The sequence below is a fragment of the Exiguobacterium sp. s193 genome, from assembly GCF_018618755.1.
GTDB lineage: Bacteria > Bacillota > Bacilli > Exiguobacteriales > Exiguobacteriaceae > Exiguobacterium_A.
On record NZ_JACSMR010000004.1, the window covers coordinates 57,672 to 115,342 of the forward strand.

Annotated in this window: 57 protein-coding genes (2 of these 57 cut by a window edge); 13 read left to right on the forward strand and 44 right to left on the reverse strand. The window is 48.6% G+C overall.

The annotated features are described in order from the left end of the window. The 11 genes in view from KNQ04_RS07560 to KNQ04_RS07610 are tightly spaced (at most 52 nt apart) and all read right to left on the reverse strand, a layout consistent with a single transcriptional unit that may run on beyond the window. Nucleotides 1–446, reverse strand: the 5' portion of a protein-coding gene (locus KNQ04_RS07560; protein ID WP_214848893.1) for an enoyl-CoA hydratase-related protein. The gene continues 325 nt to the left of window position 1, outside the view; the window shows 446 of its 771 coding nt (coding positions 1–446); its start codon is at nt 444–446; its stop codon lies off the left edge, out of view. Further along, on the reverse strand, nt 443–1,651 hold the full coding sequence (locus tag KNQ04_RS07565; protein ID WP_214848895.1) for an acetyl-CoA C-acyltransferase: 1,209 nt from the start codon (nt 1,649–1,651) through the stop codon (nt 443–445). The genes KNQ04_RS07560 and KNQ04_RS07565 overlap by 4 nt, the downstream gene beginning before the upstream one ends. After that, nucleotides 1,648–2,517: a 3-hydroxyacyl-CoA dehydrogenase gene (locus tag KNQ04_RS07570; protein WP_214848897.1), complete on the reverse strand. Its 870-nt coding sequence runs from the start codon at nt 2,515–2,517 to the stop codon at nt 1,648–1,650. The genes KNQ04_RS07565 and KNQ04_RS07570 overlap by 4 nt, the downstream gene beginning before the upstream one ends. A 52-nt stretch (nt 2,518–2,569) precedes the next feature. Next, the gene (locus KNQ04_RS07575; RefSeq protein WP_214848898.1) at nt 2,570–4,078 is read right to left on the reverse strand and encodes an aldehyde dehydrogenase family protein; all 1,509 of its coding nucleotides are present in this window, start codon (nt 4,076–4,078) and stop codon (nt 2,570–2,572) included. 16 nt (nt 4,079–4,094) lie between these two features. Further along, a complete protein-coding gene (locus KNQ04_RS07580; protein ID WP_214848900.1) occupies nt 4,095–4,871 on the reverse strand; it encodes an enoyl-CoA hydratase/isomerase family protein in 777 nt (258 codons plus the stop codon). Next, a complete protein-coding gene (locus KNQ04_RS07585; protein ID WP_214767211.1) occupies nt 4,849–5,172 on the reverse strand; it encodes an EthD family reductase in 324 nt (107 codons plus the stop codon). Before KNQ04_RS07585 ends, KNQ04_RS07580 begins: the two co-directional genes overlap by 23 nt. 15 nt (nt 5,173–5,187) lie before the next feature. Beyond that, nucleotides 5,188–5,685, reverse strand: a complete 498-nt coding sequence (gene paaD, locus KNQ04_RS07590; RefSeq protein WP_214848908.1) for a 1,2-phenylacetyl-CoA epoxidase subunit PaaD — start codon at nt 5,683–5,685, stop codon at nt 5,188–5,190. A 13-nt stretch (nt 5,686–5,698) separates the two neighbouring features. After that, the gene (gene paaC, locus KNQ04_RS07595) at nt 5,699–6,484 is read right to left on the reverse strand and encodes a 1,2-phenylacetyl-CoA epoxidase subunit PaaC (RefSeq protein WP_214848911.1); all 786 of its coding nucleotides are present in this window, start codon (nt 6,482–6,484) and stop codon (nt 5,699–5,701) included. Continuing rightward, entirely contained in the window at nt 6,481–6,825 is a 345-nt protein-coding gene (gene paaB, locus KNQ04_RS07600; RefSeq protein WP_029332538.1) for a 1,2-phenylacetyl-CoA epoxidase subunit PaaB, read from the reverse strand. Before paaB ends, paaC begins: the two co-directional genes overlap by 4 nt. A gap of 13 nt (nt 6,826–6,838) precedes the next feature. Then, nucleotides 6,839–7,810: a 1,2-phenylacetyl-CoA epoxidase subunit PaaA gene (gene paaA, locus KNQ04_RS07605; protein WP_214848921.1), complete on the reverse strand. Its 972-nt coding sequence runs from the start codon at nt 7,808–7,810 to the stop codon at nt 6,839–6,841. A 20-nt stretch (nt 7,811–7,830) separates the two neighbouring features. After that, on the reverse strand, nt 7,831–9,132 hold the full coding sequence (locus tag KNQ04_RS07610; RefSeq protein WP_214848929.1) for a phenylacetate--CoA ligase family protein: 1,302 nt from the start codon (nt 9,130–9,132) through the stop codon (nt 7,831–7,833). 333 nt (nt 9,133–9,465) lie between these two features. On the opposite strand from KNQ04_RS07610, the gene KNQ04_RS07615 reads away from it, so the two are divergent. The 7 genes from KNQ04_RS07615 to KNQ04_RS07645 are packed head-to-tail and all read left to right on the forward strand — an operon-like array spanning nt 9,466 to nt 16,291. Next, nucleotides 9,466–9,861 carry a thioesterase family protein gene (locus tag KNQ04_RS07615; RefSeq protein WP_214848931.1) on the forward strand — a complete coding sequence of 132 codons (396 nt, stop codon included), beginning with the start codon at nt 9,466–9,468 and terminating at the stop codon, nt 9,859–9,861. A gap of 46 nt (nt 9,862–9,907) precedes the next feature. Continuing rightward, nucleotides 9,908–11,053: a Leu/Phe/Val dehydrogenase gene (locus KNQ04_RS07620; protein WP_214848933.1), complete on the forward strand. Its 1,146-nt coding sequence runs from the start codon at nt 9,908–9,910 to the stop codon at nt 11,051–11,053. A gap of 14 nt (nt 11,054–11,067) precedes the next feature. Then, complete coding sequence (gene pdhA, locus KNQ04_RS07625) at nt 11,068–12,120, forward strand: pyruvate dehydrogenase (acetyl-transferring) E1 component subunit alpha (protein WP_214848935.1); 1,053 nt, start codon at nt 11,068–11,070, stop codon at nt 12,118–12,120. Nucleotide 12,121: 1 nt separating this feature from the next. Further along, on the forward strand, nt 12,122–13,120 hold the full coding sequence (locus KNQ04_RS07630) for an alpha-ketoacid dehydrogenase subunit beta (RefSeq protein ID WP_214848938.1): 999 nt from the start codon (nt 12,122–12,124) through the stop codon (nt 13,118–13,120). 12 nt (nt 13,121–13,132) lie between these two features. Beyond that, entirely contained in the window at nt 13,133–14,338 is a 1,206-nt protein-coding gene (locus KNQ04_RS07635; RefSeq protein WP_214848941.1) for a dihydrolipoamide acetyltransferase family protein, read from the forward strand. Continuing rightward, nucleotides 14,339–15,742, forward strand: a complete 1,404-nt coding sequence (locus tag KNQ04_RS07640; RefSeq protein WP_214848944.1) for a dihydrolipoyl dehydrogenase family protein — start codon at nt 14,339–14,341, stop codon at nt 15,740–15,742. 33 nt (nt 15,743–15,775) lie between these two features. Next, complete coding sequence (locus KNQ04_RS07645) at nt 15,776–16,291, forward strand: methylated-DNA--[protein]-cysteine S-methyltransferase (RefSeq protein WP_214848946.1); 516 nt, start codon at nt 15,776–15,778, stop codon at nt 16,289–16,291. 383 nt (nt 16,292–16,674) lie between these two features. On the opposite strand, the gene KNQ04_RS07650 is transcribed toward KNQ04_RS07645, so the two are convergent. The 16 genes from KNQ04_RS07650 to KNQ04_RS07720 all read right to left on the reverse strand — a co-directional run bounded on the left by KNQ04_RS07650 (nt 16,675) and on the right by KNQ04_RS07720 (nt 36,295). Next, nucleotides 16,675–17,697: an aldose epimerase family protein gene (locus KNQ04_RS07650; protein ID WP_214848949.1), complete on the reverse strand. Its 1,023-nt coding sequence runs from the start codon at nt 17,695–17,697 to the stop codon at nt 16,675–16,677. Beyond that, the gene (gene galT / locus KNQ04_RS07655; protein WP_214848952.1) at nt 17,694–19,190 is read right to left on the reverse strand and encodes a UDP-glucose--hexose-1-phosphate uridylyltransferase; all 1,497 of its coding nucleotides are present in this window, start codon (nt 19,188–19,190) and stop codon (nt 17,694–17,696) included. The genes KNQ04_RS07650 and galT overlap by 4 nt, the downstream gene beginning before the upstream one ends. A 31-nt stretch (nt 19,191–19,221) precedes the next feature. Beyond that, on the reverse strand, nt 19,222–20,214 hold the full coding sequence (gene galE / locus KNQ04_RS07660) for a UDP-glucose 4-epimerase GalE (protein ID WP_214848955.1): 993 nt from the start codon (nt 20,212–20,214) through the stop codon (nt 19,222–19,224). A 1-nt stretch (nt 20,215) separates the two neighbouring features. Then, nucleotides 20,216–21,388 (reverse strand): galactokinase, encoded by a 1,173-nt coding sequence (locus KNQ04_RS07665; RefSeq protein ID WP_214848957.1) that lies wholly within the window; start codon nt 21,386–21,388, stop codon nt 20,216–20,218. After that, on the reverse strand, nt 21,385–23,517 hold the full coding sequence (locus KNQ04_RS07670; RefSeq protein WP_214848959.1) for an alpha-galactosidase: 2,133 nt from the start codon (nt 23,515–23,517) through the stop codon (nt 21,385–21,387). The genes KNQ04_RS07665 and KNQ04_RS07670 overlap by 4 nt, the downstream gene beginning before the upstream one ends. Before the next feature lie 11 nt (nt 23,518–23,528). Further along, on the reverse strand, nt 23,529–25,523 hold the full coding sequence (locus tag KNQ04_RS07675; RefSeq protein ID WP_214848961.1) for a beta-galactosidase: 1,995 nt from the start codon (nt 25,521–25,523) through the stop codon (nt 23,529–23,531). Between the two features lie 27 nt (nt 25,524–25,550). Next, a complete protein-coding gene (locus KNQ04_RS07680) occupies nt 25,551–26,336 on the reverse strand; it encodes a carbohydrate ABC transporter permease (RefSeq protein ID WP_214848963.1) in 786 nt (261 codons plus the stop codon). A gap of 13 nt (nt 26,337–26,349) precedes the next feature. After that, complete coding sequence (locus KNQ04_RS07685) at nt 26,350–27,315, reverse strand: carbohydrate ABC transporter permease (RefSeq protein WP_214848965.1); 966 nt, start codon at nt 27,313–27,315, stop codon at nt 26,350–26,352. 74 nt (nt 27,316–27,389) lie between these two features. Next, nucleotides 27,390–28,700, reverse strand: a complete 1,311-nt coding sequence (locus tag KNQ04_RS07690; RefSeq protein WP_214848967.1) for an ABC transporter substrate-binding protein — start codon at nt 28,698–28,700, stop codon at nt 27,390–27,392. 29 nt (nt 28,701–28,729) lie between these two features. After that, nucleotides 28,730–29,212 (reverse strand): hypothetical protein, encoded by a 483-nt coding sequence (locus KNQ04_RS07695; protein ID WP_214848969.1) that lies wholly within the window; start codon nt 29,210–29,212, stop codon nt 28,730–28,732. Between the two features lie 580 nt (nt 29,213–29,792). After that, nucleotides 29,793–30,953 (reverse strand): ROK family transcriptional regulator, encoded by a 1,161-nt coding sequence (locus KNQ04_RS07700; protein ID WP_214848972.1) that lies wholly within the window; start codon nt 30,951–30,953, stop codon nt 29,793–29,795. 148 nt (nt 30,954–31,101) lie between these two features. Next, nucleotides 31,102–31,806, reverse strand: coding sequence for a hypothetical protein (locus KNQ04_RS07705; protein ID WP_214848985.1), 705 nt, complete (start codon nt 31,804–31,806; stop codon nt 31,102–31,104). Nucleotides 31,807–31,999: 193 nt separating this feature from the next. Further along, nucleotides 32,000–32,128: a hypothetical protein gene (locus tag KNQ04_RS15755; RefSeq protein WP_285801180.1), complete on the reverse strand. Its 129-nt coding sequence runs from the start codon at nt 32,126–32,128 to the stop codon at nt 32,000–32,002. Between the two features lie 90 nt (nt 32,129–32,218). After that, entirely contained in the window at nt 32,219–33,067 is an 849-nt protein-coding gene (locus KNQ04_RS07710; protein ID WP_214848994.1) for an MBL fold metallo-hydrolase, read from the reverse strand. A gap of 74 nt (nt 33,068–33,141) precedes the next feature. After that, nucleotides 33,142–35,811: an MMPL family transporter gene (locus KNQ04_RS07715; protein WP_214848997.1), complete on the reverse strand. Its 2,670-nt coding sequence runs from the start codon at nt 35,809–35,811 to the stop codon at nt 33,142–33,144. Nucleotides 35,812–35,851: 40 nt separating this feature from the next. Further along, entirely contained in the window at nt 35,852–36,295 is a 444-nt protein-coding gene (locus KNQ04_RS07720) for a MarR family winged helix-turn-helix transcriptional regulator (RefSeq protein WP_214848999.1), read from the reverse strand. A gap of 151 nt (nt 36,296–36,446) precedes the next feature. On the opposite strand from KNQ04_RS07720, the gene KNQ04_RS07725 reads away from it, so the two are divergent. Next, nucleotides 36,447–36,641 (forward strand): hypothetical protein, encoded by a 195-nt coding sequence (locus KNQ04_RS07725; protein WP_214849001.1) that lies wholly within the window; start codon nt 36,447–36,449, stop codon nt 36,639–36,641. 61 nt (nt 36,642–36,702) lie between these two features. Here KNQ04_RS07725 and KNQ04_RS07730 read toward each other — a convergent pair whose 3' ends face one another. The 3 genes from KNQ04_RS07730 to KNQ04_RS07740 all read right to left on the reverse strand — a co-directional run bounded on the left by KNQ04_RS07730 (nt 36,703) and on the right by KNQ04_RS07740 (nt 38,450). Next, nucleotides 36,703–37,152: a universal stress protein gene (locus KNQ04_RS07730; RefSeq protein WP_214849011.1), complete on the reverse strand. Its 450-nt coding sequence runs from the start codon at nt 37,150–37,152 to the stop codon at nt 36,703–36,705. 38 nt (nt 37,153–37,190) lie between these two features. Next, complete coding sequence (locus KNQ04_RS07735; RefSeq protein ID WP_214849015.1) at nt 37,191–37,640, reverse strand: general stress protein; 450 nt, start codon at nt 37,638–37,640, stop codon at nt 37,191–37,193. Between the two features lie 81 nt (nt 37,641–37,721). Beyond that, on the reverse strand, nt 37,722–38,450 hold the full coding sequence (locus tag KNQ04_RS07740; RefSeq protein WP_214849017.1) for a hypothetical protein: 729 nt from the start codon (nt 38,448–38,450) through the stop codon (nt 37,722–37,724). A 114-nt stretch (nt 38,451–38,564) separates the two neighbouring features. On the opposite strand from KNQ04_RS07740, the gene KNQ04_RS07745 reads away from it, so the two are divergent. After that, on the forward strand, nt 38,565–39,197 hold the full coding sequence (locus KNQ04_RS07745) for a FusB/FusC family EF-G-binding protein (protein ID WP_214849019.1): 633 nt from the start codon (nt 38,565–38,567) through the stop codon (nt 39,195–39,197). A gap of 261 nt (nt 39,198–39,458) precedes the next feature. On the opposite strand, the gene KNQ04_RS07750 is transcribed toward KNQ04_RS07745, so the two are convergent. The 4 genes from KNQ04_RS07750 to msrB form a co-directional block, all read right to left on the reverse strand. After that, nucleotides 39,459–40,982, reverse strand: a complete 1,524-nt coding sequence (locus KNQ04_RS07750; protein WP_214849022.1) for a GGDEF domain-containing protein — start codon at nt 40,980–40,982, stop codon at nt 39,459–39,461. 206 nt (nt 40,983–41,188) lie between these two features. Beyond that, the gene (locus KNQ04_RS07755; protein WP_214849024.1) at nt 41,189–43,726 is read right to left on the reverse strand and encodes an ATP-binding protein; all 2,538 of its coding nucleotides are present in this window, start codon (nt 43,724–43,726) and stop codon (nt 41,189–41,191) included. Between the two features lie 154 nt (nt 43,727–43,880). Further along, nucleotides 43,881–46,754 (reverse strand): S8 family peptidase, encoded by a 2,874-nt coding sequence (locus KNQ04_RS07760; RefSeq protein ID WP_214849026.1) that lies wholly within the window; start codon nt 46,752–46,754, stop codon nt 43,881–43,883. Between the two features lie 192 nt (nt 46,755–46,946). Beyond that, nucleotides 46,947–48,047 carry a peptide-methionine (R)-S-oxide reductase MsrB gene (gene msrB / locus KNQ04_RS07765; protein WP_214849029.1) on the reverse strand — a complete coding sequence of 367 codons (1,101 nt, stop codon included), beginning with the start codon at nt 48,045–48,047 and terminating at the stop codon, nt 46,947–46,949. 184 nt (nt 48,048–48,231) lie between these two features. On the opposite strand from msrB, the gene KNQ04_RS07770 reads away from it, so the two are divergent. Next, nucleotides 48,232–48,615, forward strand: a complete 384-nt coding sequence (locus tag KNQ04_RS07770; RefSeq protein WP_214849031.1) for a DUF302 domain-containing protein — start codon at nt 48,232–48,234, stop codon at nt 48,613–48,615. A gap of 58 nt (nt 48,616–48,673) precedes the next feature. Here the strand turns inward: KNQ04_RS07770 and KNQ04_RS07775 are convergent, their stop codons facing one another. The 9 genes from KNQ04_RS07775 to KNQ04_RS07815 form a co-directional block, all read right to left on the reverse strand. Further along, nucleotides 48,674–49,450 carry a sulfite exporter TauE/SafE family protein gene (locus KNQ04_RS07775; RefSeq protein ID WP_214849033.1) on the reverse strand — a complete coding sequence of 259 codons (777 nt, stop codon included), beginning with the start codon at nt 49,448–49,450 and terminating at the stop codon, nt 48,674–48,676. 53 nt (nt 49,451–49,503) lie between these two features. Further along, nucleotides 49,504–49,731, reverse strand: a complete 228-nt coding sequence (locus KNQ04_RS07780; RefSeq protein ID WP_029332503.1) for a sulfurtransferase TusA family protein — start codon at nt 49,729–49,731, stop codon at nt 49,504–49,506. Nucleotides 49,732–49,786: 55 nt separating this feature from the next. Further along, entirely contained in the window at nt 49,787–50,923 is a 1,137-nt protein-coding gene (locus KNQ04_RS07785) for an MBL fold metallo-hydrolase (protein ID WP_214849035.1), read from the reverse strand. A 31-nt stretch (nt 50,924–50,954) separates the two neighbouring features. Then, entirely contained in the window at nt 50,955–51,521 is a 567-nt protein-coding gene (locus tag KNQ04_RS07790) for a sulfurtransferase TusA family protein (protein ID WP_159172849.1), read from the reverse strand. A 52-nt stretch (nt 51,522–51,573) separates the two neighbouring features. Continuing rightward, nucleotides 51,574–51,870: a rhodanese-like domain-containing protein gene (locus KNQ04_RS07795; RefSeq protein ID WP_214849037.1), complete on the reverse strand. Its 297-nt coding sequence runs from the start codon at nt 51,868–51,870 to the stop codon at nt 51,574–51,576. 26 nt (nt 51,871–51,896) lie between these two features. Beyond that, nucleotides 51,897–52,202: a rhodanese-like domain-containing protein gene (locus KNQ04_RS07800; protein ID WP_214849227.1), complete on the reverse strand. Its 306-nt coding sequence runs from the start codon at nt 52,200–52,202 to the stop codon at nt 51,897–51,899. 77 nt (nt 52,203–52,279) lie between these two features. Further along, a complete protein-coding gene (locus KNQ04_RS07805; RefSeq protein WP_088836179.1) occupies nt 52,280–52,759 on the reverse strand; it encodes a DsrE/DsrF/DrsH-like family protein in 480 nt (159 codons plus the stop codon). Nucleotides 52,760–52,815: 56 nt separating this feature from the next. Further along, nucleotides 52,816–53,079: a metal-sensitive transcriptional regulator gene (locus KNQ04_RS07810; RefSeq protein WP_029332497.1), complete on the reverse strand. Its 264-nt coding sequence runs from the start codon at nt 53,077–53,079 to the stop codon at nt 52,816–52,818. A 106-nt stretch (nt 53,080–53,185) separates the two neighbouring features. Further along, nucleotides 53,186–54,043: a LysR family transcriptional regulator gene (locus KNQ04_RS07815; RefSeq protein WP_214849038.1), complete on the reverse strand. Its 858-nt coding sequence runs from the start codon at nt 54,041–54,043 to the stop codon at nt 53,186–53,188. A gap of 118 nt (nt 54,044–54,161) precedes the next feature. On the opposite strand from KNQ04_RS07815, the gene KNQ04_RS07820 reads away from it, so the two are divergent. Next, nucleotides 54,162–55,016, forward strand: coding sequence for a sulfite exporter TauE/SafE family protein (locus tag KNQ04_RS07820; RefSeq protein ID WP_214849041.1), 855 nt, complete (start codon nt 54,162–54,164; stop codon nt 55,014–55,016). 358 nt (nt 55,017–55,374) lie between these two features. On the opposite strand, the gene KNQ04_RS07825 is transcribed toward KNQ04_RS07820, so the two are convergent. After that, a complete protein-coding gene (locus KNQ04_RS07825; RefSeq protein ID WP_214849044.1) occupies nt 55,375–56,232 on the reverse strand; it encodes a YihY/virulence factor BrkB family protein in 858 nt (285 codons plus the stop codon). 183 nt (nt 56,233–56,415) lie between these two features. Here KNQ04_RS07825 and KNQ04_RS07830 point away from each other — a divergent pair, with 183 nt between their 5' ends. Next, nucleotides 56,416–57,498 carry a nitric oxide synthase oxygenase gene (locus KNQ04_RS07830; protein ID WP_214849046.1) on the forward strand — a complete coding sequence of 361 codons (1,083 nt, stop codon included), beginning with the start codon at nt 56,416–56,418 and terminating at the stop codon, nt 57,496–57,498. Next, nucleotides 57,495–57,671, forward strand: the start of a protein-coding gene (locus KNQ04_RS07835) for an NUDIX hydrolase (RefSeq protein WP_214849049.1). Its footprint extends 270 nt past the window's final position; the window shows 177 of its 447 coding nt (coding positions 1–177); it begins with the start codon at nt 57,495–57,497; its stop codon lies off the right edge, out of view. The genes KNQ04_RS07830 and KNQ04_RS07835 overlap by 4 nt, the downstream gene beginning before the upstream one ends.

Sequence of the window (57,671 nt, forward strand, 5' to 3'; positions counted from 1 at the left end):
CCAATCAGACGCGGAAGACGCTGTGTCCCACCCGCTCCCGGGATAATCCCGAAACTCGTTTCCGTCAGACCGACCAACGCGCCATCGACGATAATCCGGAAATCGCAGGCAAGCATCCACTCAAATCCTCCACCTAGCGCATGACCGTTAACCGCTGCAATCGTCGGTTGGGGCAACGCCGCGATGCTCGCAAAGACTTCACGGATTGCCAGGACATTGCGCCGGACTTCTGTTTCATTTAGTGTCACCCGCTCCTTTAAGTCGGCACCGGCACTAAACGCTTTTCCTGTCCCTGTAAACACGACGACCCGGACCGACTCATCTGCTTTGACGGCATCCACAAGTTCCTGTAGCTCGACCAGCGTCGGATAATCAAAACAATTCATCCGTTCCGGGCGGTCAATCCGAATCAGTCCGAGTTGTCCATTGCGTTCAACATGAATCATTTCAGTCCCTCCCGTTCGACAATCAAGGCGATACCTTGTCCGACCCCGACACACATCGTCGCCAGCCCGTATGTCTGGTTCGTCCGCTTCATTTCATGCAACAAGGTCGTCAAAATCCGGGCACCACTGGCACCAAGTGGATGACCGAATGCGATCGCCCCTCCATTGACATTGACTTTTTCCGCATCAAGACCAAGTTCATGGATACAGGCTAAACTTTGTGCGGCAAACGCTTCATTCAGTTCAATCAGGTCGAGTTCTTCAATCGTCAGTCCTGCGCGCCGTAACGCTTTTTTCGTTGCGTCAATCGGACCAATGCCCATGATGGCAGGTTCGACACCTGCCGTCGCACTCGCCCGGTAAAACCCGAGCGGCGTCAGTCCGAGTTCGCATGCGTGTTCTTCACTCATCAATAACAAGGCGGATGCACCATCATTGACGCCTGACGCATTCCCCGCCGTGACCGTTCCGTTTGGAAACAACGGACGCAATGTGCCAAGCTTCTCACGCGTCGTCTCCGGTCGCGGATGTTCATCTTGACTGACCTCAAGCATCGCTCCGCGTTTGTTTGCGTAACGAACAGGGACCATCTCGTCCTCAAAACGCCGACTGTCGATCGCCTGTTTCGCCCGCAACTGACTTGTATACGCGAAGTCGTCCTGGGCGTCCCGGCTGATGCCGTAACGCGACGCGACATTCTCCGCCGTTTCCGGCATCGAGTCGGTTCCGTATTGTTCGGCCAGCCGTTCATTGACAAACCGCCAGCCGATTGTCGTATCGTATAATGTTTGATTGCCACGTGGGAACGCAACATCCGGTTTCCCCATCACAAATGGCGCACGGGTCATACTTTCCGTCCCGCCGGCGATATAGACATCTCCTTCGCCTAAGGCAATTGCCCGCGCGGCTGCGATGACAGCATCCAGTCCGGAACCACATAGCCGATTCATCGTCGTTCCGGCGACACTGACCGGTAAACCGGCAAGTAAACCCGACATCCGGGCGACATTTCGATTGTCTTCGCCCGCTTGGTTGGCGTTGCCGAAGATGACCTCTTCAATCGTTTCAGGGGCAACTCGCGTGTTGCGGGCGAGTAAGGCTTCAATCACGACCGCTCCTAAGTCATCCGGCCGGACGTCTTTTAACGCCCCATTGTAGCGTCCGATCGGTGTCCGGACGGCATCGATGATTGCGACACGCCTCATGGTGCCTTCACCACGCTTTCCGTATAGTCATACACACCGCGTCCCGTCTTACGACCGAGCCGTCCCGCTTTGACGTATTGCTCGAGCAATGGAGCCGGACGGTATTTTTCTCCGAGCTTCTCATGTAAGTAACGTAAATTATGCAGGCGCGTATCGAGTCCAACTAAGTCTCCCAGTTCAAACGGTCCCATCGGATAATTCAACCCAAGCTTGATCGCCTTATCGATTTCCTCCGGCGTCCCAAGTCCTTCTTGCAGCATGTAGAAGGCTTCGTTACCGACGAGCGCACTGATCCGTGACGTGACGAATCCCGGGAATTCCTGAATGACGACCGTTTCCTTCCCCATCCGTTCGGCGACGTCCGTTAGCGCCGTCACTGTCTCATCCGACGTCTCAAGTCCACGGACGAGTTCGACGAGCGGCATCAGATGAACCGGATTAAAGAAATGCATCGCCATGACACGGTCCGCTCGCTTCGTAAACGAGGCGATTTCCGTCGGACTCATCGTCGACGTGTTCGTCGCGAAAAAACATGTCGGCCGGGCTGCGGCTTCAATCGTCTCGAAAACGGAGCGTTTGATGTCAAGCCGTTCCGGAACAGCTTCAATCACGAGATCAGCGTGTGCCGCGGCCGCTGTTAAGTCTGTCGAAAAACGAAGCTGGAGAAACAGTTGTTCGACTTCATCCGCCGACATCTTCCCGCGGACGATTCCTTTTTCGGCAATCCGCTCCAACTCCTGTTTGGCAGAAGTGAGCAAGGCCGTTTCGATGTCGACGAGTGTGACGCCAAACCCTTTTGCGGCTGCGACGTAGGCGATGCCACGCCCCATGACACCTGATCCAACAACGACGATCTGATTAATCATCTGAATTCCTCCTTATAAAAAAATGTGCGGACTCGCGTCCGCACGTTGGTGTTTACAGTCCAAACGGATTAAGCGGACGGCTGCCGTAATACGATAAGATACTTTTCGTTTCCGTATATAAATCGAGCGTTTCGATACAAAGTTCACGACCAAAACCGGATTGTTTGTAGCCACCGAACGGCGTCCCAGGGAACGCGGAGAACGGACAGTTAACCATGACGATCCCGGCTTTGATTTGGTTTGCGACCCGTGTCGCCCGTGCCCCGTCCTTCGTCCAGACCGCTGAACCGAGTCCGAACTCGGTATCGTTCGCGAGACGGACCGCTTCTTTTTCATCTTTGAATGGCATGACGACGACGACTGGTCCGAAGATCTCTTCATTGACCGCTTTCATGTCATGCGTGACGTCCGTGATGATCGTCGGTGCGTACCAAAATCCTTTTTCGTATCCTTCTGGTGCTGAAGCGTGACCTCCTGTGACGATTGTCGCTCCGTCTGCTTTCGCTGACTGGACGTATCCATCGATGACATCGAGTTGTTGTTGGTCGATGACGGCTCCGACGTGTGTCCCTTTATCAAATGGATTGCCGAGAATGAGTTGTTTTGTTTTTGCGACGAATTGCTCCATGAACGCGTCGTAAATATCCTCGTGAACGTACAGACGTGACCGTGCCTCACATGACTGACCACTGTTATAGAAAATGCCGAACAATGAGCCGTCGACAGCAGCTGTGATATCCGCATCTTCAAAAACGATGTTCGGTGACTTACCACCGAGCTCGAGCGTGACACGCTTCAGTGTCTCCGATGCCCGACCCATGATGTCTTTTCCGACCGGCGTCGAACCGGTGAAGGCTACTTTATCGACGTGCGGATGCTCGACGAGATGGTTCCCGATTTCGCGTCCTGATCCTGGAATGACATTGACGACGCCCGCCGGAACACCGGCTTCCAGGCAAATCTCACCGAGGATGATCGCTGTCAGTGGTGTCAGCGTCGCTGGTTTGACGACGACGGAACAACCGACTGCGATGGCTGGTGCGACTTTCCAGGCAGCCATCATCAACGGATAGTTCCATGGAATGATTTGGGCACAGACACCGACTGCTTCTTTTTCTGTGTAGTTATGGAATTGTCCCGGTACGTTATTGACGACACCGCGGTGACCGACGATTGCCCCGGCATAAAATTCGAAATCTTCGATTGCTTGCGTGACTTGTCCTTGCGCGGCCGCTAACGATTTCCCGGTATCGAGAATCTCGAGTTCCACGATTTCATTGAAGCGCGACCGCATGATGCTTGCGATTTTGTTCAGGATTTGCGCACGACGACCAACTGGCCACATCTTCCACTTGCCATGGTCAAACGCATCACGTGCTGCTTTGACGGCACGGTCAGCATCTTCTTTTGATGCTTTCGCCACTTCTGCCAAGACTTCGCCGGTCGCCGGGTTATAGGTTTTAAACGTCTCGCCTGTCGCGCCTTCGACTTGCTCCCCATTGATGACGAGGTGATAGACCGACCGTTTCATTTCGATTGTTTTTTCGTGTACCGTTGACATGACATCCACTCCCTTTTTAGTTTCCTTTGAATATAGGTTGACGTTTTTCGAGAAAGGCTTGCATGCCTTCTGTCTGATCGTCTGTCGCAAATAACAAGTAGAAATTTCGCCGTTCGTGTTCCATTCCGTCCTGAATCGACAAATCGCCAGCTTTATCGACGGCATCCTTAATCAAACGGACCGACATCTTCGGTTGCGCCGCAATCCGGTGGGCAACGGTCAGGACTGTCGCTTCGAGTTGATCGGCTTCGACGAGTCGGTTGACGAGACCAAAACGCTCCGCTTGATCTGCTGTCATCTGCTCCCCCGTCCATAACCATTCGAGGGCACGTGTCCGACCGATCCGTTTTGTCAATCGCTGTGTTCCGCCTGCTCCCGGCATGACACCAAGATTCACTTCCGGGAAACCGAACCGTGTCGTATCTGTTGCATAAATTAAATCGCAAGCAAGTGCCAGTTCGAATCCTCCGCCGAGGACATAGCCGTGAACGGCAGCGAGCAGCGGCTTCTTCACTCGGCTGATGCGGTCCCAATCGGCGAAAGGGTCCAGAAGTTCCATCGTAATCGGTGTTGCCTCCAGCATCTCGTCGATGTCTGCCCCGGCAGAAAATGATTTTCCGGCGCCACTCAATACGATGGCACCAATTGTTTCGTCGCGGTCGAACTGCTCCATCGCTTCGACGATTTCACGAATCATCGCCCGGTTGAGGGCGTTATAACGCTCCGGTCGATTGAGAGTGATGCGTCCGACCGCTCCATCAATCGCCGTCTTAACGTACTGTGGCATCGGCATGGACTTCTTCACCAATCATCAATGTGACGAGGTCCCCTGCGAAGCTCATCAAGTCCTTACCCGATGCTTTTCCTTCAAGTGACCGCATGCCGGCTTGCATCGACTCGTGACTTTCATAGACCATTTCACACATCAAATAATATTTTCCTTCGCCACCCATCGGTGAACCGACGATTTTCGTCACGGTCATCTCTTGTAGGCCGGGAATTTTAGCCGTGATCGGACCATGAACATTGAAGTAGTGCTCGTCAAACTGTTCCTTGTTCTCCGGGTGTTTATAAAGCGCGATTAGTTTTACCATATCAATTACCTTCCTTCACATGAGAGTAGAGACGGGTTTCATCGCCTCGAATGGATTTTTACACGTTTTACAGTACAGAATGCTGCGACATGCCGTCGGACCAAAGAGGTTTTCAATCGATACGAACGTCGAACCACAGTACGGACAATCAATTTCCCACGATCCGTCGACGACGCGTGGTGGGGCAATCCCGAATGACTTCAGTCCCTCGATACCTCGCTCGGTAATCCGGTCCGACGTCCACGGCGGGTCAAAGATGAAGACGACATCGATTGTTTGTAACGCCGTAATTTGCTCGAGCGCCGCAATCGTATTTTTTTTGATGATGTCGAGTGCCGGACACCCGAGGAATGTCGGAAGTAACGTCACCCGAAGCGCGTAGCCGCCTGCAGATTCCGTCAATTCCATCGTGTCAAACATCCCGAGATCAAGAATGCTGACGGCATCGATTTCCGGATCTTTGACGGTATCGAGCGCGGCCTGGATTTCTTGTTGTAACGCAAGCGTCGTCATGACGCATCCCTCCTCACCATACGGCGGACTGGTCAATCAAATAAACTTCTCCAAGCGTCGACAAGGCATCGTTTAAGTCAGCCGAATGCTCACCATTTCGCCCATTTGACGACATCCGCATCTCGGGTAACGTGACATCCAACTCGACAAGTGTCGGCGTCAATGTCTGATACCACCGATCAAGTAAGATGCCTTGTCCTTCAATCAATCGCATCTCTTCGATCACGTCACCGTGCTCCCCGTAATCAAACATGTCACCGAAGTCCGCCAACACTTGTTCAAGTGCCGCATCCATCTTTTGGCGTGCCGTCGGAGTCGCTTGATACAGTTGCGTGAACCACGTTTGCCAGTGGAGCAGGTGATAGTACAACTCCATATTGATTTTGACGGCGGCTACTGCGAGTGGGGCATAGCTGCTGTTTTTTAAGGCATCGATGCGGATTTTTTTCGCCAGCGTGTAACAGTAGTTCCGGACGACGGCATACGCCCAGTCATATTCCGGTGTCTCCATATAGTATCCGGGACCGTTGACCCGTTCGACGAGAATCGAATTTTTTCGTTCATGCGCCAGCCGGACGTGTGCCAATGCGTCCGCCTTCCCTTCCCCTAACTCTTCGAGCAATTGATAATACATCGCCGCGTGTCCCATCGAATCCTGGGCAATGGATGAGGACGCGACATCTTCTTCGATATGCGGTGCCAGACCAAGCCATTCCGAGCCGCGGAACGCATAAAGAAAATCGTCATCCGCTAACTGATACAGTAACGCTGCGAGCGCTGTCCGTTCTTGCTCCGTCATTTCGAGTCACCTCCTTGCCAAGACATGATTTCTTTTTCGTCGAGCATCTGCTGTTCATAATGGCGCCACTTTTTCTTCAAGTAGCCGTACCCTTTCGTCGTCCGGTAATCCTTGTTATCGAGTCGCGTCAACATCTGCTTTTCGTCCGGAGTCAAGCCGCGGACGTCCGTCCGTTTGACGACCCAAATGTCGACGACCGGTTCGCGACGCATGAAGTTTTCTTGCGCCATCAGTAAAGCCATCTCCTTGTTTGGTGCAAGCAAGCTGAATTGATGCGTGAACGCGGCGTTCGGCGTCCGCTTACTAAACACTTCGAACTCTTGATAAAATGTTTCCGTCATGTCGTTTCCTCCCTCATGCCATCGTCTCGGCCAACGCTTCACGGACCCATGCGTTATTTTGATAAGACGTCCGGCGTAAGGCGAGACGCTCCTTCGAACGTGGTCCCCCGCCTTGAATGATTTTCTTAAACTCCGACCAATCGGGCTGGGCATAAATCCATTGTCCCGATTCTTCGTCAAAACGGAGGGTCGGATCCGGAATGACCAGTCCAAGCGATTGAATCCGTGGGACATACTTCGTAAAGAAATTTTGGCGGAGTTCTTCGTTTGTCTTCGTCCGAATCTTATAGGCGATCGTGATGTCTTGTTTTGATGTCCCGGTCGTTTCTTTTGTCGCGGGGCCGAAGAACATCAAGAGCGACTCCCACCATTCGTCCAGGGATTCCTGAATCATCGCTTTTTGTTCGGGTGTCCCTTCAGCAAGTGCCATGATGATTGATTCACCATGCTGGGCATGGAACACTTCTTCCGCACAAATCCGTTGTAAGGCACGGGCATACGGACCGTATGACGCCCCTAACATGTTCGTCTGGGTGATGATTGCCGCCCCATCAACGAGCCAACCGATCGTTCCGGCATCTGCCCACGTACGGGTCGGCATGTGGAAGACGTTGTGAAACTTCAGACGTCCCGTAAACAGGTCATCCATCAAATCACCGCGCGTTTTCTCGTACGGTTTCATCAAATCCTCGACGACGCGAAGCAACAGTTGTCCGTGCCCCATTTCATCCTGGACTTTCGCCATGATCCCAAGTTTTCGCCGTAGGGACGGGGCTTTCGGGACCCACTCCTTCTCTGGTAAGGCGCCCATGATTTCACTGATTCCGTGCATCGAAATCAATTTGATTAACGTATCGCGGTAAAAAGCAGGCATCCAGTCATCCGCTTCAATCTTTTCACCGTTCTCGATTCGTTCCGTGAACCGGGCGAGCTTTTCCTCTTCCGTCATGACTTCCGGTTCGAACAAGTGTGTTGCATCGTACATATTGAGTTCCTCCTCTTGTCTTAAACAGGTTCTTTATCCGACGTTTCGGTCCGACGATCGATAATCCGCTCTGCTTTCCCTTCTGAACGGGTGACGCCATACTGCGGGTGACAGATCATCTCAATCGAAATCAGGCATTCTGATTTGATGGCTTCACAGACGGTCCGCATGACTGCTTCTTGCTGCGTCTGTTCTTCGAGCTCGACGTGTAACTCGATCGCATCAAGTCCATGTCGTTTGACGAGATGAATTTGATAATGTGGCGTGACACCATCTTGTTTCAATAGGACACGTTCAATCTCCGACGGGAAGACGTTGACACCGCGGATGATCATCATGTCGTCCGTCCGTCCTGTAATCCGGGACATCCGGGTCGTCGTTCGACCGCAAGCGCATGTTTCACGTGTAATCGAAGCAAGGTCCCCCGTCCGGTAGCGAATAATTGGAAGCGCTTTCTTTTTTAAACTTGTAAAAACGAGTTCCCCGACCATCCCTTCTGGTAACGGTTCCCCCGTGCTCGGATCAATGACTTCCGTGATGAACAAGTCATCCATGATGTGTAATCCCTGTTGCGCTGGACATTCGATTGCGACGCCCGGACCCATGATTTCGCTCAGTCCGTAAATATCAAGTGCCGTAATATTCAATTTTTTCTCGAGCGTCCGACGCATTTCTTCCGACCACGGTTCAGCTCCGAAAATTCCATAACGTAAGCCCGTTGTCCGAGGATTGATTCCCCGCTCTTCCATCCGTTCTGCGAGGCGCAGCACATAAGAAGGTGTCCCGCAAATCCCTGCCGGTTTGAAGTCTTCGATCAATGTGATTTGCCGATCCGTATTCCCGCCGGATACAGGAACGACCGTCATTCCGAGTTTTTCTGCTCCGGCATGTAAACCGAGACCACCCGTGAACAGTCCATAACCATACGCGTTATGCAACAAATCCGTCCGTTTTGCACCTGCCATGACGAGACCACGTGCGACGGCACCTGCCCAGTCGTCCAAATCTTCCTTCGTGTACCCAACGACCGTCGCTTTGCCGCTCGTTCCGGACGAGGCATGAATTCGCGCCACCTCTTCTTGTTTGACGGCAAACAGCCCGAACGGATAGTTCTCACGTAAATCACTTTTTCGGGTGAACGGAAGTTTTTGAATATCTTCCAGCTGGTCAAAGGCAACAGCATCAAGCCCGGCTTCCTCAAAACGTTTCCGATAAAATGGAACACGTTCCATCGCATACCGGACGGTTTCACGTAAACGATTGAGTTGCAGTTGTTGTCGTGTTTCATGCGTCATCGTCTCAAGTGCCTCATCATAAAACATCGCGCACCTCCTTATTCATTATACATTAAAAATACGCTCGTTTAAATTCAGTTATATGTTAAACCTACGATACGTTCACAATGTTGTCAATGATTCATTTTGTTAAAAGCTACCATATCTTTCGTCATCCAATCGGTTCTTCGTCTTTTTTTGGATTTGAGGTCTTTTACGCGTCATAAAACGGCATAACATACTAATGTTTGGAAAAAATTTCTGAAATGGTTTGCTCATTTTGTAACTGATTGATAAAATATCGTGTGACAAGTGTTATACTATTTTTGGTAAGACCACCTGGAGAGAAACAGACATGTTTTGAAGGTAAAGGAGGATTCTATGAAACCTGGTTTAGCCCTTGGTCAGACGGCATGTGTCAAAACGACCGTCACGGAAGAGATGTTCGCACAGTTCGAAGGAACCGTCGTCCATCCCGCCTACTCCACCGTGTCGATGGTCTATCATATGGAGTGGGCCGCCCGCAAAATCATCCTCCCTTATCTGGAATCGTCCGAAGAAGGCGTCGGGGGAGCAGTCAACGTAAAACATCTGAATATGGCACCGCTCGGGTCGAACGTCACTATCATAGCGACGGTGACGGAACTGCGGGACAACCGCGTCCGGACAAAAATCGACGTCACGAACGAACACGGGTTGATCGGCGTCGGCGAAGTCACACAAATCATTTTGGATAAACGATTGATTGAAGAAAAGTTGACGACACACGTTGTTTAAACTAAAAAATGAAAGCGCTTACTTAGAAATCCAAGGAGGCTTTGACATGAACATGATCAATCCATCTACAAACACATCCTTATCAATCATGGAAAAAATCGCAGGACACGAACAGGTCGTCTTTTGTAACGATCCGATTTCGGGACTTCAAGCCATCATCGCGATTCACGATACGACACTTGGTCCGGCACTCGGCGGTTGTCGCATGGCACCGTATGCGACCGTCGATGAGGCACTGGACGATGTCTTACGTCTATCGCGTGGCATGACCTATAAATGCGCCGCTGCCGACGTCGATTTCGGCGGAGGGAAAGCTGTCATCATCGGTAATCCGGCAACGGACAAAACACCGGAAATGTTTCGTGCGTTCGGACGGTTCGTCGATTCGTTAGGCGGACGTTTTTATACAGGGACAGACATGGGGACGACGATGGACGACTTCGTCCATGCGAGTCGCGAAACCTCACGGATCGTCGGCATCCCGGAAGCCTTTGGCGGGAGTGGTGATTCGTCGATTCCAACTGCTGAAGGTGTCATCAATGGATTACGTGCAACGATTGAGAGCTTGTTCGGATCGGACGACTTGAGTCGTGCCTCTTACGCCGTCCAAGGACTTGGAAAAGTCGGCTACAAGGTCGCAGAGCAACTTTTACATTCTGGTGCCAATCTGTATGTCTCGGACATTAACGAAGTAGCACTCGCCTCGATCGTCAAAGAAGCCGAGATGACACCGGGAACGGTTCATGTCGTTGCCCCACACGAGATTCACCTGACGGATGCCGATGTCTTCGTCCCTTGTGCCTACGGTGGCGTCATCCGTGCGGATAACATCACAAGTCTTCCATGTAAGGCAATCTGCGGTTCAGCCAACAATCAGCTCGCAGACGATTCGCTCGCTGAAGCATTGATGCACCGCGGTATCCTTTATGCCCCTGATTACATCGTCAATGGCGGTGGTCTGATTCAAGTCGCAGATGAACTGTACGGAGCCAACCATGAACGGGTCCTCCTGAAAACACGTCACATTTACGATGCCGTCCTGGAAGTATTCGGACAATCACGTGCCGAGTCAATCACGACACTCGAAGCCGCAAACCGGATGTGTGACAAACGGATTCACGTCCGCGCCCGCCACAATAATATCTTCACGAATACAACAAAACCGAAGTGGAACATTCGCAATCAATCTTGATGGAGGTGGACGAGATGGAATCACAATTCCCGATTCAACGCATCATCGACGATGCCGGTCAAATCGTCGACGAGACGAAACGAGACGCTTTGACGAAAGAATTAGCGTTACAGTTATTCACGCACATGAACCGAATTCGGACATTCGACCGAAAAGCGATCAACTTGCAACGCCAAGGGCGGCTCGGAACCTATGCCCCGTTTGAAGGACAGGAAGCGGCTCAAGTCGGCAGTGCCCTGGCGTTAAACGATACGGACTGGATTTTTCCGACGTACCGTGATCACGGGGCGACGTTGACGTTCGGTGCCGATATGGTACGGACACTCCTTTACTGGAATGGACGGGTCGAGGGGTGTGTCCCGACGGACGACTTGCATATCTTCCCGCCTGCCGTTCCGATTGCCACACAAATCCCCCACGCGGTCGGTGCCGCATGGGCGGAAAAACGAAAAGGAACGTCTGCCGTCTCCGTTGCCTATTTCGGAGACGGGGCGACATCTGAAGGTGACTTCCATGAGGGGATGAACTTCGCCAGTGTCTTCCAGGCACCAGTCATCTTGTTCAACCAAAATAACGGCTATGCGATTTCCGTCCCGATCCAGAAGCAGATGCACTCGGAGACCATCGCCCAAAAAGCACTCGCTTACGGCATGCCAAGCGTCCGGATTGATGGAAACGATGCCTTTGCCGTCTACTTCACGATGCAAGACGCTGTCGCCCGCGCACGGAACGGTCAGGGACCGACATTGATCGAGGCCGTCACATGGCGGTTCGGTGCCCATACGACAGCGGACGACCCGTCGAAGTACCGCGATCAAGAACGGTCGCGCGACCGTGTCGATCCGCTCGAGCGCCTCGAACAGTTCATGCGCACGCAAGGGTTTTACGAAGACACGGAAATCGATGCAATCCGGACACGCCATCAAATGGAGGTCGAGGAGGCCGTCAAAGCGATGGAAGCCTTCAAGCCACCGGCGATTGATGACCTCTTCGATCATACCTATGCGACGTTGCCAGCAGACGTCGCGCGTCAAAAAGCCGATTACCTGACTGCGAGGGGGAACTAACATGGCGACACCAATCAATCAGCAAACCGATATGACACTCATCCAAGCCGTCACGGATGCATTACGAATTAAATTAGCGACTGACGACACGACGCTTGTCCTCGGCGAAGATGTCGGGAAAAACGGCGGTGTCTTCCGGGCAACGGACGGACTGCAAGCTGAATTCGGCGAAGACCGTGTCATCGACACCCCACTCAGTGAAGCGGGGATTGTCGGGACCTCGGTCGGACTTGCCGTCAATGGCTTTAAACCGATCGTCGAAATTCAATTTCTCGGATTCATTTATCCGGCTTATGAACAAATCATGACCCACGTCTCGCGCATTCGGATGCGGACGATGGGACGCTACAGCGTACCGATGGTCATTCGTGCGCCGTATGGTGCCGGAATCCGCGCCCCGGAAATCCATTCGGACAGCACGGAAAGTTTATTCACCTCGATGCCAGGACTCAAGGTCGTCTGCCCTGCGACGCCTTACGATGCCAAAGGACTGTTACTTGCTGCAATCGATGACCCCGATCCCGTTCTGTTCCTCGAATCGATGCGGAGCTATCGCGCTTTCAAGGAACCCGTTCCAAACGAAGCCTATACGATTGAAATCGGTAAAGCGCACATCGTCTCGGAAGGAACAGATGTCACGTTGATTGCTTGGGGGGGCATGGTACAAGTCGCTCAAAAAGCAGCCGCACAGGCAGAAAAACAAGGTCTTTCTTGTGAAGTGCTCGACCTGCGGACACTCTATCCGCTCGACCAAGAGACAATCGCCGCCTCCGTCCAAAAGACTGGACGGGCCGTCATCGTCCATGAGGCCCATGCGATGGGTGGTCTCGGGACAGACTTGATTGCTTTGATTAATGACACATCCTTCCTCTACTTACGGGCACCGATTGCCCGCGTGACCGGATTTGATGTTCCCGTCCCGTTGTTCGCACTAGAGGATCACTATATTCCGACACCCGCCCGCGTACTTGAAGCGATTACGCGGACGGTCGACTTCTAAGGAGCTGAGTTTATGACTGAAGTGAAACTACATGATGTCGGAGAAGGCATGACGGAAGGCGAAATCGCCCATTATCTCGTCAAAATCGGTGATCATGTGACGCTTGATCAACCGGTTGTCGAAGTGTCGACCGATAAGATGGTCGCTGAACTACCGGCACCGATTTCCGGCGTCATCAAGGACATCTTAATTCCGGTTGGACAGACCGTCACAGTCGGGACGACGTTACTCTTGATTGAGTCCGGTGACGAGGAAGCGGTAACACGTGAAACCGTCACCGAGCCATCGCGTCCTGTCGTGAACACGCGAACACCACTTGCCGTACAGACGCGCCGTGTCCTCGCGACACCATACACACGAAAAATCGCGCGCGATCACGGAATTGATATCGAAGAAGTACCCGCATCGGACCCATCCGGACGCGTTTCGGAAGAGGATGTTTTGCAGTTCGTCGCCCGTCGAGAACCAGCATCACCTGTCCGAACTGAAGCCGTCACAACTCCTGAAACGGTAACACCGTCAGCTACTCCGACGACGTTACCGTTTCGCGGGATTCGCAAACAGATTGCGAAGAAGATGACACAATCGCTCTTTACGATTCCTCATGTCACGCACTTTGAAGAAATCGACATGACACGTCTCCTTGCACTGCGGGCAGAACTAAAAGCGAACGGGACACCGATTAGTGTCAACGCCTTCTTCGTCAAAGCACTTGTCGTTGCCTTAAAAGACTTCCCGGTCTTCAACGCCAAACTGGATGAAGCCCATGATCAAATCATTTTAGAGCAGGAGTACCATATCGGAATCGCGACGGAAACGGAAGATGGCTTAATCGTCCCTGTCGTCCGTCAAGCCGACCAGCTCTCACTCCGCCTGTTACATGAACAACTCGCCGGACTGCACACACGGGCGAAAACAAACGAGTTGCGGGCAAGCGACCTAAAAGCGAGCACGTTCACGATGAGTAACGTCGGACCGCTTGGCAGTACCGGTGCGACGCCCATCATCAACTACCCGGAGACGGCCCTAATCGCTTTTCATAAAACAAAAAAACGGGCTTGCGTCGATGAAAACGATCAAATCGTCGTCCGCTCGATGATGAACGTCTCGATGTCGTTTGATCACCGCGTCGCGGACGGAGCGACGGCCGTCGCCTTCACGAATCGCTTCGCCGGTCTGATTGAACAACCGACTACTTTATTAATGGAGTTGATTTAAATGGTCGTAGGAGAACTGACACAAGAGCGTGACCTCCTCATTCTCGGAGGTGGACCGGCTGGTTACACAGCTGCGATTCGGGCGAAACAGCTTGGACGCGACGTCACATTGATTGAACGGGAACGTCTTGGCGGAACATGCTTGAACGTCGGATGTATTCCGTCGAAAGTATTGGCGCATGCTGCGCAGGAGCGGACACGTCTCTCACACTTGACGGCACTCGGCTTTTCCATCGAAACGACACATGATTTCGGCCAGTTAGCAAACTACCGGGATCAAGTCGTGACGAAGCTGCGCCAAGGCGTCGAAGCGCTTTGTAAAGCAAATGATATTGAATACGTGACCGGGTCTGCGTCCTTCCTCTCAGACGACCGGATCGGTGTCGAACAAGGACATCAGTTCGATACGTATCGTTTTCAAGATATCGTGATCGCAACAGGCAGCCACTCCATCCGAGAAGAATCATCCGTTCTCTTGAACGCGGAACAACTGTATCAATTACAAGAGTTACCGGGTAGCCTGATCATCCTCGGGAACGATTACATCGCGATTGAAGCGGCGATGAGTTTTCAAGCGCTCGGGACAGACGTGACGTTGATTGCTGACGGCTTCGAGCTCGACACAAGTCTCGAAAAAGAATTGAAGCGTACGTTCAAAAAACAAAAAATCACACTTGTCAGCGGCACCGTGACAACAATTGCACCGACGGATACTCATGTCGACGTCACAATCGTAAAGGCAGAACAAGAAAAAACCGTCCAGGCCAGTTACCTCTTCCACTCGTTGCCACGCGTAGCGAATACACTTGATTTAGGTGTCGACCGGCTTGGTTTGACGTTAAACGAGGATGCAACACTTGTCGTAGATGCGCTTGGCCGAACAAACTTCCCCCATATTTATGCGATTGGTGACGTAACACCTGGTCCACAACTCGCGACGCGAGCCATCCATGAAGCAAAACGGACGGCGGAACATCTCGGTGGCGCCTCACCTGATACGACGATTCCTTACTTCCCGACAATCATCCGGGCACTTCCACCAATTGCCGCAATCGGTCTGACGGAACAAGCGGCGACTGACGCCGGTCACACGGTGCAAGTCGGACAGTTCCCATTGACGGCAAACGGGGCAAGTAGCATCGATGCGGGCAGTGGCTTCATCAAGGTCATCTCGGACGCGAAGACATCACTGATTTTAGGCATTCATATGATTGGGGACGGTGCCCTGGAACTCGCCGGTACGTTTGCGCTTGCACTGGAAATGGCCGCAAAACAAGAGGATTTACGTTTTCCGGTCCAAGCACACCCGAGTCGCAACGAAGCGTTGACGGAAGCACTCGAAGCACTGGTCGGGCAAGCAATCCACCTTCCCCCGCGTCAGCAAGCCGTCTTCTCGAACACGTAACCATACTACTTGTTTTTGAAGGAGCAACGCCCGATGGAACTTTACTTCACGAAACTCGAATGGGAGCACCATTGCTTTCCGATTGCCGCGACGTCGAATGGTCTCTGTTATGTCGGTGCGTTTGACGAACCGTCCGAACTCTTTGAGGACTGGAAACGAAAGCATCTCCCACGGGCTGAAGTCTTAATTGACGATTCAAGAATCAATCCGCATCGGGAGCAACTGCTCGGTTATTTGCAGGGAGAGCGGACGACCTTTACACTGCCGCTTCACCCGATTGGGACACCATTCCAGCTCGATGTCTGGCAAGCCTTACAAGCTGTTCCATATGGGAATACGGCAACGTATTCAGAGGTGGCAGCGGCCGTCGCACGCCCTCGCGCCATCCGGGCAGTCGGAACGGCAATCGGGAAAAATCGGTTGCTGTTAGTCATCCCCTGTCACCGGATCGTCGGCAAGAATGGTGATTTGATTGGCTACTGGGGTGGATTGAACATGAAACGCCGCTTGCTTGCCTTAGAGCAAGAAGTCCGTCCGAATACGATGTAATCGAAAACCCGAGCGACTCCGTTTTCTAACAAGAAACGGAACGCTCGGGTTTTATCGTAGACACGGCGTTCATTACGTCGTGGTTGATGAACAATCAGCCTTTTGTTCATATGTGTTTCTCGGTTGAGGCATGAGTCATCGAGAGCAAGACAAGCTGAAGATCAACGCGGTTGTTGCTTTTCATGCGAGACTTCGTTTTCCACGGGCGGAAGGCGAGCCTCCTTGTCACTACGTTCCTCGGGGGTCTCACCTATTCCGCTGTTCCCGCAGGAGTCTCCGTCTCGCATGAGAATCAACGGATGATACCTGCTTCAGCATGTTCATCAAAAGAATATAAAGATGAACAGCGGATGACTCAAACGAGGGACGTCACCCCTATGGAATCAGTTTACATCACTAACCCCAAACCGATACGTCGTCTCCCACTGGTACGTCGCACCCGGTTCGACAAAAATCGATGGAAAACGTGATTCATTGACAGCATTCGGATGGAATTGTGTCTCAAGACAAAGACCGAGCGACGGACGGGACGGGACACCGCGAACCGTATAGTCGGTCAAGAGTTGTGTTCCCGTATATAAGACGACGACCGGCTGATTCGTCGTCACCTGTAACGTTCGTCCTGATACTGGATCAATGAGTTGCGCTCTCCCTTCGTCTAAGACGAACGGATGATCATAACCATTCCCGGCATTGACCGTCTCCTCACTTTCCGATTCAGCGCCACTGCGAATCGACCGCCCGTTCCGGAAATCAAGGACCGTTCCATCGACCGGACGAAATTCCCCCGTCGGTAGCAGGTCGGGCCCGACCGGTAGATAGGTCGAACTCGGTAACGTCAACTGATGATCCAGAATATCGCGTTGTAAGTTACCGGACAGGTTCCAGTACGTATGATTCGTCACGTTCAGTGGTGTCGTCTGATCCGTCGTTGCTTCAATCGACAACGTCAATGCCGTCCCGTTTAGCCGGTAGATGACATCCACCGTCACGTCCCCGGGATATCCTTCGCAACCATCCGGACTGAGCGTCCGTAAGTGCAACAGTTGTTCTGTTGCTTCGATGATATCAAAGAATACTTGATCGAAGCCGTGCGTGCCGCCATGTAAGTGATTCGTTCCGTCATTTGCCGCAAGGTGATAAGTTTGTTCAGCAATCGAAAAGCAAGCTTGCCCAATCCGTCCTGCGACCCGACCGACGATTGCTCCGAAATATGGCGAATGTTTTTTATATGCAGCGAGTGTATCGAATCCAAGCACGACACTCTCCAGCTTGCCCGTGCGATCTTTGACCCGGACGTCGTTGATGATGCCACCGTAATTCCAAATCTCGACTTCCATGTCCGGTTGCATCAAGCGATGCCGGACGAGCCGTGCTTCTTCTGTTGGATGTGTCTCGTGCATCATCGCCGGTCACCTGCCACTTGACGTGTCACTGTCTGCAAGAACTTGGCAAGTCCTGCTTGACCTGCCTCCGTCTGTTTGAAGACACCACAGTCTTCGAGTCCACGGACGAATTTCTCGGCCACGGCTTGTTCGACGTAAGATGTGACCGGTTGACCGGTGTACTGTTGCTTCAACTCTTCTGCCCAAGCCCGGTGTGACGGTAGGACGTCCGTTGTTTCGCCGACGATGAACTGTTCGACTTGTTTTAGTTCTTCGAGCAACCGGGCCGGCAGGACGGCGAGTCCCATCACTTCAATCAAACCGATGTTTTCCCGCTTGATGTGATGAATGTCGGCGTGCGTATGGAAAATACCATCCGGATGTTCATCAGACGTCCGATTGTTTCGTAAGACGAGATCGAGTTCATAGTTGCCGTTTCGCATCCGGGCGATTGGTGTCACCGTGTTATGGCGGACGCCGTCCGTCATCGCGATGATGTCTTGATTGACATCACTGTAGGTCAACCACGTCGTATAGACCTCATCGGCAGCAGCAAGTAACTGCTGACGATCCTTACTGCTCAAGCGGATGACGCTGAGCGGCCAGTGTAAGGTTTGCCCAGTGACATCCGGTTGTTGCGGCAAGTCGAACCGGCTTTGAATCGTTGCCCGGTCCATCGCGAACTCATAACGCCCGCCTTGATAGTGGTCATGCGTCAAAATCGAACCGCCGACGATTGGTAAATCAGCATTTGACCCTGCAAAATAATGCGGGAATTGATCGACGAACTCAAGTAATCGTTCAAAGGCGGCGCGGTTGATTACCATATCGCGATGCGTCTGCGACAAAATGATACTGTGCTCGTTGTAATAGACGTAGGGCGAATACTGTAATGCCCAATCCTCACCTTGGAGCGTCAACGGAACAATCCGGTGGTTCGCCCGAGCCGGATGGTTGCTGCGTCCGGCATATCCGACGTTCTCGACACAAAGCAAACACGTCGGATAGGTCGATGCTGAGACGGGTTCTGTCCGGGCGGCCGCGATTTCACGTGGATCTTTTTCTGGTTTCGACAAGTTGATCGTAATGTCGATTTCTCCATACGCCGTCGCTGCTTTGTACTGGATATTTTTTGCGATTCGTGTCGTTTGAATATAGTTACTCGCCTGACTGAGTTGATAAAAGTAATCGGTCGCCCGAATCGGATCTTCTTCATACAGCTGGTTGAATGTTTTCGTAATCGTTGAAGGACGATCGACGAACACATCCATCAATTCAGCCGCCAGGCGCTCTTTTTCGTCGAGACGTGCTGCAAGCCGTCCGGACGCAATCATCGCTTCGACAAGTGAATCCAGAATCTCCGGAATCGCTTTCGGACTGACGGGACCCGGATTGGTATACTCGGTTTGACCGAGCAAAGCTAGAATCCGGTTCCGGGCGTATACTTCATCTTCAGCGTCAATCAACTGCTCAGCAATCGCTTGCTCCATCAATCGTTTGATGTCTTCATTCATCGCCTTCACTCTCCTCAATCCATTCTCTCTCTTATGTTGTCTGATAGCCGTTCGGACGGCGTTCGTGCCAGTTCCAGGCATCGTGAATGATTTGGTCGATATCCGTCCGGCTCGGGGACCAGCCGAGAACACGTTTTGCTTTTTCTGATCCTGCGATTAACGTACTCGGGTCACCGGCACGTCTAGCGACGACTTGCTCCGGAATCGGATGTTTTGTCACCCGGCGCGCCGCCTCAATGATTTCGCGGACGGAAAACCCGTGACTCGAGCCGAGGTTAAAGACGTCACTCGCATGTCCTTGTCGCAAGTAATCGAGTGCGAGGACATGGGCTTCAATCAAATCTTCGACGTGAATGTAATCCCGGATGCAGGTCCCGTCTGGCGTCGCGTAGTCGTCCCCATAAATTGCAATGACGGGACGCTGGCTGTTTGCGACTTCAAGGACAAGTGGAACAAGATGAGTCTCGGGTGTATGGTCTTCCCCGATTTCTCCCGTCGCCCGTGCACCGGCGACGTTGAAATAACGTAGTGCGACGTAACGGAGACCGTGTGCTTGTTCGCACCATTTCATCATCTTCTCCATCATCAACTTCGTTTCGCCATACGTATTGGTCGGGTTCGTCCGTGCCGTCTCGAGAATCGGCATCGTTTCTTGTTCGCCGTAGGTCGCAGCCGTCGAGGAGAACACGATTTGTTTGATGTCATGCGCGACCATTGCTTCAAGTAAGACTTCTGTTCCGTAGACGTTATTATTGAAATACTTTAACGGCTGTTCCATCGACTCCCCGACTAACGAAAAGGCGGCGAAGTGAACGACCTGTTCCATCGTCTCTTCCGTAAAGACACGGTCGAGGAACGACCGGTCGCGGATATCCCCTTCGTACAATCGGGCTTGCGGATGGACTGCTGCTTTGTGACCGGCTTGCAAATGATCGATGACGACGACATCTTTTCCGGCATCAATCAACTGATAGACGGCGTGAGAACCGATGTAGCCGGCTCCACCAACAACTAGTACTGCCATATTAGATGACCTCCCGTTCAATTTCGCGTGCCCCGTCCCCGACCGTCGCCGTGTAGAACGTTGCCGGGTATCCAATATTATTTTCATACTGCTGTCCGACTGCTTCGATGAACCGCTCGACAGTTGACGTCTCGACGATCGCGATCGCACAGCCGCCAAAACCCGCACCTGTCATCCGTGCCCCGAGGACACCGGGTTGGGACCAAGCCGCTTTCACCAATGTATCCAGTTCACGCCCCGTCACTTCATAATCGTGTTGGAGTGACCGGTGCGACGCATTCATCAATTGACCAAATTCTTCGAGCCGCTCCGCCTGTAAGGCAGCAAGTGCCTGTAACGTCCGTTCATTTTCAGAAATCGCATGTCTTGCCCGGCGCATCAAGTGTTCGTCTTCAAGCGTGACGGTTTCGAATTCTGCCATCGACCAATCTCCGAGCGTTGCATACGGACGAATTTTCTGTAACTGTTCAAGGGCCTGTTCGCACTCTGCACGCCGCTCGTTGTATTTCGAATCGGCGAGTTCACGCCGCTTATTTGTGTTCATGATGATGATCGTGTACCCCGTCAAATCGAGCGGAGCATAGGTGTAGTCAAGCGTCTGGCAGTCAAGGAGTAATCCTGATCCTGCCTTCCCCATCCCGATTGCAAACTGATCCATGATGCCGCTGTTGACACCGATGTAATGATTTTCGACTTGTTGACCGAATTTCACGAGTTCGACCCGGTCGAGCGATAAGTCATAGAGACGCTCGAGCATGACACCGATGACGAGTTCCAGTGAAGCGGACGAAGACAAGCCTGCCCCGTTCGGAATATCCCCTTTAATCAAGACATCAAAGCCTGACGTAAAGTCGTGTCCGGCTTCACGTAGGACATGCACCATCCCTTTTGCATAATTCGTCCAGCCGTCCTGCACCCGGTAGACCAAATCGTCTAATCCGACTTCGATGATGCCGTCCGACTCGAAATTAAGTGAGTAGAAGCGACAAGTCGCATCGTCGCGTTTTCGTGCGATCGCATGTGTCCCAAGTGTTAAAGCACACGGAAACACATGACCGCCGTTATAGTCCGTGTGTTCTCCGATCAAATTGATACGGCCCGGTGCAAAAAAACGATGAGTCGCTTCTGCACCGAACGTTTCTTCAAAGATTTGTTCTAACGTCTGGTCAGTCATGCGATCGGCTCCTTTTGCTCAATTTGTCTCAATTGGTGAATCGGTTGAATCCGTAAGCAACGTGCTTCATAGTCCGTCGAGTAGGCAAAACGTAATCCTTGATTCATCAAGTAAGCACCGCTCACTTGGCGATCTTCTACTTGATACAATCTACTTGCCTCTAATCCTGTCAGCTTAAAGGAATACTGATGGATGCCATGTTTACGCATCGGTGCGACTGCCAGAATGACCGTCTCGTCTTCAGACGTATACTGCATGATGCTCGCTGTCGTTTGTGAGAATGCACTGAGACGGTATTGACGTCCATGCTGGACCGTCCGTCGAATCGTCTTGTATGTTTCGATCCATCCTTTTGCTTCCGCCAGTTCACTCGTCGTCCATTCGCTTAAGTTTCCACCGATGCCAAGCGTCCCTTGCATCGAAGAGACGAACCGTGTCGCGAGCGGTAAGTTCCGTCCGTTCAGCCAGTTCGGGCCGTCCGTCACCCAGCAACTCATCATTTTTGCATTATAGGCAAACGAAAAATCATGTTGAATCGTCAAGCGGTCGAGCGGGTCTGTGTTGTCACTCGTCCAGACTTGTTCCGTCCGTTCTAAAATCCCGAGGTCAATCCGACCTCCCCCACCGGCACATGCTTCAAAGTCGACCGCCGGATGCTCGACCCGGAGTTCGTCGAAGATCCGGTACAAAGCATCGACATGACGTTTCCAAAGTTCTTGTTGTGCAGCCGGCGTTTGTGACGGGACACCCGGCTCAGAGAACGCCCGGTTCATGTCCCACTTGATGTAGTCGATTTCGTGTGTCGTCAATAATTCATCCATCATGTCATAAACAAACCGTTCGACTTCCGGTAAACCAAGGTTCAAGACGAACTGGTTTCTTGATGTCGTCCGGACAGCGTCCGGGGCATGATAAATCCAGTCCGGTTTTGAACGGTATAAATCCGAATCCGGATTGACCATCTCCGGCTCGACCCAAAGCCCGAACTGCATATTTTTCGCCTTCACATAATCAATCAGTGGCGTCAAACCGTTCGGAAACTTTTTCTTGTTGACGATCCAGTCCCCGAGACCAGCCTGATCAGAGTGACGTTCTCCAAACCAGCCGTCATCGACGACGAATAGTTCGCAACCGATGTCCGCTGCTTGATCGACGAGTGCCCTTTGCCCCTGTTCCGTCACGTCAAAATATGTCGCTTCCCACGAGTTATAGAGGACCGGCCGAACGTTGTCACGGTCAGATGCCGGCATGATGACGTGACGCTGAAAATCATGTGCTCGTGCGCTCATCCCGGAAAAACCGTCCGGTACGTAGCCGATATAAAAGACCGGCGTCGTCAGACGTTGGTCAGGGTCAAGTGTCCAGCTGAAGTCAAAGCTGTTCATCCCTCCGGATAGTTGAACGAACCCGAACGCATCTTGTTCGGCATGAATCGCCCAGTTTCCCGAGTAGGCCAAGTGACCATATATGACTTCGCCCGTCGTCTCTGTTGCATCATGCTCAAGCGCAAACCAAGGATTGGCTTGATGACTTGTCACACCACGACGGCTTTCAACCGTTTTCCGTCCTGTCGTCAATGGACTGATTTGCTTTTGGAATTCACCCGTCCATGTTCCTGCGTAGTGATGGAAGTTCAATGTCGGGCGATTCAAGAGCCCCATCGCAAAAGAATGTGCTGTCGTCAAGCGGACAGGCAGCTGCCCCACGTTTTCGACGATCAGCGAGCGGCCAATCGTATCATATGCCGCAAAAAGTTCATACCGTACTCCAACACGGAGGTCTTGGAGCGGATCGTGAAGCCATAAGGTGAGGACTGTATCCGACAGCTCTGCTTGTTCGAATGAAAACTGGCTGATTCGCGCTCCGTCTGTCCGTTCTGATTTTAACGTCGGTTCCGTATAGACCATCTCGCCGAACGGGATGAAGTCGTACGTCGCGACGCCGTCCGGTGATTCGAATGAGCTATGGGCGAGGACGGCACTCGGCAATGCGGCATAATCTGCCTGAAAAGGAAGTCGTGCGCCAAAATACGTATGGACGATTTTTCCGTTCGCCCCGACCGTCACGACGTGTGCGACAGCTTGTCCCTCGATTACGAACCGGTGTTTCGATACTTCAAAGATTGCCATGGTCTACCTCCTTACGTCGTCAGAATCAGTGTCGCAAGCGGTGCGAGTGTCACTGTTCCACTGTATGTCTCTTGCGTCGTCAGCTCCTGATATGTTCCTTCGAGCGTGACTTGTTTCGGTTCTTTTGTGTCATGGTTCATCAGGAAGACGAAATCGCGTGTTTCCCCGTGACGGCGAACGACTTCGACCTGGTCCGGCACTTCAAGCGTCTCGATTCCTGCTTCTTCAAAGGCTTGCGCGTAAATCGTATCAATCATCGCATCATCGATAGACGCCCCGATGTACGTCACCGTTCCTTTATATTGATTTCGTGTGACGGCTGCGACCCCGTCATAAAATGTATCGCGATACACGGCGAGCGGTTCTGCCGTCGTCGGTGTAATCAAATCGCACCACAGCCGTGCCGGTGACGATTGTCCGCTGAAAGCGCCGATTCCTTCGATCCGGTTTTCCTGAACGGCCTGAAGAGATTCGTATTCATCGATTTCAATCCCTGCGTATGTCGCGAATTTCCCAGGCAGTGTTTTCGGAATGACATTGTTATGCGGGTCCTTGACACCTGTCCGGTACGTAAAGATGACGTGGCCGCCTTGTTCCATGTAATCAATCAATGCTTGATCGAACGTCGGGTTCGTCAAGAAATAAAGCGGCACGATGATCAATTTGTAGCCGTCAAGCGCGTCGCCCGGGAAGACGATGTCCGTCGCAACCTGCTTGCGGACAGCTCCGCCGTAAAAACGGACGAACTCGGTCCGGAAATCAAACGCATCGCTGTGCGGTTGATGGGTCCAGGCCCAGACATTTTCTTGATCAAAATAAACACCGACATCCGCTCGATACGTACTTGCATTGATCTCGTCACCAAACGTATTCAGTTCCGTCATAATCTGTTTGACTTCAGCAAATTTCCGTTTCGGTTTCCCGTCGTGGTCGATGATGCCGTGGCAAAATTCTTCCGTCCCGAACAAGGCGGCCCGGAAGCGGAAATAGACGATGGCTTCCGCACCACGCGCAACGGCTTGATACGTCCAGAGGCGAATATGACCCGGGCGTGGTAAGTATCCGATTTTACTCCAACCTTGTGCACCACTAAGTTGTTCCATGACCCAAAAGCCTTTGCCCTGTTTCGATGAACGGCAGAGGTCGTGATCACTCGCCATCTTCTCGAAACGGTTCGGTTCCGGTAATCCGCCCCAGACGGGATAGTTATCAAATGAAACATAATCAAGATCTTGCGCCATCTGCTGTTGGTTCACAGCCATATCGCTGTAGACGAGGTTATGTGTGATGAAAGCATCCGGATGGATATGTTCCCGTAAGGCATCGACTTGCAGCTTGTTGTAATGGGTATACCCGTCGGCACAAAATCGGTCGAAATCGACGAGCAGGGCTGGACTATGTTCTTGGTAGACCTTACGCGGGACGGGGATTTGCTCCCATGCTGTATAGGTTTGACTCCAAAAGACCGTTCCCCATGTCTCGTTTAATGCGTCAAGCGTGCCATAGCGGTTCTTGAGCCAGACCTGAAAGGCAGCTCGGTCGACATCACTGTAAGAGCGGTCCGACTTTTCATGACCATATTCATTATCCGTCTGCCAACCGATGACACGTGGATGTTTCCCGTACCGCTTCGCCATTTCCGTCGTAATCGCAACGGAGAACTTTTGATACGTCTCACTGTGAACCGTGTAGTGACGACGGGCTCCGAAGCTGATCGTCACACCGTTTTCGTCTGCCGGCAGAATCTCCGGATAGCGGTGACACATCCAAGCGGGTGGTGTCGCCGTCGGTGTCCCGAGGACGATATCGAAGCCCGCGTCACTGAGGCGCGCGACGATGTCATCCCAAAATTCGAAGTCATAAACCCCTTCTTCCGGTTCCATCATCGTCCACGCGAATTCTGCGATCCGGACGACATTGACCCCCAGCTCTTTCATCAAACAAAAATCTTCCTCCCACAACTCACGTGGTGTTTGCTCCGGATAATAATCGACTCCTAAATACATGCTGCTCCCCCTGACTAAAAAAACGCGTTATTTTACTGCACCAGCTGTCATTCCTTTTTGGAAGAAACGCTGGAAGAAGATGTAGAACACCATCGTCGGTAAACTGATTAAGACGAGTGAGGCATAGATTTTACCCGGATCTCCACCAAGTGCATCCTTGAAGAAACTAGGTGCCATCGTGACCGTCTGGTAAGCAGGATCCGTCATGAAGGTCAAGACCATCAAGTACTCGTTCCACGAGTTGAGGAAGGCATAGATCAAAGCTGTCGCGAGCGCCGGTTTAGCGAGCGGCAACATGACTTTGAAGAAGACTTCTAAAATCGTCGCACCATCGATATATGCTGCTTCCATTAATTCATTTGGCAGTTCATCAAAGTATCCTTTGATGAGCATCAGACCGAATGGAAGGAAAAAGGCAACTTCCGCCCCAATCAACCCCCAGTGGTTGTTCAGTCCGTCAAATGAACGAAGCGTGAAAAATAGCGGGACGATCATCGAAGCGACCGGCAACATCAAACCGGCAAGGACCATGTTGAACAACAATCGTTTTCCTGCGAATTCGAGTTTTGAAAAAGCAAACGCTGCAAACGCAAGAATCGTAATCGAGATGATGATCATGAAGAAGGCAACAAAAAAACTATTGAAAACGAACGTTGGAAAGTTCGGATTTTGTAAAGTCGCGATGTAGTTTTCAAAGCCGTTGATACGTAAACTTTCTTTAAACATGACGAAGATCGGGAACAACCAGACGATGGAAGCCAGTGCGAGCACAAGGTTGATGAGCCACCGACTCTTTTTAGATTCTACATTCATGATTTGTTCCTCCTTAGTTATCCATTTTCTTTTGAATCCGCAGTTGGAAATACGTAATCAGCAAGGCAATCGTCAGTAAGACGATGGCGACAGCACTTGAGAAACCAACTTCTTGTTGTAACATCGATTTTCGGAATAAGTAGGTCGAGATGAACTCGGTTGACGATCCCGGTCCGCCGGCTGTCGTGATCCAGACTAAATCAAACGTCTTCAGTCCACCGATGACACCGAGAATCGATAAGGTAAACGTCGTTCCTTTTAAGTTCGGGAAGACGATGCTCCACAGTGTCCGGAAGAACCCTGCTCCATCAATTTTTGCGGCTTCGAAAATTTCTTTTTCAATCGTCAACATCGCCATGTAGTACATGACCATCGATGACCCTGTCCACTGGAAGATATTGATGGCAATGACGGAATAAAGTGCGATATCCGGATCTCCGAGCCAGTTCTGCTCAAGGCTGCCGAGTCCAATCGCCCGTAAAAATTCATTGATGTAACCGAACTGGAAATCATAAATTTGTGAGAACGCTGCCCCGAGGACGACGGGACTCAAGACGACCGGGAAGAAGAACACAGATTTCATTGCTGTCCGTAACGGTCCTTGTGTATGCAGGAAGTACGCGAGGACAAGTCCAATCCCTGCTTGAATCGTCACCGTCAAAACCGTGAAGATGAAGGTGTTTTTTAACGAGAGATAAAAGTCCGGGTCACCGAACATCTCTGTATAGTTCGACAGACCAACAAATGCTTTATCGAACGAAATCCCATCCCATGAGAAAAATGAATTATAGGCATTATAGAAAATGCCATAATAGATAAAACTGACGACGAAAAGGACGATTGGTGCGACGAATGCCCAACCGACCATATTTCGTTTCATCTTTTTACCTTTTTTTCTTGGAACAGGTGAACGTGTCGACGCTGGTTTCAGCGGCTCAGCTTTTGGTTTAATCGGCAATTCCTGTCGCTCTGTCTGCATGTTGATTCCTCACTTTCTTCTTGTCCAAAAATCAGGAAGTGATACGCAAGGCGTACCACTTCGCTGTCGATTGCTTATTTTGCCGATTTATCCGCAGCATCTTGCACACGTTGAAGTGCTTCTTTCGGATCTTGGCCTGTTGCGATGTTTTGAAGTTCCTTACCGAGGATGTCGTTCAATTTCGTATCACGAATTCCGCGGCTCGCGACTGCTTCAGCAAGCGTATCATTCAACATTTTGTATGATTCTTTTTCACCTTCCGTTGTGAAAGCTGAATCGGAATCAATCTTGACGTCTTTAATACCCGGCGCCATTTCAAACTCGCCCATGTAGACTTCTTGTCCTTCACCTTGACTCATGTAGGCGATGAATTCAGCAGCACCTTCTTGTTGTTTCGACTCTTTGTTGACAGCAAGTGCCATATCGATTGATGCGATGATCGGTTGTTCTGTTCCACCTGCGAGGTTAGGAAGTGGTGCAAATCCAAGTTCATCTTTAATTTTCCATTTATCTTTTTTCTCAGCTGTCGTCATCGAGTGGGCTTCCCATGAACCGATGACCCACATCGCTGCTTTTTTATCGAAGAACTGGTTCATGCCGTCGTTGTAAGTCGCAAGACCAAGTGCTCCTTCTTGGAAGACTTTATCTTCGAACAGATCTTGCCAGACTTGCGCTGTTTTGACCATTTCGTCGTCTGTCCATTTTGCTTCACCCGATAATACTTTTTGAATGTAACCTGGTGCGACTTGGTGACTTAAGACATTGTAGACATCGATATCGATCCACGCATCTTTTGCTCCGAGCATCAATGGAATGACTTTATCGCCCGACGCTTTGATTTTTTTGACAGCATCGACTGTTTCTTTATAGTTTTTAGGTGGTGTGACGCCGTATTTATCAAGCATCGTTTTGTTGTACATCAAATATGCTTGTCCCGTGAAACCGATCGGTACGGCATATTGTGTACCGTCGAGTGTCGTCTGTTCCGTTCCGAGCTCAACGAACTTGTCTTTCCAGCCTTTTCCGGCAGCTTTATCCATGTATGAATCGACAGGTACGACACGGTCTTTGTACTGTTGAATCATCGGTTCCTTCAGACCAATGATGTCTGGTCCCTTACCTGACAACATCGCGACTTGAAGTTGTTTTTCATAGTCTTCACTGTAACGTTTGAATTCAACCGAATATTTGTCTTGCGATTTGTTGAACGCATCGACGACAGCTTTTCCGGCTTCTGGTTGTGGTGCCCAGCCCCACCAGGTAACGATGGTCTTACCGTCTTTTGTTGTCGTCTGTTTTTCATCTTCGCCACCACAAGCTGCGAGTAATGCTGATAATGTAAGAACAGAAGCTGCCGCTAAAATTTTTGATTTTTTGAATTTCATCTGATTGATCCCCTTTGTGTGTGTAAGTATCATGCATATTTTCGAACTTGTTCCCCTTCATGCTTCGCCTGTTTACACCATGCTTCGATCACTTCCTGTTCAATCGGCATTCCCTGTAGCCGAATCAACACGCGTGCAATCAAACGTAACCGGTAATCGAGTGTATCGACTTCACATGCGACGAATAAATAAAATTCTCCACCGAGCGTTAAACACCCTGCCGTCCGCATTTGTTGCATCAAGGCACGTAACTCGATGTATCCGCTCTCATTTTTTCGAATATGTAATTCGGAAGAACGAATCGTCAATACGCCTTCTACCGACGACATGCGGAATTGAAAGACACCATCTTGTCGTGGACGGACGAGCACGATATCCTGCGCTTGCGATCGTTCATCCCCTAATTGTTGTTCAGTCATCCGTTGCGTTTGACGATCATAATAAAAGCCGCGAATGGCTCCGTAACGCCCAAAAGCTTCACGGTAGGAAACCCATGGATCCTTTGTTTCCATCGGCGCGATGCCTCCTTCTTTCCGTTTCAGCCCGACCAGCCCTTGCCGGTCCGCATCCACCTCCACTTTGCATGTGAACTTAGTAAATTAAATTTATTATCTATCTTTAAATTGACTATAGCATATGACTTTTACATTTGTAAACGTTTTCATAAATTATTTTTTGGGCTTTTTGGGGGTTATCTCGAGATTGCGTGAAGTCCTGATAACTGCGGCCGTTACAAAGCGTCTTTTTCGTTGCTTTCCTCGGGCGAGGCGCAAGCCGTTGCTCCTTGGATCCTAGCGGACAACGAGCAGGGTCTTGCCTGCCTCTGAAAGTGCGTTAAAAATGTACTTTCTCCCGTAGGAGTCAACGAAACGTGACGCTTTTTAGGTCATACCGTGAGAGAAATCCAGGCATGCAGACGATTTAAAGCGCAATCCGTCTTGAATCGCTTTAGACCGATTGCCGCTTTGAAGATGAAGCGAGACAGAGAAGCGCGAACTAATTGCTTCTCGTTATCGCATTTTCACGCTTCATAAGAGTTTGCCTACAGTCAAAAAAACTACTTCCGTCATATCGAAGGAAGTAGTTTATACTTTAAATCGTTTGAAAGACACTATTTGTCGCTAAGGCAGCCGCACTGAGTGCACCTTGCTTTTCACTCCACGGAACCATTTTCACATCCGTATGACGCGAAGCTGTCGTCAGTGCCGTATGGGCGACACGTTCTTTGATTTGTTCGACGATTCCTGGTGCCCGTTCAAACATCGGCCCCCCTAATAAGATCCGTCTCGGATTCAATAGATGAATCGTGTTCAATACCCCGATTCCGATATATTCGCCTGCCCGGTGATACGCACGGATGGCTTGTTCATCCCCTGATGCTAAACGACTCCGAAGTTCCGCTAATGTCTGTACTTGTGGATCGATGACTTCAAAATCACGTAAAAGTGCTTTTTCTCCTGCCAATGCTTCCAGGCATCCGCGGTTCCCGCAGGAGCAGATCGGTCCGTCCAAATCAAGACGCATATGCCCGACTTCACCCGTGATGTGGTTTTCCCCATCAATCAGTTTCCCACCGAGGACATATGCCCCACCAATCCCTTCTCCCGCATAAAGGTAGAAGAATTGATCGACACCGACGCCTTCACCAAATAACAGTTCGAACGAGGCGAGTGCCCGGACATCATTCTCGATGAAGACGGGATAGGGAAAACGTTTTTCTAAATGTGTTTTTAATTCAACATCATGGAGATGGAAACGAGGTGCGAATAAAATGACACCGGTTTCCGGATTAACCATCCCGTGGACAGAAATCCCTATTCCATGAATAGTCCCAACACCGTTCGTCGCTGTAATCAATTCCTGACACAGCTGGCTAATCGCATCAATCATGTCCTCATTTGTGTCAAACTGTCCAATCGTTTCGACTTCCTGGATCGTGTTTCCACTCAAGTCAGCGATGACGCCAATGAAGCGATGACTCGTCGCATCGATTCCGATGACATATTGTTCCGTCGCGACCAGTTCGAGCAAAATCGGTTTTCTCCCCCCGTTCGATACACCCAGTTCCCGTTCCGTCACAAGCAAATCGGTAATTAACTCACTGACGATATTTGATACGGTCGGTTTCGTCAAATTCGTCCGTTGTGCGAGTTCGACCCGTGAAATCGGTTGATGCATTCGAATTAAACGCAGTACGAGTGCCCGATTGTAGGAGCGCATCCATTTTGAATTACGTGGTGTCTCTTTCGTCATGCTTCCCCTCATCCCCTCTTGCCTTCTCTTTTTCTATCTTCGCATATTTTGTAAGGGATTTCACCGTCCCGTTTCAATCCTTTTCCTCAAACCAAAAACCGTCTTCTTCACTGGCGCAGCAAAGAAGACGGTTCTGCATCTACATATGTCATGCTTCATCATACGGTTGTTCAATGACTAAAATCCGACTACCATCTGGATTCTCTGTCAATTCCATTTCGATGATGGCTTGTCCGACTAATAACACAATCGGTAAATCTGGTGTCCCCTGACGGAAAAAACCGACGTGCCCTTGATAGACATCCATATAATCAGCAAACAGGAACGTCCCGTTCACATGCAGTTCATCTTGCTTCGGATTGAACTCCAGACGCGGAACACCGAACCAGGCCTCCCCGTTTAAATACAATAACGGTTTTTTTCCGATTCCTTCATTTGTCGCTCGCCGCACCTCGATTGCTCCTTTCGTCTCATAATAAAGTCGGTCGTCCCCTCTCGTCGCGATGACGATGGGGTTGCCTTGGTATAATACGATTTCAAGAATCTCATCCGCCTGTTCGACATAATATCCTGATGCGTCTGCTTGCGCGAAACTAATCGTATACAGTCGCATCCATGCTACGACATCCGTTACTTCGACAGGTTTCAAAAATAGGGCTGAGACTAAATATGTTTTTTCCGGCATCACAATTAAGTTGACACAAATATCGGCCAGCTGAATCGTCCGCACCTGGGTCGATGGGTAATGCTCCTCATAATCAGGTACAAAAACAGCTTCATAGTAATGCGTCGTCTCCCGTAATTCAATCGAGGGCATACGACGATCAAAGTCGGCAATCTGGATGCGTTTCATGTTGTGCCTCCTTCGTAAAATTCTTCCAGTGTCCTATGTTGATAAATACCCAATTTTTGGTTTTCTTGCACTCCCCTAAAAACGAAAAAAATCTCCCTCACTGTAGTCGGAGGAAGATTTTTTGTATTTACATGAGTTTTTTAACTGAAAAATGTAATACAGGATTAGGTTACGGTAGACGTATCCTCATAAGTTATTGCACATACAAATCATATAAGACGTATAAAATCATAGCGATGACGAGAAAGACGGCAAAGAACCCTCCCGTACCAAAAAAGACACGATTTGCTGTTTCGTTACGATCTTTTTTCTCAGGATACATCTGAACGACTCCCTTTCTTCACTATCCATATTTTCACATATTTAAGCATTTCGCTGCAGTAGGGATTGATTCCTTCTTTAACGCCAAAAGTTATTTTACACCATTGGCAAAAAAGACGAGCGTTTCTTCTTCATCCTCCGTTAACACACGGCCGACCATTTCTTTGTACAAGCGACGCATCTCTGAAATCTGCCCGCTTGCTCGCTCCGTCACATCCATCGCCTGACGTAACATGGCGACTTCTTGTTTGAACGCTTCGCGTGGCATCGCCTCACCGTGCGACCAGACATAATACGCTGCATCATACTCTGCGATTGTATCGAGTAGCAACGTCATTCGCTCGACCGTATAGTTCCATTTCGCCGAAAAGATATCAGCATACATCGCGTCCCCTAAAAATAAGACACGTTCTTCCGGTATGTAAACGAGCAGACTACCGGGTGAATGGTCATTTTCGACTTCGCGGAGAATGCATGTTACATCCCCTAAATCAATGACAAGTTCTCCCTCGAATTGAATATCTGGTACTTCGATTGTAATATCACGTGTCGGACCAAACTCGAGCTTAATGGCATCGGCACAAAACGGAATCTCGATTCCCTGCTCGATCCGTGCTTCGAGTGCCTCATCCGTCCAATCATAATCTAACATCTGTCCGATTCGGGCGGTCGTCCGCTTCGTCGCGATTGCCGGAAGGTTCATTTCCTTTAGTCCGAAAATATGATCCCAGTGCCAATGGGTCAATGCCAGTAAATCCGGTTTTTTCAAGCCCTGTCGCTCCACTTCTTCTAAAAACAGTGCCGCATGCCGGCTCGAGTTTCCTGCGTCAATCATCAGACTGCGGTTTGCTCCGACGATCAACCCTAAAATCGGGCGATCTGTTTCACTGACCGGTGTTTGATACCAAATCCGGTTCGCCAATTGGTTAAATTGTTGCATCTTCATCGCCTCCTGCTTGTAGTATAACGAAAAAGCCCATCCGGATGATGCACGGATGGACCAGTTTAATGCCTTTACTTCTTATTTTGTTTTTGACGGAACGGCCACCAGACACCTGAACCGAACGAAACGGTAATCGCCGGAATCAGGAGCGGTAAAACAATCAATCCGTATAAGAGTAGTCCCGTGATGACGATTGTCGCGATTTGGACGAGACTGAGAACACCAGACGGCATCATCGCACCGAACGTCCCCGCGAGAATGATGGCTGCCGTAATGATGACTGAACCCATTTTCTTCATCGAGACGTACATCGCTTCTTTCGTCTCAAGTCCATTAATCGTTTCTTCACGGAAGCGATCAAGCAGGAAGATTGAGTAATCGATGCCAAGGGCAACGAGCATGACGAAGCCGAAGAACGGAACAGCCCAACTGATGCCGTCATATCCAAGCCCATTGACGAAAATCAACTCGGCAATCGAGACGGACGTATAGTACGTCAGTAACAATGAACCAATCATGAAAAGCGGCATGATGAGCGAACGGAACATGATGGCGAGGACGATGAACAAACTCACGATCATGATGGCGACTGTCCGTGAAAAGTCAGCTTTTGACGTATCGTTCAAGTCACTGTTGATACTTGAGATTCCACCGTAGGCCACTTTTGCTTCTTCAAGCGGTGTGTCCTTTAACGTATTTGCTGTCGTTTTTTTGATGGCTGCGACCGTTTCGATCGCTTTCGGTGAATACGGATCATCGTTTAAGATGACTTCAAACTTTAAGCCTGTTTGATCGTCAATTGTATAACGTTCGATGACCGGCTTAAAGTCTTTATTCTCTAACGTACCGGCCGGAATGAACATCCCCGTCCCGCGAATCGTTTTCGAATCCCCCATCTCGGCCAGAATATCCGAGACATCGCCTAACCCGTCTTCGATTTTTTGGAGGCCGTCGTTTGCCGAACCTACGCCGTCAGCAAGCTGTGTCAATCCACCACCAAGCTGTCCGGCTTGTGCCCCTTGTTGCTCAATCCCCGTTGCTGCTTGCGCAATTCCGGTTTCGATTTGTGTCAACTGTTCCGATAAGGCAGACAAGGTACCGACCGTTTGCGGAATGTTTTGTGTCGTTTGAAGTCCCTGACCGACAGCACCGAGCTGCTGATTGATTTGACCGAGACCGTCTGCTGCTTGTTGCAGTTGTGTCGCACCAGTTGTCGCTTCATCTCCGGCAGGGAGTTGCCCGCTGATTGACTGGAGGTTTTTCTCGACTTCTTGCAATCCTTGACTGACTTCACCAAGACCTGTATTTGCGTCTTTGACCCCATCCGCAATTTGAGCGAGTTGACGGTCGACATATAAATCCGGGATGACTTCACCCGTCGGTCTTGAAAGCGACCGGACGGATTTGACACCGTCTAATTTGACGAGCTCACGGCTCAATTGTTCTGCGTAAGGAAGTGTTTCTTCCGTCACGATATCTTTATCGTCCTTGAGGATGACGTTGACAGGAAGCGATTCACCAGCACCAAATCCGTCCGAAATCGCGTTTAACCCTTTAACTGTTTCGTATTTTTCCCCAATCTCATCGACCGTATTGAATGAAAGATCATCATCATACGTAAAGAGTGTCGGGACCGTGATGATGGCGACGATCGCCATCGCAAGCAATGGCCGGCGAATCGAAAGACCGCCGTAACGGGCCCATAGCTTACTGTCGCGATGACTCGCGGCACTCTTCGATGGCCAGAATAACTTTTCTTTGAGTGTCGCCATGAAGAATGGGACGAGCGTAAACAGGACGAGGAGTAAAACAGCAATCCCGACCGCAACTGCGACCGATGATTTAAAGATCGGGAAATCCGCGAATCCGATTGCCGAGAATCCGACGAGTACGGCGATTCCACTGATCAGCAATGTCCGACCTGCTGTTTTATACGTGTTGACGATCGCTGTCTCGACGTCATGGCCAGCTGTCAGTTCTTCTTTGTAGCGACTTAACAGTAAAATACAATAATCCGTCCCAATCCCGAATAAAATCGCGACGAGGAAGATTTGTGTGAAGTTCGAGACCGGGAAACCGAACCAATCAACAAAGAATGCTACAAACGATTGGCTCATCAAGTACGTCACGCCGACTGCAAGCAGCGGAACGAATGGTGTGACGATGGACCGGAAGACAATTAGCAATAAGCCGAAAATCAAGCCGACGGTAATCAACTCCGTCCGTTTTAGCCCTTCTTGCGAACTTTTGTTGACGTCCGCATTGATCAACGATTCACCCGTCAGATAAATCGTCCGATCGTCCGGGAGGACATCTGCACGGATTTTTTCCGCGAGCGCTGAAATCTCTTCTTGTGACCCGTCGACTGTAATCGGAACGAGCACGGTTTTCTTATCTTTTGAGACAAGTTGTCCTTCCGTTTCTTTACTTTCGAACGGATCCAAGACACCTGTCACCGGTTTGTCGAGTTTTTCTAAATCCGTCACGATTTGACCGATGTCTGTCCGATCGGACGCGGTCACCTTTTCCTTCAACGGGATGACGAGTGAAATTGTTTCTTCACTTGCTCCGGCGGCCTTTAAAATATCGGCTGCGCGCTGCGAGTCCGTATCACTCGCGAGCTGAATCGCTCCTGCGTCTTCTGCCTGTTTTGATAAATTCGGTGCCGCTAAAAATAGACCGACTGTCGCAATTAATAATACGATGACGATTGGCCAGCGCCACTTGACGATTTGTCGCATTCCCTCTCCACCTCTTCTAGTTCTATTTTTGGTCTGCTCTTTAATCTTCAATCTTTAAAATCGATTTGACTTTTTTGAACGTTTCGATAAACTGTTGAATTTCATCATCTTCGACCTTGCCGTCAATCAATTGTTCCAAGTAATCGTATATCGCTTGGTTTGATTCTTCGACGACAGCTTGCCCGACCTGTGTCAACACGATTCGTTTCGTCCGGTGGTCATCTTCTGCTCGTTCGACTTCAACCAGTCCTTTTTCGTTTAATTTCTTAAGACGGTTCGAAATCGCACTTTTATGGACGCCTTGCATGACGGCAATCCGACCTGAGGCAATCGGTCCATACTTCCCGACGAGCTTTAATAAATGAAGTTGTTCCGGTGAATAGACACGCCAGACAGGAGAATCGACAGACTTCAGTACACGTTCCGTCCCGTGAATCATCACTTCTTCAAACAGAAGGACGGCTTCCCGAAGATTTTCTTTCATTGTTAGTTTACCCCCTAAACTGTTAGGATTAGTTTAGACCCTCAACTAGCTGGCGTCAACTTCAAACTGTCACAATTAAACAAACAGACCGTTCCAATTTTCGATATGATGAAAGAGAACTCATACCTGGTACATATAAGGAGGGAACAGAATGACAGCTTTATTTTGGATTGCCCTTGTGATTTGCATCATCGGACTTATTTTTACACTCATGGTCGGACGCAGTCGAAATGAAGAAAGCTACAGCAACAAAAAAATGGCGACCAACATGGTTTGGATGTATTTAATCTTATTGCCGATCATCTTGATCGTCCTTGGTGTATTTTATTATTTACTGACGAAATGAACTAAAAAAAGATCAGCTGTCTCTTACGCGATTACCGTTAAGAGGCTGCTGATCTTTTTGGTTAGTTCACTGTTTTCGGACGGACGATGTAAATGTCGCACTTCGCATACCGCGCGATATTTTCTGAGACACTTCCGATCATGATACGCTCCATCGCGTTCATGCCGACAGCACCACAAACAATCAGTCCTGCCCCGACGCGAGGAGCGATGACTTTCGGAATCAACGTCTTCGGTGAACCGGTCTCGATGACGAGTTCGATTGTCTCGAGGCCAGCTGCCCGCGCTTTTTTTTCATACGTTTCAAGCAATTCTTGTGCATATTCCGTGACATTTTGATCGATGAAACGTTGATTGGCACGGACGTTCGCAAAGGTTTGAATGTCGATGACGTGTGTGATGACGAGCTTCGCATGGTCGAGTTTCGCGAATTGAACGGCTTTTTCGAACGCTACATCTGCCGTTTTCGACCCATCAACCGCGACCAAGATTGTATGATAATGGCTGTCCATCGTGATTCACCCTTTCCATTCAAACAAAAACAGGTCTCTTAGAACGTCCGGTCATTCTCATTTTCCAGCGCACGGTTTTCATGATCCAGTTTCCGTTCAGCTTCGATGCCTTCCGGTTCCGTCTCGAGAATACTTTTCGGTGACGGTGTCGGGCGCTCTTCACCTGCTTGATCGGCGAACAAGACATACGCACCATGCCGGACACCGACGACATGACGTTCGATTTCCCCATCCGCTAATCCGAGTGAAGTAAAGGCCGCTCGAATTTCTTCTTCCGTCGCCGGTTTTCCCGTGAACCGTTCGAACAATGTCCGTTTACCTGAAACGAGTTGTGCCGCCGACTGTCCACGTAACATCGCCATGTCTGTCTTATCTTGCAAGACAACATAAAGGTCTTCTTCCAAATATCCTTTAAAGTGTAAATCCTCGATATCCCGAATCAAATCCGTCTCATTTTCATACGTTCCGATAAATTGTTTTTTCCCCATCTGACTAACTCCCCCTTTTTCACTTCTATAATGGATATACCCGAAAAAATGAAAAGCAATGACAGAAACTGTTTGTTTCCATCAAGAAAGCGGATTTTTTTGTTGCGAAAACAATTTTTGACGCTTTCGAAAGACGACGATGACCGCTGTCAGGACTGCTAAAGTCGTAACCACTACAATCAACTGTTGCAAGAGTGATAGCCGGCCGTTAAAGAACAAACCGGCGTAAAACCATACCATGACTAATCCAAACACCCAGTCCATATGAAGGAACGTAAAGAGTAAGACACCGCAGGCGAAGGCAATCAACATGATCGTCGTCCACACGGAAACACTCAAGCCGAATAATTCCTCAAACCGAAAATCGCGTAAAATCCGAAACGGTAAAATTAAGATTTGGACACTTGCCCAGGCCAGAAATACTGAAAACGGGGAACGCATCCACGGGGAACGATTCGGATGCTGTTGAATTTTGATATAAATAAGACAAAGGCTGATAAACGAAATCGTCATAAAAACAAGTTCCCACGGCGGGCCAACGATGGAACTCACGCCAAGACTCAGCATCGTTAAACTGAACCAACCACCAATATCAAGCAACAGCGTCCGATCTGCCGGATAACCTTTAACGGGGCGGATGCACCAAATCAACAAGGTCGTATAGACGACGCCGACAATCGCATCGACGAATGGTGCCGGCTTGATGGCTAACGGTAACTCGGGCGGTGCATCATACCAGACGACACGTGCCAATAAGACAAATAAAAACGTCAGGAAATTGAGTAAACGAAGTCCCGTCAGTGACAACATGTCCTGCACACCTCCTTATGTAACCAATTCCCCCTGACACATGCCTGAAAACAAAAAAACTGTCTTCACGAAACGGATTCAGGTACGATGGACGTACAAAGGAGTGATGTCCCAATGCAACCATTCATCAAGCCCTACCAGTACAATTTCATTCGAAATCAAATTGAATTACTGACCCAACAATTGGCGACCGTTCATGATCCTGATGTCCGAGATGCTGTCGTCTATAGTGCAACGAAAAAAATATTTGATTTGATTCCCGTCTTGTCACCGGAACAAGAGGAACTCTTGATGTTGATCCGAACTCACTCGTCCGAGCACCACCTGCTGTCTTATCTCGATCAACTCCGTCCGTTCATCGAACCGTTTCCCGATATCACGGAAGCTGAACTCCGTCGCCTTTTTCCGAAGACAAAAAAACTTCATCTTCCACCAATGGAAACGATTGATTTTTCAGCGACAACCTATCTGAGTTGGAACGATACGGGCAATAAGAAAAAGTTTTTTGTTTATCGACTTGGCGACAGCTGGCTCGGTCTTGAAAGTACGTATTTGCCGAGCATCAAACAAGGCATTTGCTCCGTTTGTAAGACGTATAATGATGTCACGCTCATCTCAATCCGCTCGAAACCGACTGCTGAGCATTACCGGGCAGTCGGGAACTACATGTGTATCGATGGGGATCACTGCAATGCCTCGATTACGGATACAGCAGATCTTGAAAAGTTCTTAACGAATGCCAAGTAATCCGAAGGGGCTGACTCAACAGCCGCTTCAACATCAATCTGAGTGACGGACGGTTCATGTCATCCTCACCGCAAGAAGCGCTGATGATTCCGTTTACCGTATGCTGTCAGACATAAGCAAGACCCGACCTCCTGTCGACTAAAGGCAGAAGGTCGGGTCTTTTGTCTAACCGGAGGAAACTTTCTGTTCAAAAAGAGGGATTCCCGTTTGAGTCACAGTCATTTGTAGAACATGTTTTTTTCAATGCTAGTCAGTCTTTCGTTAGTCGACTTGAACAAAAAATTGGTTTTTCCCGCGGCGCTTCGCCTCATACATCGCAAGATCTGCTTGTTCGATTAACTTTGTCCGTGACGTCGCATGGGTCGGATAAATCGCACAACCGATGCTTGCGGTCATAAAGACCGGTGTGTCCTGTAAAATAAAGGGACGCTCGAACAATTCGATTAACTGTTCCCCACACTCATCGATTTCCTGACTCTCTTTCACGTCGAATAATAAAACAACGAATTCATCGCCACCTTGACGTGAGATGACCGTGTTATGCGGCAAACGTTTCTCGAGACGGCTCGCAAGATCGATAATCAGTTGATCACCCATCTGGTGACCATACGTGTCATTGATTTGTTTAAAGTGGTCTACATCAATGAAATAGAGCGCCGCAAGACGTTGATGCGTGGCTGCCCGTCGTAATTCTTCTTTAAAGAGTCGTGCAAACAGATACCGGTTCGGTAAGTTCGTCAACGCATCATGGTAGGCGATGTGTTCCATTTCTTCGAGTGCTTGTTCTAAAGCTGCCGTCCGTTCTTCGACTTTTGCTTCTAAGTTTTCCCGCAACCGTTGATTGTCCATCACAATCCGGAGTTGCCTTGAAATCAACAACGGTGTCGCAATCATCAAACCAATCGTCAATCCGTTTAAGCTAACGGCTTGACGCGCCATTGTAATGAATAAAATCAATAAAAATATATATGGCGTAATCAGACGAATCCAGTCCAGCACACGCCGGTTTAACCGAAAATCGGTGAGGCGTTCATCAGCATCAAATAAAATCGCTGCACCACCAACAGTCAAGGTTGTTGCAAGCCAAATCGGGTCGAGCCACATCGCGGAAATCGGGAACGACCCTCGATACAGCACGATATACAGCAGGTCTGCTAGTAATTGAAGGTGAAACCCTAACAAAATCAACAGCAACGAAGCACTATTTCCACGCTTCATCACACCGAAAAATAAAATGATCATTCCACCGAGAAAAAGTAAATCTCCAAGTGGATAGCGAATCAACAACAATGCCTCGATATCAAATGTACCGGCATCCTCCAGATATGGCGTAATCATGTAATGCCAAGAAATTGCCCCGGCGACGATCAAGATGATCAATTCATCAAATAAGAAAAACCGCAGATTGATTTGTGCCCGACGATTGTAAAGAAAATAAAAAAAGGCAACCAAATAAAAAATGATTTGTAGGCTAAAGACAAAATCAATCCAATCAAACGGTCCGAATCGTTCAGCTCGCTGTAAGTTCAGAAACAGTTGACCAAATTCACCAACTACTAATGAACCGTTTCCTAAAAGTAATAATAAAAAAAGCCGTCTTGTAAATCGACGCGACACATGCTTGCGGATTGCGCTGACCAACATCACAGAAGAAATCAAGGCGCCTCCGGTCGTAAAAAAGCTATTTCCTAAATGAGCAAGGTCAGAGGATGTACCGACAACACTCAACCAGATAAAGTGGCTCGCGATCCATCCCACTATTAAAATGTAAATTGATTTACGCATCGTCTTCCCCCTCCTTTTTTCATATAGTTCAATTGTCCTATAAAATTATCGGTCGAAACTCTTTATTTTTAACCTTTATTCCTTATTATTTTAAAATATTTTTTTATTTTATCTTTATTTTATATTTAAATGCTTTGTATTTAAAAGAAAAAAGAATTACCATCAAATGTCGATGGCAATCCTTCATATCATTCTTTAACTATTTTTTAGTTAGCCACTACTTGTAAAGGTAAAAGAATCGTAAAGATGCTTCCGACTCCTTCTTCCGACTCGACATGAATCGTTCCTTCATGCTCTTTCACAATCTCCTTACAAATGGACAATCCAAGTCCGGTTCCCCCGATTCGTCGTGTATCTGAATTATCAACACGGTAAAACTTATCAAACAGATGAGCAAAGGCATGATGTGGAATTCCGATTCCGTCATCTACGACCCGGATGATGATGTCTTCGTCACTCGTATCAAGTGTTACATCAATCTTTCCACCTTCTGGTGAATACTTGATGGCATTATTGATGAGATTGCTGAGTAGTTGTTTGATCCGGTCTTCATCTGCTACGATATGCGGTAACGTCGCCGTCAACTGATGAAGTTCAATGGAATGACGAATGCTTGAAGCCGCATACACACTGATGACCCGCTTCGTGACATCATATAAATCAAGCTCTTTCTTTTGATACAATTGCGCCCCGGACTGCATCCGTTGCACATCAAGGAAATCGGTCACTAAGTTCGACAACCGCCCTGTCTCATCATGAATCGTCGCTAAATATTTTTTCTGTTTGATGACATCGATTTCACGGTTCAACATCAACTCCGTGAAGCCGTAAATGGATGAAAGTGGCGTTCGCAGCTCATGTGATACGGTTGAAACGAGTTCTGTCTTTAAGCGATCCGCTTCTGTTTCCCGGGTAATATCCCGGATGACGAGGATGACCCCTTTCCATCCACCTTCGATATCAATCCGTTCTGTATACACTTCGAGGTGTGCCGTATTGTTGCGCACATCGAACTGAAACTTATCTGGTGGCACGACGCCTGAGCGAATCAGTGTGACATATTCATCAAACATCACTTGGTTATCGACAACACTTCGCATCACTTCAATCACGTAAGTACCGGACGATAAGGTACGGTCGCTCGTAAATTCTGATTGCAATTCTGGAATTAAGTCAAACAACGGTCGGTTGACGTATAGTTCGTCGTTTCCATCTTCGAGATAAATGATGGCTTCCCGAATCGAATCCAGGACTTGTTCTGTTTTTTTCTTTTCTTGTTTCATCTCTTCATACGAACGTGTGCGCAAGAGCGATAAAGTCATTTGTTGCGAAAAATCACGCATATCAAGCAATTGTTGTTTTTTATACGCTGATTTGTAGCGTACTAAATAAATGGCAGCCATCAACTGGCCGGTTGACGGGTCATAAATCGGCAATGCTACTTCATGTGTGTTAAAAGCATATGGAATATCTGTTGTCCGATCGACTCGTTTTTCAGATTGAACGATTGAGTTCCCTAACAGCATTCGGTTTAAGACAGAAGTGTCATCTGTTCGCAATGCTTCTAAATGGCTGGTTTTCATACCATTCGTCGTCGCACCGATGTAGTCTTCCTCTTCGTAGAGTAGTAATGCCCCGTACTCAGAAGCCGTAATATCAATCATTTTTTGAACGATTGACGGATAGGCTTCTACCGTCTCACGGACTGCTAATGCTTCCGTTAATTCACTGCGTAACTTCAACTTTTCTTCATTCTGTTTTGTCGACAGGTAGGCTTCTTCGAGTTCTTCCTGTTGGGCTTGTAACTCTTCTTGTTGGGCAAGTAATTCTTCACTTTGTGCTTGCAGTTCTTCATTTTTTTCTTGCATCGCATCTTTATGCGTATTTGTCGTGATCGCCATTTGATTGAACGAAGCGCGGAGTAATCCGATTTCATCCGGACGCTGACCGGCGGAAGGATCGACCTCAATCGGTTCGTTTCGTGTCAATTTTTGATTGTCATCAATCAATCGGAATAATTGTTTCGTCATCCGACGAATGAATGGGTGAACAAACAATAAAATAAAGCTGACCAAAACAAGAATACTCGAAATCCAGATCCATTGTGTCTTGGCGACTTCATTCCGCAATTTTAAGACGGCAGCTTCTTGTCGTTGTTGCAAGTCATCCCGGTATTCTTCTAGTGCCGACGAAGCTTTTGCGATATCCGGTGTAATATCAATCGATCCATCTGCCGTCGGTTTAATTTGTCCCTGCTCCACAAGACGTTTCGCAATCGGTAAAGAAAACAGGCTGTTGCCTTGTAAGAAATCTTCATTGATTCGATTTTCTTTTTTTTCCGTTACATACGATTGTGTAAGCGGAAATAACGCACCGTAGTACAAATCATAAAGATTTCCCATCTGTGCGGAAAATTCTTCTTCTTGATCGGTATCTGCCCTACGAGCAAACCAATCCGTTTCACTTTTTATTTCTGTCCGTAACGCTTCAATTTCATTAAACCGTTCTTGATTTCCGAAAATCACGAATCCACGCAATCCGAACTGGACCGTCTGCCAATTGTCCCATAACGTATCCGCCCGTCGGTTTTTCTCACTAATCATCTCAAGATCCGCCCGTGATGATTCAATCCGAGCCTCCATATAGTCATAAACAAAAAAAGATGTTACCGATACTAACAGCAATAAGGCATAAAAGACTGCGAGTAACTGGCGTCCGATTCGTCTCCGAATCCACTTGATCATAAAATATCCTCCTCATCACCCACTCTGGATGATGCATCTTTTTAATTGGTTTCAGTTACTTTAAAATAGCATATTCTACCGAAAAATACCTTAAAAAACAATGGACTCAAAAGAAATCCTCTCCCAGCAAACCGGAAGAGGATTTCTTAACACATTATTTCTTTGCTTTTTTGACAGTGACTGCTGTTTTCAAGCTTGTTTGTTTGTGTGAATTAACCAGATAGACGGATAGTTTCGTTCCTGCTTTTTGTTTCGCGATTTTTACTGAAAACGTTCCTTTTGAAGTAACTGTCCCTTTAGCGATGACTTTCTGTTTCGCATTTTTTACATAGACACGTGTTTTCTTCTCACCTGTCCCGGTCAGTTTCGTTTGGTTACTGTAGAATGTTTTAACTTTTGGTGCTGCGGGCGGTGCTACTACCGTCACAACAGTTGGTTTACTCGAACGTTTTGCAATGTCGAGGACCGTCACAGCAAGACGGGAGCCGCCTGCTTGTTTCGGTAATTTGATACTGAACTTGCCTTTGGCATCGACTAGACCTGTTGCAACCACTTTGTTTTTAACATCTTTGACGACAATTTTCCCACCGGAAATCGCCGTACCTGAGATTTTTTTTGCACCTGCAAGGACCGGATTGACTTTCGGTGCGGTCGGTGCTTTCCCTGCTAAAACTTCTGTCCGTTCCGAAGTGAGATCCGTTCCATTTGCATAACGGATTGTTAAGACTGTCGCTTTTGTTTGACGTGGGATTTGAACAGAGAACGTACCTGCTTTTGCGACTGTCGAAGCAAGACGTTTCGTTGACCAGATTTCGACTTTTGTTCCGGTTTTGACTTTCCCGCTGACGAGCAGTTTGTTGTCATAGACCGGATTGACTTTGCCTTTCAAGTGCAACTGAGAAATCGCACGTGGGATACTGACTTTTCCGTAACCTGCGACCGGACTCACGTAAGCCGGTAACTTCTCGGGTGCTTTCCCTGGCGGATACTCATCTTCCATGTCTTCTTCATCATCATACCAATCGTTCGGGTTTTCAAAAGCGAGTGGTTCGGCACTTGTCCGTAAAATATTTTCGATTTCTTTTGGTTTAAGTGTCGCATCGAGTGACGCCAAGATGCCGGCGACTGCCGTGACGTGTGGGGTCGCCATACTTGTTCCGTCCATATAGACCGTGTTGCCGTCCGGGACGAGACTCGCGATTTTTGATCCGGGTGCAACGACATCCAGTCCATAACCGTAGTTCGAATAGTCGGCGACCATGCCAAGCGGATTCGTTGCCCCGACAGAAATCGCATATTCTGAACTTGCTGGGAAACCAACGTAACTGTCGTATTCATTTCCTGATGCTGCAACGACCGTGACGCCTTTCTCGGCCGCATATTTCATCATGTAGGCCATCGTCCGGCTTTCGCCGCCACCAAGGCTCATGTTGATGACTTTTGCTCCGTGATCGACCGCATATTTAATACCGAGTGCGATGGCATCCGTCTCGCCTTCACCATTCGCATTCAATACTTTAATCGGTAAGATTTTAGCAGCTTGATGAATGCCGCGAATTCCATATTCGTTTTCAAGTGAGGCTGCGATGACACCGGAGACATGCGTCCCGTGACCATTGTCGTCAAGCGCATCGCCTTGTCCATTGACATCCACATAGTTTTTTTCATTTGCGATGTCGACTTTGCCTTGTAAATCCTTTAGACGGTAATCGACTCCCGTATCGATGACGGCAATCGTCACCGGTGCGAGCGTCTTACTAATTGGGCTTTGGATGAATTGTTCAAAGCCGATTCCGACATCCGGCAACTGTTCAACGAGTGCCTTCTTATTTAACGCCCATTGGTAATCAAAGTTGATATCACTTGTTGCCCGGTACGTCTGGATTTTCTCGACGTACTCGACGGCAGACGAACGATTTAATGATTGTTTTAATGCAGTGGCCGTTTGACTTTTGACAGTCGGATCTTCCGTGACGATGACGAAGTCACCTGCTTTTCCAAGCGATAGACGCTCGACGTCAGTTGCCGACGTACCGGCAATTTTCATGGAACGATTTGCCTGACCCGGTTTCAACTTCACGATGAAACGTGTTTTTTCTGACGACTGAATCTTCATGCCAAGTGAATCGAACGTTTCACTTAACGTACTTCCGCCAATCGCCGAGATGTCCATTTTCTTTGCATACTGATCGATTTCGCTTGCGATGACTTCTGGCGAAGCGTCACGCGTCAGTGTATAGAGGCGATTGACAGCTTGTTGATCTGCTTTTGACAACGTGTACGTCGTCCCGTTGACAAGTGCCGTCATCGCCGGTTTCAATGTTTTCAAGTCTTCATAGGCCTGCGCCCGTTTATCTTTATTGAATAAGATGGCCTTGACGACATAAGGTGATGCTTTGTAGTAGAGCGATGTTAAGCTGCGTCCTTGATCGGACTGGCTCAACACTTGCTTTTGAATCGCATGCATTAACGCTAGCATTGGTTTTTCTTCTGCTGTCTGCTTCAATGCTTCTTCCGCGGCACAGCTGATATCGCTGATTGGTTCATACTCGACTGCAAGCTTGACGTCATTGTACGTCAATTTGACATGGGCCGCTTTCGTTGTTTTTCCTTCTTCGATTTCCGGGTAGTAATCCACTTTTACATAATATGGACCATCCCAAGCGTACGGGACAGCAAGTTTTGTTGGGTCTTTTTCATCGGGTTCAGCGTAGCCCCGGTAACGATCGAATGTTTCATCTTTCGCTGCCATTTCTTCACTCGGATAAGCTGCCACTTCCACCGATTGGTCTGTATCAATCGATAATTCGAAGTGTGAGGCTGTTTTTTCAATTCCAGCTTGGTGTTCGACCTTATACCAATATGTATTCTTTTCATTCGTCCCTGTCTCAAGGACTGTTTCTTGACCGGCCTTCAATCCAATCGCCTGTCCGAGTTCGTCCGCCGCTACCGTCTTCGTAGCGAGTGGTCCCATACCAAGTGTCAGGATGAGGCAGCTCAACATGAGCCAAATCGTCAACTTCTTCACTAATGTTCCTCCTTAAAAAAATAAAATCGCACTTTTCTCAAGTATAAACATTATTTGGATAAAAATGATAATATGTTTTTGCATTTCTACCTTACAATTTCGAAAGGAAATGCGAATCCGGCCGAATGACTGATTCGTTCTACTTTTCCAGAAAAAACCTATCCTCTCAAACGAAAGGATAGGTTGCAGAAATCATTTAAATTCGGATACGTACTGACCGTACCCTTCTTTTTTTAAATCTTCCTTAGGAATGAACTTCAAGGCAGCCGAGTTCATACAGTACCGCAGACCGGTTGGTTCAGGTCCATCATTAAAGACGTGACCTAGATGGGCGTTGCCATGACGACTCCGGACTTCCATCCGCTTCATTCCGAGGGCAAAATCACTTTTTTCAATGATGTTCCCAGGCTCGAGTGGTTGACTGAAGCTGGGCCATCCTGTTTTCGAATCGTACTTATCTTTTGATGAGAAGAGTGGTTCGCCAGAAATCAAATCGACATAAATCCCATCTGCCTTTAAGTCGTGATAAGGATTGTCGAAGGCAGGTTCGGTCCCGTCTTCCTGTGTCACTTTATACTGAATGTCCGTCAACTTGGCTTTCTTTTGTTCATCTGTCAATTTGTCATACTTCGGTAAGTCGAGTTTCGGTTGATCATTCCAATGACGATCGATGAAGTCATCTCGTCCGGAAGCCGCCCGGTAAAATTTATATTTCTTTTCACTTTTCAAGTAGTAGTCTTGGTGGTACGCTTCCGCTTCATAGAAAGGACCAGCCTCAATCAAAGGTGTGACGATTTTGTCGTCAAAGATGCCGCGGTCTGCCAAGTCCTGTTTTGACTGTTCGGCAATCTGCTTTTGCTTGGCATCCGTATAAAAAATCGCTGTCGTATACGACTCCCCTTGATCGACGAATTGACCGTTCGGGTCGGTTGGATCGATTTGGCGCCAGTAGACGTCGAGTAACTGTTTGTACGAGATGACAGCCGGGTCAAACGTAATCAAGACGGCTTCCCGGTGCCCCGTCGTTTCTGCTGATACTTGATTGTACGTCGGGTTTTTAACATCGCCGCCTGTATAACCCGAGATGACGGATTTTACGCCCTTCAATTCCTCAAATGGCGGCTCCATACACCAAAAGCAGCCCCCTGCTAAAATCGCCGTCTCCTCTTTCGCATAGGTCAGTTCTTTACTTCCACTCGATTTCGCCTGTTGCTGCTGGAAAACAAAATACCCGCCAATCATGATGGCAAGCAGCGCAACGACGGATAGAATCGTCAACATCCGCTTCTTCATCTCCCTTCGCCTCCTTTTTACAGCTTACGTTCCGGGTGAATGGTTAGATGTCTTTTTTCTAATGTACCTTGATTTCACATAGTTTGTCGTTGTGCATGCTTCAAAATCGCACATCCGTCCTTAAATGATTATTTACTGAAAAAGAAGGGAACAGTTCTAAGACTAAACACCAGGAGGGGTATCGATGTTTGATTATACGGTCACGACCGAACACTCAACAGCAGAAACCATCACGCGGCTGAAAGAGGAGCTCCAAAAGATTTCATTTGGTGTCCTCTGGGAATTTGATTTAGCAGGCAAGCTCGATGAAAAGGGACTCGACTTTGAAGGCGAGTACCATATTCTCGAAGTTTGTAACCCAAAAGAAGCACATCGTGTCCTGTCAGCTGAACGACGGGCCGGTTACTTCCTACCTTGTAAATTAGCGGTCTTTACGGAGAAGGGTCAAACGAAGATCGGGATGCCACGTCCGACGGCATTGATTGCGCTCGTGGAAGATGAACAATTAAAACAGGTCGCAAAAGAAGTCGAAGATCAATTGCTTCACGTCATCGATGCAAGCAAATAAGTAAGTAAAAACGAGTCGGTTCCGTCTTTTGACGATACCGACTCGTTTTTTTGTCTGCTCATAAAATATCAAGCCAAATCTTAATTGCTGTCGCGAGAATCAAGACGGCAAGTGTCACTTGCAGGATTTTTGTATTCATCTTTTTCCCGGCGATCGCTCCGAGTGGTGCCGCAATCAGACTCGCAACGACCATGATGGCAGCAGGACCCCAATCGACTTGCCCCGTCGTAATTTTACCGACGGTCGCGCCAATCGAAGAAATGAATGTAATCGCGAGAGACGAAGCGATCGTCATCCGCGTTGGAATTTTTAAGATGACGAGCATGATCGGGACAAGTAAGAATGCCCCGGCAGCACCGACGATCCCAGCGCCAATCCCGACGATGAAGGCAGCACTTGCTGCGATACCTTTATTGAACTTCACTTGATCGAGTGGAATGTCATCGAGCCCTTTTTTCGGGACGAACATCATGACAGCAGCCGTCAACGCCAATATGCCGTAGACAAGATTGATTGTATCTTCTGCTAAGACATTTGAGCCATATGCGCCGATGAAGCTCCCAATCAAAATCGCTCCCCCCATATAGAGAATCAGCGACTTGTTCAGGTAACCGCCTTTACGATACGCCCAGACACCGCCAATCGTCGCGAAAAATACTTGAATGGCACTGATTCCTGCGACCTCATGGGCAGAAAACGCCGCAAATCCGAGCAGCGGCGGAATGTAAAGTAACATCGGATACTTGATGATCGACCCGCCAATCCCTAACATCCCGGAGATGTATGAACCGACGAAACCGATTAAGAAGATGGTAATGATAAAACCAATTTCCATGTAAATCACTCCTTTAAAAAAAGGGGACTGTCAACAGCCCCCTTCAACTTGAATTACCCTTTTTGAATCCAGAATTTCAAGACACTCGCTTCTTCTTCGTGTTTAACGAGCTCATGACCGCCTGAGTTTGCCCAAGCTTGTAAATCATTTTTAGCACCTTTATCTGTTGCATGCACTTCTAAAATTTGTCCTGATTCAAGTCCTGCGATTGCTTTTTTTGTTTTGACGATCGGCATTGGACATGCAAGTCCTTTTGCGTCGAGTACGAGTTCTGATTTCATTGGTGAATTCCTCCTAATAGTTGCTTGCTTTGCTTTAGTATAGTTTTCGAGCTGATCAACGAACGGCACACCGGTTCGGACCGACTTCCATCTCACGTTGTGTTTCGAGATCTGGTGTCTTCTTACCCATGTTCGTTTCGCGGATTTCTTGATACGCATTCGGTTGCGGTGGCAAGTTCTCTGTCACCATCTTACGGAAGACGGCTTCGTCTTCGATGTTCAACCCATGATTGTTCGCAAGGAGAACATTCAGTTTCTCCGCGACACTACCATCTGCGTTCAATTCTTCAATCAACATGAAGTGTGCTGGAAGCACGATCAAGTCGTTCGAAAGTTCACGGTACGTCTTGTAGAGCGAGTTCCGTAAGTCACCGACCCAGTCGTCCGCAAGACCTGCGAGGTCAGGACGACCGATCGAATCGATGAACAAGATATCGCCCGTTAAGAGATACCGGTTGTCGACGACGAATGATGTCGAACCAATCGTATGTCCCGGGGAATAAAGGGCAAGCACATCGATTTGTGTATCTCCGACTTGCACATGACTACCATCTTCAAGTTTCGCGTATTCGAATGTCACATCTGTCGCGTCTTTTGGTGGTAACCAATAGGTCGCACCCGTTTTTTCAGCGATTTCACGACCACCTGAAATATGATCGGCATGTAAGTGTGTATCAAACACATGTGTAATCTTGACATTGCGCGCTGTCGCATAATCGAGGTAAACATCTGTCATCCGCGTTGCGTCAACGAGGACCGCTTCGCCTTCCGAGATAATCATATAAGAAAGGCAGCCTTTTCCGATTCGGACGAACTGGACGACTTCCCCACGATCTTGACCCGTTTCATTTAATGTTCCGAGTGAGATCGGTTCGAGGTGCTCGCTCCATGCTTTCATGCCACCTGCTAGATAAGAAACAGTCCGTCCCGCTTCCTCTAACATCTCGGCGACGAAGATTGAAGAACCTTCTTTTGCACAGACGACGAGAACGTCTTGATCCGTCGGCAGTTGATCGAGAATATCTTCAACACCATCGAGTAAATCAAAATATGGAACGTTCAGGTAATTGAAGTTCTCGCCTTCAATTTTCCAGTCCGCGAATGCATCTTCGTTCCGGACGTCTAAGATAAAGAGTGATTGACGGTTAATAACTTTTTGTGTGACTTCTTGAGTCGTCATTGCGTGTGCCATCTGTTGTTGTTCCTCCTAAGCGGTTTAGTAATTAAACAGTCGTTGCCGTATCAAATGTCCACTGGCTCATGCCCGGGACGACATTTTGAACCGTGAATCCTTTTGCATCGAGTTGTTGTGATGCGAGATCACTCCGGCTACCTGTCCGGCAAACGACGTAAATCGTTTTTGTTTTATCGAGTTCATCACTGCGTGTGTCGAGCTCACCGAGCGGAATGTTGATCGCGTTCGGAATATGGGCGAAAGCATACTCGGCCGTTTCACGTACATCAAGAACGAGCACATCGTCGTTTGAGCGCACTGCTTCAAGTGTCTCGTTATTCACTACTTGTGTGAAAGCAGGTGCTTCCTGATCATTTCCAGAAGACTTCCGGACGTAATGACGTAACACGTCCCCTTCTTCAATCGTTCCGAGGTACTGGTTGCCTGTACTGTTCGCCCAAGCACGCAAATCAGCGGTTGACCCTTTATCGGTTGCTTGCACTTCGATGACTTGACCTGGTTCGAGTGTCTTGATTGATTTTTTCGTACGGACGATTGGCATCGGACAAGCGAGTCCGCGTGCGTCGAGTACAACGTCTGTTTTAATTGTCTGCAAAAGTATTCGCTCCTTTTACCTCTAGGGGTATATTTAAGATTAAAAATTTTTTTTACTCTGTTTTTCCTTCGTAAGACATCATGCCGCCGTCCATATTGATGACTTGGAAGCCTTGTCCTTCGAGATATGTCGCTGCGCGACCGCTGCGTGCACCAGAGCGACAAACCATGACGTACTCTTTTTTCTTATCGAGTTCATTCATTTTGAATTCAACGAGACCAAGCGGAATATGATTCGCTCCAGGAATCTTGCCTTCTTTCACTTCGTCGACTTCACGTACGTCGATGATGTTCAATTGTTCCCCGTTTTCAAGCTTTTCTTGTACTTCTTTAGCTGTTAGTCGTTTCATTTCGTTCATCCTCCTTTAGTTTACGTTCAGCGCCATGCGTTCATGCCGCCGGATACTTCCGTTACGTTTGGATAACCTGCTTTTTTGAGTTGCTTGACAGCCTGTTTACTCCGCATCCCGCTTTGACAGATTACGATGACTTCCTTGTCTTTCGGAATTTTTCCGAGTTGCGTCGGTAAGGTTTGGAGCGGAATGTTTTTGAACCCTTTAATGTGGTTTCCTTTAAACTCGCCCGGTGTCCGGACATCCAAGTAAAAGCGATTGCGGTCATTTAACTTACTTTTTAGTTCGGTTGTTGAAATCTTCGAAACACCTTTCGTCGGTGCAAACATACGGTAAGCAAGAAACGCGACGATCAGTAGAAAAACAACGGTTAAGATATCCACTTTATGATTCCCCCATTCTCTAATTAGATGAAGAGATTGACGTTTCCGTTTTCTGCGTCTGCGAGGTATGCTGCAACACCTGCGTATTCGATCCCATCATGTAATTCTTCTTGTTTCAGACCAAGTAAATCCATTGTCATCGTACACGCGACAAGTTTAACGTCTTGTTCTTTCGCAAGTTCAATCAAATCCGGAAGTGGCATCGCATTGTGTTTTTTCATGACGTTTTTAATCATTTTTTGACCGGCTCCACCGAAGTTCATTTTCGAAAGTGGCATTTTATCTGCACCACGTGGCATGAATTTACCAAACATTTTTTCGAGGAACGTTTTATCCGGTTGGATTGGCTCATCTTTACGCATCGCGTTTAATCCCCAAAACGTGTGAAAAATCGTAACTTCGTGATCGTACGCTGCTGCTCCATTTGCGATGATGTATGCTGCCATCACTTTGTCGTAATCTCCACTGAACAATACAATCGTTGTTTTTTTAACATCTGACATTTAATTAATTCCTCCATCTACTTTACCCTATGGGGTATAAAATATTTTAAAAATTTTTATCGACTTTTTAAAAGCAATTGAACGGCTTCTGCAACAGCCTGTTCATGGTTTTCTTCTGTCTCATCATTCTTGACACAACCGATGAGGTTTTCACTCACAACCAGTCCGATGACACGATCAATTGCACTTCGTGTCGCACTGAGCTGTGTGACGACATCCTTACAAGAAGCATCCTCTTTCATCATACGGACGATGCCATGTAGTTGTCCTTCAATCCGGTTCATTCGATGAATGATTCGATCTTCATATAATTTTTCCATTTGAAGACCACTCTCCTTTTTCGTGTGACGTTCGTCATACCTCGTTGGTACATTTCATACTTTAATACCTACGGGGGTATAAGTCAACGAAAAAGTTTTTCTTTTTTTAATTCTGTTTAAATTCTTCCACTACCATCGCCATCCACTTTTCGGATAGACGTGTCGGGTGTTCCTGTAACGTCACGAATTGAAAAATCCGCTGTTGAATTGGGTCCTGGTTATGAACCCGGTAATTTACTGAATCGAGCATCGTTCCTGCCAACCGCTCTGAAATCATCGAAATGCCCGTTCCATTTTCAATTAACTGTTTCACGAGACGATTCGAATGGACCGTGATGATCCGTTGCGGAACAATATCATTCGTTTCCAACCATGCTTCGAGTGCCGCTCGCCCAGCAGACCCCTCCTCACGGTAAATGAACGTTGCCTCGTTGAGATCGAGTTCACGTTGACCAATCACTCGGAGTCGATCGAATGCGAAGGGCGTCACTTTAATTTGTGGTGCTTCAACCGTTCCTTCGACTAGACCTAAATCAATTTCATAATGAAGCACAGCTTGTTCGACTTGTTCCTGATTCATTAGCTTGGCATCAATCATGACTTCCGGATATAGCGTTACAAAACGGTGTATCATCTTTTCAAGCATCGTTTCATAAATCGTATGCGTTGCAGCAATTTTTAGGTGACCACGAACACGTCCTTCGAGTTCATCCATCTCTTGATCGAGTCGTTCCACTTGATGCAGGATTTCTTTCGCGTGTTGATAAACCAATTGTCCAGCTTCCGATATTTCAATCGTTTTATTGAAAGAATGCCGATGAATCAATGCTTGTCCAAAATGCGTTTCTAACCGTTTTAAATGCAGACTGACGGTCGGTTGTGAAATATAGAGTTGCTCTGCTGTTTTCGTAAAGTGTTTTGTTTCGACTAAGGAAATAAACGTTCTTAATTCATGGAGACGCATTTTATCCCTCCTTATTAACTTTTATAATCATTTGTATCAGTATAATCTATTTTCATAATGAATCAACGCCCGGTACAGTAAAGATAAATCAAGTACAAAAGAAAGAAGGGTTTACTGCGTGGAATTCATATTATTTATTCTGTTAGGAACAGCGATCGGGATCTTATCCGGGTTTTTCGGAATCGGCGGAGGGATCATTTTAACCCCCCTCCTGTTAATTATCGGGTATCCGCCAAGCACGGCCATCGTCCTCAGTCTGTTATTGACACTCGGTTCGACCGTGACCGGGACGGTATCGCATATGCGTCTGAAAAATTTCCATGTCCGTGATGCGTTAGCCGTCGGATTATCGGGGATCGTCGGTTCTGCCGTCATCACGCCGGTCGTCTTTTGGCTCGAACAACGGACGGGTGCTGATGCGATGATTTCCGCCCTCTACATCGTCTTGCTGACCTGGTTTGCGATTCAGTTCTTAAAACCATCGAAACGAAAACCCGTCGAAGGACACGTCACACAAGCGAATCTCTATAAATTGATGGTGATCGGATTTGCTGCCGGGATTTTGTCCTCCCTCATGGGGGTCAGTGGTGGCTTCTTATTGACGCCGCTCTTGATGGGTTGGGTCCGGTTCCCACTGAAACAAGCCATCGGCACGAGCATCGCCTCGGCAACACTGATCGTCCTTGGTGGCGTTGCCAGTTATCTCGCTTCAGGGACAGAAGCTCCCCTTTATCTCGGCATCACTTTAATCGTCGGTGCGTTTATCGGCTCTCCGATCGGTGCTTCCTTGCTTCATCTGTTTGAAGACCATTTCGTCCGAAAGAGTCTTGGTGTCTTTTATTCCGTCGTCGCCGTCAGTGTCATGTTAAAAGTCTTCGGGCAGGAAACAGGATCGCTCATCTTGCTCGGCGTCTTTACGATCGGACTGTTGATTCTATTTTTCTATCAAAAAGTAAGAAGTAGACGTTCTTAGGATATGAGATTTGTTTGAATCGCGTCCAAAGCGAAAAGCAATCTTCTTACTTCTTTATCCGCATACTGAAGACAACGTGCTATCGGGAGATCAAGCGTCTTTTTTCGTTGCTTTCCTCGGGCGAGGCGCAAGCCATTGCTCCTTGATCCTCACGGACAACGAGCAGGGTCTTGCCTGCCTCTGGCAAGTCGCGTTAAAAACGCACTTATGCCCGCAGGAGTCAACGAAACGTGACGCTTTTCAGGTAACACCGTGACGGAAATCCAGGCATGCAGACGGTATAGCACGAACGGATTGCTTCTCGATATCGTATGTTCACGCTTCATAAGCGTTTATCTACACACTAAAGAAACTGCCCTTAGCGGACAGTTTCTTTTTTGGTTTTTTCAGGCTTCATGATTTTCGCTTCTTTTTTCTGTCGCATCCGTTCTGCATTCATCAGTCCACCGAGCATCAAGACGACGGACGATAAATAAAACCAGGTCATCAGGACAATGATTCCGGCGAGCTGTCCGTACAACCGGTCATAACTTCCGAACTCAGCATAGTATGAAAATACTTCGGAAACGACTTGCCACGCGATAGTTGCAAACAATGCCCCCGGGAGTACTTGACGAATCGTTAAGCTGACACTCGGTAAAATGCGATACAACAACACAAAAAACAGGAAGAGGAATAACGATCCGAGCCCCCAGCGGAATACAAACCAGATGGACGAATAGTCCGCTGCAATATCTGCGATGAGTGCAAAATGACTGATAAAGCGCCGGGCTAATTTTTCAGCAACCGGGACAACGAGCGAAAATGGCAAGATGAACATCATGCCGATCGTAAAGCCGAAGTCCTGTAATAGCCCCCGCCAAAACGGGACTTTCCGCGTTACTTCAAGCGCATCATTGAGCGAACGGACGAGCGACTGGACCGACATCGAGGCGAGCCAAAAAGCTGCAATAAAACTGATCGAAGCAAGCTTTAGTCCCCCGCTGTCAAATATCCCGGCGATGTTTTGGCGGATTAAGTCATACGTTTCGGCTGGAGCGAATGGACGAATCAAATCAAGGACTTCACCGGAAGTGAACGGTAAAAAAGATACTAACCCGACAACAAATAATAGGAACGGAAATAAGGACAACATCAAATAATAGGCGAGCTGTGCCGATTTATCGAAAAAAGCTTCACCAAAAAAACGAATAAAAACTGGTTTAACTAAAGACATACGAATTTCCTCACTTTCATTGATTCTCTTATCTATCCCCCTTCTTCCTTCTAATTAATCTTTGAACGTCTTTTGAACTTGTAAGAACCATTTCAGTCACTATCAGTTGGCGCTCTCCTCATTCTGCTTGTACACTAGAGTCAGAAACCCTGTCGTTTTGGATGAAGAAAGGACGCAATTACTGTGCAGCATTTACTTGAAGAAGCAGAACGCTTCTTAACATCTTATATAGAAGAGACACCACATATGAAAGATCGTTTGGAAGTCGTCCGTAAAGAAATCCAGCGAACCGGCACCTATACGCAGACAACGGATGAAGTGACGTTCGGTGCTAAACTCGCTTGGCGTAACAGCAACCGGTGCATCGGCCGCCTCTTTTGGGATCAACTGCATGTCATCGATGCCCGCGAAGCGACGACAATTGAAGCGATTCGCGACGCATTACTTCATCACATTTACCACGCAACCAATGATGGACGGATTCGCTCGACGATTACGATTTTCCATCCGCAACGTGTCCGTGTCCTCAATCATCAACTGATTCGGTACGCCGGCTACGAAACAGCCGACGGCATACTCGGGGACCCGGCATCCATCGCCTTCACGAAGCAGTGCCAGGCACTTGGTTGGACAGGACCAGGAACGGCCTTTGATGTTTTGCCGCTCCTGATTGAACTGGATGGTCAGGTGACGGTCCATGAGATTCCGCAAGAACTGATTCTTGAAGTCACGATTACCCATCCCGACTACGACCTATTCGCCGGGCGCGAAATCAAGTGGTACGCGGTCCCGATGATTTCCGACATGCGCCTTGAGATTGGCGGCATTTCGTATCCATGCGCTCCTTTTAACGGATGGTATATGGGGACAGAAATCGGCGCCCGTAATCTCGCCGATTCGGACCGCTACAATCTTTTACCGCTCGTCGCAGAACAGCTTGGTCTGAACACGTCCCGCGAACGTGCCTTATGGAAAGACCGGGCCCTCGTCGAACTGAATGTCGCCGTCCTCGAATCCTTCGAGCGGTCCGGGGTGACGATCGTCGATCATCATACGGCAGCCAAACAATTCGCCCGGTTCGAAAAAAATGAAGCCACTTGCGGTCGTGATGTCACCGGAGAATGGTCGTGGCTCGTCCCGCCGATGAGCGGTGCAACGACACACGTCTTCCATAAAGATTATGACAATGCATTGCAACGGCCGAACTTTTTCCCGAAACAAACGCAAGCCGCGAAATGTCCGTTCCACCAGGAGGTCCCGCGATGAATTACGTCAAATCCATCCGTGATTTAGTCGGACACACTCCGCTGATTTTAGTCGGCTCGGTTGTCCTCGTCATTAAAGAAGGACAGATTTTACTTGAACAACGAAATGAAAATCAAGCACGTTTCGGTCTTCCGGGTGGTCTCATGGAATGGGAAGAATCAACGGAAGAGACC

Coding starts and splice junctions, on each gene's coding strand:
- KNQ04_RS07735 (WP_214849015.1), bottom strand. CDS start 37,640: ATGGGGAAAAAACAATTTATCGGAACGTATGAAAATGAGACGGATTTG.
- KNQ04_RS07630 (WP_214848938.1), top strand. CDS start 12,122: ATGGCGACACCAATCAATCAGCAAACCGATATGACACTCATCCAAGCC.
- KNQ04_RS07640 (WP_214848944.1), top strand. CDS start 14,339: ATGGTCGTAGGAGAACTGACACAAGAGCGTGACCTCCTCATTCTCGGA.
- KNQ04_RS07610 (WP_214848929.1), bottom strand. CDS start 9,132: ATGTTTTATGATGAGGCACTTGAGACGATGACGCATGAAACACGACAA.
- KNQ04_RS07815 (WP_214849038.1), bottom strand. CDS start 54,043: ATGCGTCTCCATGAATTAAGAACGTTTATTTCCTTAGTCGAAACAAAA.
- galE (WP_214848955.1), bottom strand. CDS start 20,214: ATGGCAGTACTAGTTGTTGGTGGAGCCGGCTACATCGGTTCTCACGCC.
- KNQ04_RS07700 (WP_214848972.1), bottom strand. CDS start 30,953: ATGACGAAAGAGACACCACGTAATTCAAAATGGATGCGCTCCTACAAT.
- KNQ04_RS07670 (WP_214848959.1), bottom strand. CDS start 23,517: ATGGCAATCTTTGAAGTATCGAAACACCGGTTCGTAATCGAGGGACAA.
- KNQ04_RS07810 (WP_029332497.1), bottom strand. CDS start 53,079: ATGGAAAAATTATATGAAGATCGAATCATTCATCGAATGAACCGGATT.
- paaB (WP_029332538.1), bottom strand. CDS start 6,825: ATGACGGAAACATTTTATCAAGAGTTCGAAGTGTTTAGTAAGCGGACG.
- KNQ04_RS07565 (WP_214848895.1), bottom strand. CDS start 1,651: ATGAGGCGTGTCGCAATCATCGATGCCGTCCGGACACCGATCGGACGC.
- KNQ04_RS07825 (WP_214849044.1), bottom strand. CDS start 56,232: ATGTCTTTAGTTAAACCAGTTTTTATTCGTTTTTTTGGTGAAGCTTTT.
- KNQ04_RS07645 (WP_214848946.1), top strand. CDS start 15,776: ATGGAACTTTACTTCACGAAACTCGAATGGGAGCACCATTGCTTTCCG.
- KNQ04_RS07635 (WP_214848941.1), top strand. CDS start 13,133: ATGACTGAAGTGAAACTACATGATGTCGGAGAAGGCATGACGGAAGGC.
- KNQ04_RS07685 (WP_214848965.1), bottom strand. CDS start 27,315: ATGCAGACAGAGCGACAGGAATTGCCGATTAAACCAAAAGCTGAGCCG.
- KNQ04_RS07650 (WP_214848949.1), bottom strand. CDS start 17,697: ATGATGCACGAGACACATCCAACAGAAGAAGCACGGCTCGTCCGGCAT.
- KNQ04_RS07680 (WP_214848963.1), bottom strand. CDS start 26,336: ATGAATGTAGAATCTAAAAAGAGTCGGTGGCTCATCAACCTTGTGCTC.
- msrB (WP_214849029.1), bottom strand. CDS start 48,047: ATGAAGAAGCGGATGTTGACGATTCTATCCGTCGTTGCGCTGCTTGCC.
- KNQ04_RS07720 (WP_214848999.1), bottom strand. CDS start 36,295: ATGAAAGAAAATCTTCGGGAAGCCGTCCTTCTGTTTGAAGAAGTGATG.
- KNQ04_RS07715 (WP_214848997.1), bottom strand. CDS start 35,811: ATGCGACAAATCGTCAAGTGGCGCTGGCCAATCGTCATCGTATTATTA.
- KNQ04_RS07695 (WP_214848969.1), bottom strand. CDS start 29,212: ATGGAAACAAAGGATCCATGGGTTTCCTACCGTGAAGCTTTTGGGCGT.
- KNQ04_RS07745 (WP_214849019.1), top strand. CDS start 38,565: ATGCAACCATTCATCAAGCCCTACCAGTACAATTTCATTCGAAATCAA.
- KNQ04_RS07665 (WP_214848957.1), bottom strand. CDS start 21,388: ATGACTGACCAGACGTTAGAACAAATCTTTGAAGAAACGTTCGGTGCA.
- KNQ04_RS07585 (WP_214767211.1), bottom strand. CDS start 5,172: ATGGTAAAACTAATCGCGCTTTATAAACACCCGGAGAACAAGGAACAG.
- KNQ04_RS07805 (WP_088836179.1), bottom strand. CDS start 52,759: ATGTCAGATGTTAAAAAAACAACGATTGTATTGTTCAGTGGAGATTAC.
- KNQ04_RS07740 (WP_214849017.1), bottom strand. CDS start 38,450: ATGTTGTCACTGACGGGACTTCGTTTACTCAATTTCCTGACGTTTTTA.
- KNQ04_RS07795 (WP_214849037.1), bottom strand. CDS start 51,870: ATGAAACGACTAACAGCTAAAGAAGTACAAGAAAAGCTTGAAAACGGG.
- KNQ04_RS07615 (WP_214848931.1), top strand. CDS start 9,466: ATGAAACCTGGTTTAGCCCTTGGTCAGACGGCATGTGTCAAAACGACC.
- pdhA (WP_214848935.1), top strand. CDS start 11,068: ATGGAATCACAATTCCCGATTCAACGCATCATCGACGATGCCGGTCAA.
- KNQ04_RS07780 (WP_029332503.1), bottom strand. CDS start 49,731: ATGAAATCAGAACTCGTACTCGACGCAAAAGGACTTGCATGTCCAATG.
- KNQ04_RS07755 (WP_214849024.1), bottom strand. CDS start 43,726: ATGATCAAGTGGATTCGGAGACGAATCGGACGCCAGTTACTCGCAGTC.
- galT (WP_214848952.1), bottom strand. CDS start 19,190: ATGAATGAAGACATCAAACGATTGATGGAGCAAGCGATTGCTGAGCAG.
- KNQ04_RS07750 (WP_214849022.1), bottom strand. CDS start 40,982: ATGCGTAAATCAATTTACATTTTAATAGTGGGATGGATCGCGAGCCAC.
- KNQ04_RS07690 (WP_214848967.1), bottom strand. CDS start 28,700: ATGAAATTCAAAAAATCAAAAATTTTAGCGGCAGCTTCTGTTCTTACA.
- KNQ04_RS07570 (WP_214848897.1), bottom strand. CDS start 2,517: ATGATTAATCAGATCGTCGTTGTTGGATCAGGTGTCATGGGGCGTGGC.
- KNQ04_RS07575 (WP_214848898.1), bottom strand. CDS start 4,078: ATGTCAACGGTACACGAAAAAACAATCGAAATGAAACGGTCGGTCTAT.
- KNQ04_RS15755 (WP_285801180.1), bottom strand. CDS start 32,128: ATGTATCCTGAGAAAAAAGATCGTAACGAAACAGCAAATCGTGTCTTT.
- KNQ04_RS07710 (WP_214848994.1), bottom strand. CDS start 33,067: ATGCAACAATTTAACCAATTGGCGAACCGGATTTGGTATCAAACACCG.
- paaC (WP_214848911.1), bottom strand. CDS start 6,484: ATGACGGAGCAAGAACGGACAGCGCTCGCAGCGTTACTGTATCAGTTA.
- KNQ04_RS07580 (WP_214848900.1), bottom strand. CDS start 4,871: ATGCCGATGCCACAGTACGTTAAGACGGCGATTGATGGAGCGGTCGGA.
- KNQ04_RS07620 (WP_214848933.1), top strand. CDS start 9,908: ATGAACATGATCAATCCATCTACAAACACATCCTTATCAATCATGGAA.
- KNQ04_RS07785 (WP_214849035.1), bottom strand. CDS start 50,923: ATGGCACACGCAATGACGACTCAAGAAGTCACACAAAAAGTTATTAAC.
- paaA (WP_214848921.1), bottom strand. CDS start 7,810: ATGTACGATGCAACACACTTGTTCGAACCGGAAGTCATGACGGAAGAG.
- KNQ04_RS07705 (WP_214848985.1), bottom strand. CDS start 31,806: ATGAAACGCATCCAGATTGCCGACTTTGATCGTCGTATGCCCTCGATT.
- paaD (WP_214848908.1), bottom strand. CDS start 5,685: ATGACGACGCTTGCGTTACAACAAGAAATCCAGGCCGCGCTCGATACC.
- KNQ04_RS07800 (WP_214849227.1), bottom strand. CDS start 52,202: ATGTTTGCACCGACGAAAGGTGTTTCGAAGATTTCAACAACCGAACTA.
- KNQ04_RS07770 (WP_214849031.1), top strand. CDS start 48,232: ATGTTTGATTATACGGTCACGACCGAACACTCAACAGCAGAAACCATC.
- KNQ04_RS07775 (WP_214849033.1), bottom strand. CDS start 49,450: ATGGAAATTGGTTTTATCATTACCATCTTCTTAATCGGTTTCGTCGGT.
- KNQ04_RS07730 (WP_214849011.1), bottom strand. CDS start 37,152: ATGGACAGCCATTATCATACAATCTTGGTCGCGGTTGATGGGTCGAAA.
- KNQ04_RS07725 (WP_214849001.1), top strand. CDS start 36,447: ATGACAGCTTTATTTTGGATTGCCCTTGTGATTTGCATCATCGGACTT.
- KNQ04_RS07675 (WP_214848961.1), bottom strand. CDS start 25,523: ATGTATTTAGGAGTCGATTATTATCCGGAGCAAACACCACGTGAGTTG.